51 protein-coding genes and 1 pseudogene (1 of these 52 only partly in view) are annotated in these 56,772 nt (G+C 71.3%); 23 read left to right on the top strand and 29 right to left on the bottom strand.

From position 1 onward, the window contains the following. From ABT009_RS36715 to lnt, 4 genes are all read right to left on the bottom strand, one after another. On the bottom strand, positions 1–1,919 hold the 5' portion of the coding sequence (locus ABT009_RS36715) for a helix-turn-helix domain-containing protein (protein WP_351305201.1). 40 nt of this gene lie to the left of the window's left edge; only the first 1,919 of its 1,959 coding nucleotides appear in the window; the start codon lies at positions 1,917–1,919; its stop codon lies beyond the left edge, outside the window. A 214-nt stretch (positions 1,920–2,133) separates the two neighbouring features. Then, a complete protein-coding gene (locus tag ABT009_RS36710; RefSeq protein WP_351305199.1) occupies positions 2,134–2,946 on the bottom strand; it encodes a 3-hydroxybutyrate dehydrogenase in 813 nt (270 codons plus the stop codon). 60 nt (positions 2,947–3,006) lie between these two features. After that, entirely contained in the window at positions 3,007–3,480 is a 474-nt protein-coding gene (locus ABT009_RS36705) for an NUDIX hydrolase (RefSeq protein WP_351305198.1), read from the bottom strand. 72 nt (positions 3,481–3,552) lie between these two features. After that, positions 3,553–5,163 (bottom strand): apolipoprotein N-acyltransferase, encoded by a 1,611-nt coding sequence (gene lnt, locus ABT009_RS36700; protein WP_351305196.1) that lies wholly within the window; start codon positions 5,161–5,163, stop codon positions 3,553–3,555. Positions 5,164–5,384: 221 nt separating this feature from the next. Between lnt and ABT009_RS36695 the strand changes: the two genes are divergently transcribed. Next, positions 5,385–6,437, top strand: a complete 1,053-nt coding sequence (locus tag ABT009_RS36695) for an O-antigen ligase family protein (protein WP_351305277.1) — start codon at positions 5,385–5,387, stop codon at positions 6,435–6,437. A gap of 33 nt (positions 6,438–6,470) precedes the next feature. On the opposite strand, the gene ABT009_RS36690 is transcribed toward ABT009_RS36695, so the two are convergent. Beyond that, positions 6,471–7,025: a hypothetical protein gene (locus ABT009_RS36690; protein ID WP_351305194.1), complete on the bottom strand. Its 555-nt coding sequence runs from the start codon at positions 7,023–7,025 to the stop codon at positions 6,471–6,473. Between the two features lie 65 nt (positions 7,026–7,090). Next, on the bottom strand, positions 7,091–7,876 hold the full coding sequence (locus ABT009_RS36685) for a glutamate racemase (protein ID WP_351305192.1): 786 nt from the start codon (positions 7,874–7,876) through the stop codon (positions 7,091–7,093). 58 nt (positions 7,877–7,934) lie between these two features. Here ABT009_RS36685 and ABT009_RS36680 point away from each other — a divergent pair, with 58 nt between their 5' ends. From ABT009_RS36680 to ABT009_RS36660, 5 genes are all read left to right on the top strand, one after another. Beyond that, positions 7,935–9,122 carry a glycosyltransferase gene (locus ABT009_RS36680; RefSeq protein ID WP_351305191.1) on the top strand — a complete coding sequence of 396 codons (1,188 nt, stop codon included), beginning with the start codon at positions 7,935–7,937 and terminating at the stop codon, positions 9,120–9,122. Between the two features lie 393 nt (positions 9,123–9,515). Next, complete coding sequence (locus ABT009_RS36675; RefSeq protein WP_351305189.1) at positions 9,516–9,947, top strand: DUF6643 family protein; 432 nt, start codon at positions 9,516–9,518, stop codon at positions 9,945–9,947. 45 nt (positions 9,948–9,992) lie between these two features. Continuing rightward, positions 9,993–10,820: an MOSC domain-containing protein gene (locus ABT009_RS36670; RefSeq protein ID WP_351305187.1), complete on the top strand. Its 828-nt coding sequence runs from the start codon at positions 9,993–9,995 to the stop codon at positions 10,818–10,820. A gap of 157 nt (positions 10,821–10,977) precedes the next feature. After that, on the top strand, positions 10,978–11,583 hold the full coding sequence (locus ABT009_RS36665) for an Rv1733c family protein (protein WP_351305185.1): 606 nt from the start codon (positions 10,978–10,980) through the stop codon (positions 11,581–11,583). A 115-nt stretch (positions 11,584–11,698) separates the two neighbouring features. After that, complete coding sequence (locus ABT009_RS36660) at positions 11,699–14,134, top strand: right-handed parallel beta-helix repeat-containing protein (RefSeq protein WP_351305184.1); 2,436 nt, start codon at positions 11,699–11,701, stop codon at positions 14,132–14,134. On the opposite strand, the gene ABT009_RS36655 is transcribed toward ABT009_RS36660, so the two are convergent. Beyond that, positions 14,104–16,452 (bottom strand): hypothetical protein, encoded by a 2,349-nt coding sequence (locus tag ABT009_RS36655; RefSeq protein ID WP_351305275.1) that lies wholly within the window; start codon positions 16,450–16,452, stop codon positions 14,104–14,106. The two genes, ABT009_RS36660 and ABT009_RS36655, sit on opposite strands and share 31 nt — an antisense overlap. A 482-nt stretch (positions 16,453–16,934) precedes the next feature. Between ABT009_RS36655 and ABT009_RS36650 the strand changes: the two genes are divergently transcribed. Together ABT009_RS36650 and ABT009_RS36645 are read left to right on the top strand one after the other, a co-directional pair. Then, complete coding sequence (locus tag ABT009_RS36650) at positions 16,935–17,765, top strand: DeoR/GlpR family DNA-binding transcription regulator (protein ID WP_351305182.1); 831 nt, start codon at positions 16,935–16,937, stop codon at positions 17,763–17,765. Between the two features lie 212 nt (positions 17,766–17,977). Then, positions 17,978–18,457, top strand: a complete 480-nt coding sequence (locus ABT009_RS36645) for an SRPBCC family protein (RefSeq protein ID WP_351305180.1) — start codon at positions 17,978–17,980, stop codon at positions 18,455–18,457. Positions 18,458–18,522: 65 nt separating this feature from the next. Here ABT009_RS36645 and ABT009_RS36640 read toward each other — a convergent pair whose 3' ends face one another. The 3 genes from ABT009_RS36640 to cds1 all read right to left on the bottom strand — a co-directional run bounded on the left by ABT009_RS36640 (position 18,523) and on the right by cds1 (position 22,309). Next, entirely contained in the window at positions 18,523–19,755 is a 1,233-nt protein-coding gene (locus ABT009_RS36640; protein WP_351305179.1) for a DegT/DnrJ/EryC1/StrS family aminotransferase, read from the bottom strand. Positions 19,756–19,855: 100 nt separating this feature from the next. After that, positions 19,856–20,974, bottom strand: coding sequence for a GNAT family N-acetyltransferase (locus ABT009_RS36635; RefSeq protein ID WP_351305177.1), 1,119 nt, complete (start codon positions 20,972–20,974; stop codon positions 19,856–19,858). A 201-nt stretch (positions 20,975–21,175) separates the two neighbouring features. Next, complete coding sequence (cds1, locus tag ABT009_RS36630) at positions 21,176–22,309, bottom strand: L-cysteine desulfhydrase Cds1 (protein WP_351305176.1); 1,134 nt, start codon at positions 22,307–22,309, stop codon at positions 21,176–21,178. 334 nt (positions 22,310–22,643) lie between these two features. On the opposite strand from cds1, the gene ABT009_RS36625 reads away from it, so the two are divergent. Together ABT009_RS36625 and ABT009_RS36620 are read left to right on the top strand one after the other, a co-directional pair. Beyond that, positions 22,644–22,967, top strand: a complete 324-nt coding sequence (locus ABT009_RS36625; protein ID WP_351305174.1) for a hypothetical protein — start codon at positions 22,644–22,646, stop codon at positions 22,965–22,967. Positions 22,968–23,172: 205 nt separating this feature from the next. Continuing rightward, a complete protein-coding gene (locus ABT009_RS36620) occupies positions 23,173–23,712 on the top strand; it encodes an ATP-binding protein (protein WP_351305172.1) in 540 nt (179 codons plus the stop codon). Between the two features lie 144 nt (positions 23,713–23,856). Here the strand turns inward: ABT009_RS36620 and ABT009_RS36615 are convergent, their stop codons facing one another. The 3 genes from ABT009_RS36615 to ABT009_RS36605 are packed head-to-tail and all read right to left on the bottom strand — an operon-like array spanning position 23,857 to position 27,565. Continuing rightward, positions 23,857–26,427 (bottom strand): ABC transporter permease, encoded by a 2,571-nt coding sequence (locus ABT009_RS36615; RefSeq protein WP_351305170.1) that lies wholly within the window; start codon positions 26,425–26,427, stop codon positions 23,857–23,859. Next, positions 26,424–27,251, bottom strand: a complete 828-nt coding sequence (locus tag ABT009_RS36610) for an ABC transporter ATP-binding protein (RefSeq protein ID WP_351305168.1) — start codon at positions 27,249–27,251, stop codon at positions 26,424–26,426. The genes ABT009_RS36615 and ABT009_RS36610 overlap by 4 nt, the downstream gene beginning before the upstream one ends. Next, complete coding sequence (locus tag ABT009_RS36605; protein WP_351305166.1) at positions 27,248–27,565, bottom strand: SHOCT domain-containing protein; 318 nt, start codon at positions 27,563–27,565, stop codon at positions 27,248–27,250. Before ABT009_RS36605 ends, ABT009_RS36610 begins: the two co-directional genes overlap by 4 nt. 193 nt (positions 27,566–27,758) lie before the next feature. Here ABT009_RS36605 and ABT009_RS36600 point away from each other — a divergent pair, with 193 nt between their 5' ends. Further along, positions 27,759–28,343, top strand: a complete 585-nt coding sequence (locus tag ABT009_RS36600) for a TetR/AcrR family transcriptional regulator (protein ID WP_351305165.1) — start codon at positions 27,759–27,761, stop codon at positions 28,341–28,343. Positions 28,344–28,375: 32 nt separating this feature from the next. Continuing rightward, on the top strand, positions 28,376–28,960 hold the full coding sequence (locus ABT009_RS36595; protein WP_351305164.1) for a DUF4865 family protein: 585 nt from the start codon (positions 28,376–28,378) through the stop codon (positions 28,958–28,960). A 35-nt stretch (positions 28,961–28,995) separates the two neighbouring features. Here the strand turns inward: ABT009_RS36595 and ABT009_RS36590 are convergent, their stop codons facing one another. The 5 genes from ABT009_RS36590 to ABT009_RS36570 all read right to left on the bottom strand — a co-directional run bounded on the left by ABT009_RS36590 (position 28,996) and on the right by ABT009_RS36570 (position 33,981). Beyond that, on the bottom strand, positions 28,996–30,237 hold the full coding sequence (locus ABT009_RS36590; RefSeq protein ID WP_351305162.1) for an ROK family protein: 1,242 nt from the start codon (positions 30,235–30,237) through the stop codon (positions 28,996–28,998). Positions 30,238–30,310: 73 nt separating this feature from the next. Further along, complete coding sequence (locus ABT009_RS36585) at positions 30,311–30,973, bottom strand: alpha-ketoglutarate-dependent dioxygenase AlkB family protein (protein ID WP_351305160.1); 663 nt, start codon at positions 30,971–30,973, stop codon at positions 30,311–30,313. A gap of 80 nt (positions 30,974–31,053) precedes the next feature. Further along, positions 31,054–31,917: a class II fructose-bisphosphate aldolase gene (locus tag ABT009_RS36580; RefSeq protein WP_351305273.1), complete on the bottom strand. Its 864-nt coding sequence runs from the start codon at positions 31,915–31,917 to the stop codon at positions 31,054–31,056. 55 nt (positions 31,918–31,972) lie between these two features. Continuing rightward, the gene (locus ABT009_RS36575) at positions 31,973–32,863 is read right to left on the bottom strand and encodes an SIS domain-containing protein (protein ID WP_351305159.1); all 891 of its coding nucleotides are present in this window, start codon (positions 32,861–32,863) and stop codon (positions 31,973–31,975) included. Between the two features lie 95 nt (positions 32,864–32,958). Continuing rightward, positions 32,959–33,981 (bottom strand): LacI family DNA-binding transcriptional regulator, encoded by a 1,023-nt coding sequence (locus tag ABT009_RS36570; protein ID WP_351305157.1) that lies wholly within the window; start codon positions 33,979–33,981, stop codon positions 32,959–32,961. Positions 33,982–34,293: 312 nt separating this feature from the next. Between ABT009_RS36570 and ABT009_RS36565 the strand changes: the two genes are divergently transcribed. The 5 genes from ABT009_RS36565 (at position 34,294) to ABT009_RS36545 (ending at position 40,360) form a co-directional block, all read left to right on the top strand. After that, complete coding sequence (locus ABT009_RS36565; RefSeq protein WP_351305155.1) at positions 34,294–36,276, top strand: glycoside hydrolase family 127 protein; 1,983 nt, start codon at positions 34,294–34,296, stop codon at positions 36,274–36,276. Between the two features lie 123 nt (positions 36,277–36,399). After that, positions 36,400–37,644 carry a sugar ABC transporter substrate-binding protein gene (locus ABT009_RS36560; RefSeq protein ID WP_351305153.1) on the top strand — a complete coding sequence of 415 codons (1,245 nt, stop codon included), beginning with the start codon at positions 36,400–36,402 and terminating at the stop codon, positions 37,642–37,644. An 82-nt stretch (positions 37,645–37,726) separates the two neighbouring features. Then, the gene (locus ABT009_RS36555; protein WP_351305151.1) at positions 37,727–38,701 is read left to right on the top strand and encodes a carbohydrate ABC transporter permease; all 975 of its coding nucleotides are present in this window, start codon (positions 37,727–37,729) and stop codon (positions 38,699–38,701) included. Next, a complete protein-coding gene (locus ABT009_RS36550) occupies positions 38,698–39,549 on the top strand; it encodes a carbohydrate ABC transporter permease (RefSeq protein ID WP_502990033.1) in 852 nt (283 codons plus the stop codon). Before ABT009_RS36555 ends, ABT009_RS36550 begins: the two co-directional genes overlap by 4 nt. 79 nt (positions 39,550–39,628) lie before the next feature. Continuing rightward, entirely contained in the window at positions 39,629–40,360 is a 732-nt protein-coding gene (locus ABT009_RS36545) for a maleylpyruvate isomerase family mycothiol-dependent enzyme (protein ID WP_351305150.1), read from the top strand. A 74-nt stretch (positions 40,361–40,434) separates the two neighbouring features. On the opposite strand, the gene ABT009_RS36540 is transcribed toward ABT009_RS36545, so the two are convergent. Continuing rightward, positions 40,435–40,839, bottom strand: coding sequence for a MarR family winged helix-turn-helix transcriptional regulator (locus ABT009_RS36540; protein WP_351305148.1), 405 nt, complete (start codon positions 40,837–40,839; stop codon positions 40,435–40,437). Positions 40,840–40,926: 87 nt separating this feature from the next. Here ABT009_RS36540 and ABT009_RS36535 point away from each other — a divergent pair, with 87 nt between their 5' ends. Beyond that, entirely contained in the window at positions 40,927–42,450 is a 1,524-nt protein-coding gene (locus tag ABT009_RS36535) for an MFS transporter (protein ID WP_351305146.1), read from the top strand. A 115-nt stretch (positions 42,451–42,565) separates the two neighbouring features. Here the strand turns inward: ABT009_RS36535 and ABT009_RS36530 are convergent, their stop codons facing one another. The 3 genes from ABT009_RS36530 to ABT009_RS36520 all read right to left on the bottom strand — a co-directional run bounded on the left by ABT009_RS36530 (position 42,566) and on the right by ABT009_RS36520 (position 45,505). Further along, on the bottom strand, positions 42,566–43,231 hold the full coding sequence (locus tag ABT009_RS36530; RefSeq protein WP_351305144.1) for a response regulator transcription factor: 666 nt from the start codon (positions 43,229–43,231) through the stop codon (positions 42,566–42,568). Continuing rightward, positions 43,228–44,526 carry a sensor histidine kinase gene (locus tag ABT009_RS36525; protein ID WP_502990032.1) on the bottom strand — a complete coding sequence of 433 codons (1,299 nt, stop codon included), beginning with the start codon at positions 44,524–44,526 and terminating at the stop codon, positions 43,228–43,230. Before ABT009_RS36525 ends, ABT009_RS36530 begins: the two co-directional genes overlap by 4 nt. 202 nt (positions 44,527–44,728) lie before the next feature. Further along, positions 44,729–45,505, bottom strand: coding sequence for a TetR/AcrR family transcriptional regulator (locus ABT009_RS36520; protein WP_351305140.1), 777 nt, complete (start codon positions 45,503–45,505; stop codon positions 44,729–44,731). A 204-nt stretch (positions 45,506–45,709) separates the two neighbouring features. Between ABT009_RS36520 and ABT009_RS36515 the strand changes: the two genes are divergently transcribed. Continuing rightward, on the top strand, positions 45,710–46,159 hold the full coding sequence (locus ABT009_RS36515; RefSeq protein ID WP_351305138.1) for a nitroreductase family deazaflavin-dependent oxidoreductase: 450 nt from the start codon (positions 45,710–45,712) through the stop codon (positions 46,157–46,159). A gap of 53 nt (positions 46,160–46,212) precedes the next feature. Here the strand turns inward: ABT009_RS36515 and ABT009_RS36510 are convergent, their stop codons facing one another. Further along, positions 46,213–47,433, bottom strand: coding sequence for a geranylgeranyl reductase family protein (locus tag ABT009_RS36510; protein WP_351305136.1), 1,221 nt, complete (start codon positions 47,431–47,433; stop codon positions 46,213–46,215). A 204-nt stretch (positions 47,434–47,637) separates the two neighbouring features. On the opposite strand from ABT009_RS36510, the gene ABT009_RS36505 reads away from it, so the two are divergent. Next, a complete protein-coding gene (locus ABT009_RS36505) occupies positions 47,638–48,993 on the top strand; it encodes a dipeptidase (protein WP_351305134.1) in 1,356 nt (451 codons plus the stop codon). A gap of 95 nt (positions 48,994–49,088) precedes the next feature. Here the strand turns inward: ABT009_RS36505 and ABT009_RS36500 are convergent, their stop codons facing one another. Next, positions 49,089–50,129, bottom strand: a complete 1,041-nt coding sequence (locus ABT009_RS36500) for an NUDIX hydrolase (protein WP_351305132.1) — start codon at positions 50,127–50,129, stop codon at positions 49,089–49,091. Positions 50,130–50,285: 156 nt separating this feature from the next. Here ABT009_RS36500 and ABT009_RS36495 point away from each other — a divergent pair, with 156 nt between their 5' ends. After that, positions 50,286–50,465 (top strand): hypothetical protein, encoded by a 180-nt coding sequence (locus tag ABT009_RS36495; RefSeq protein WP_351305130.1) that lies wholly within the window; start codon positions 50,286–50,288, stop codon positions 50,463–50,465. 25 nt (positions 50,466–50,490) lie between these two features. Continuing rightward, positions 50,491–50,835: a hypothetical protein gene (locus ABT009_RS36490; RefSeq protein WP_351305128.1), complete on the top strand. Its 345-nt coding sequence runs from the start codon at positions 50,491–50,493 to the stop codon at positions 50,833–50,835. Between the two features lie 196 nt (positions 50,836–51,031). On the opposite strand, the gene ABT009_RS36485 is transcribed toward ABT009_RS36490, so the two are convergent. The 3 genes from ABT009_RS36485 to ABT009_RS36475 form a co-directional block, all read right to left on the bottom strand. After that, on the bottom strand, positions 51,032–51,583 hold the full coding sequence (locus tag ABT009_RS36485) for a GNAT family N-acetyltransferase (RefSeq protein ID WP_351305269.1): 552 nt from the start codon (positions 51,581–51,583) through the stop codon (positions 51,032–51,034). 67 nt (positions 51,584–51,650) lie between these two features. Next, a complete protein-coding gene (locus tag ABT009_RS36480) occupies positions 51,651–52,589 on the bottom strand; it encodes a MerR family transcriptional regulator (RefSeq protein ID WP_351305126.1) in 939 nt (312 codons plus the stop codon). A 283-nt stretch (positions 52,590–52,872) separates the two neighbouring features. Next, complete coding sequence (locus ABT009_RS36475) at positions 52,873–53,832, bottom strand: ROK family protein (RefSeq protein WP_351305124.1); 960 nt, start codon at positions 53,830–53,832, stop codon at positions 52,873–52,875. A 261-nt stretch (positions 53,833–54,093) separates the two neighbouring features. Between ABT009_RS36475 and ABT009_RS36470 the strand changes: the two genes are divergently transcribed. Continuing rightward, positions 54,094–55,080: a LacI family DNA-binding transcriptional regulator gene (locus tag ABT009_RS36470; protein WP_502990036.1), complete on the top strand. Its 987-nt coding sequence runs from the start codon at positions 54,094–54,096 to the stop codon at positions 55,078–55,080. Positions 55,081–55,130: 50 nt separating this feature from the next. Here the strand turns inward: ABT009_RS36470 and ABT009_RS36465 are convergent, their stop codons facing one another. Both ABT009_RS36465 and ABT009_RS36460 read right to left on the bottom strand, forming a co-directional pair. Then, entirely contained in the window at positions 55,131–56,435 is a 1,305-nt protein-coding gene (locus ABT009_RS36465) for a DUF6986 family protein (RefSeq protein ID WP_351305267.1), read from the bottom strand. A 179-nt stretch (positions 56,436–56,614) separates the two neighbouring features. Further along, positions 56,615–56,772, bottom strand: a pseudogene (locus tag ABT009_RS36460) (electron transfer flavoprotein subunit alpha/FixB family protein); the annotation flags it as partial.

Genomic DNA, 56,772 nt, shown 5'->3' with positions numbered 1-56,772 from the left:
ATGACAGCGGCCGACAACCGGTGCAGCCTCAGGGCGAGTTGGATCTCCAGTGCACGGGCCGGGTTCTGCCATTCCGGGCCGAGCAGACGCGCGATGCGTTCCAGGCGCTGCGCGACGGTGTTCACGTGGACGTGCAGTTCGTCCTTCGTACGGGCCGGGCTCATGCCGGAGGCGAAGTACGCGTCCAGGGTGCGGAGCAGATCGGTACCGCGGCGCGCGTCGTAGGCGATGACTTCGCCGATGGTGCGGTCGACGAAGCCGGCGATGTCCCGGCTGTCGGCGAGCAGCAGGCCCAGGAATCCGAAGTCCTCGGCGGCGGCGCCTTCGCCCGATCTGCCGAGCAGGCGCAGCGCGTCGAGGCAGCGCTGCGCCTCCGCGTAGGCGGCCACGACCGTGTCCGGCTGAGCGGCGAGGTCCTCGACCGGGGCGGAGGCGCCGACGGTGACCGCCTCATGGACGGCTGTGCCGAGATGTTTCGCGGTGCGGCGGGCCAGTTCGGCCGCGGAGTCGCCTCTGTGGAGGGGCAGCAGCAGGACGGTGCCGCCGTCGCGGGCAGCCGCCAGTCCGTGCCGGGTCGCGGCGAGGTGGGAGGCGGCGGCCCACAGCCGCCGACGAGCGGCGGCCCCCTCCTCGGCATCTGCGGCCGGGGCCTCCAGCCGGGCGGCGAGGACCACTTGGGTGGCGTCGAGGTCGGCGCGCAGCCGGACTGCACGTTCCCGCAGCACGCGCGGGTCGCGGTCGCGCGAGTCGAGGAGATCGTCCAGGAGTTCACCGCGGACGCGTTGTTCGGCTTCGGATGCCGAGCGGCGGGCGAGCATCAGCAGTGACGTGACCATGCCTGCCCGTTCGAGGGTGCGCTGATCGACAGGGTCGAGCCCGGGGTGGCCCCGGAGCACCAGCGCGCCGAGGAGTTCACCACCTGCGGCGACAGCCGCGATCCAGTCATCACCATGGGGTACGGCGTGGCCTTCGGCTCGGGACGTCTCCAGGGCTTCGGCCGGAGCGGTGCTCGCGTCGGCGAACTCCACGGTGCCGTCCAGGACCTGGGAGACGGCTGCGGCCACGTCGTGCACTCCTCCGCCCCGCAGGACCAGTTCGGCGAGCCGGTCGTGGACATCCGAGGCGCGCTCGATCACACCGCTGCGGTCGCGGATGATCTCGTTGGCCCGCTCGAGGCGTCCCAGCGCCTCCCTTGTCTCCGTGAGTAGGTTCGCCGTGTCGATGGCCGCCGCTGCAAGGGCCGCGAACGAGCCGAGCAGCGCGATCTGTTCCCGTTCGAAGACGCGGGCGCGGCGGTCGGCTGCGAACAGTACCCCGATGACGTGGGCCCCCAGCATGAGCGGGACGCCGAGGATGGCCACGAGGCCCTCTTCCCGCACGCCGGCGTCGATGGCGTGCGTGTGCTGGAAGCGTTCGTCCTTGAAGTAGTCGTCGGTGACATACGGTCGGGCGGTCTGGGCGACGAGGCCGCCGAGCCCCTCCCCCATGCCCAGCCGCAACTGCTGGAAGCGGGCCGCGACGGAGCCTTCGGTGACCCGCATGTAGGTGTCGCCCCTGGCCGGGTCGTTCAGGCTGAGATAGGCGACGTCCGTGCCCAGCAGGGAACGGGCCCTGTGCACGATGGCCTGCAGGACGGCATCGAGATCACGTAGACCCGCGAGGTCGTGCGCGGTCTCGAAGAGCGCGGACAGTTCGGCCTCGCGGCGCCGCCGCCCCTCTATCTCCGAGCGCACGCGCAGAGCGAGCAGCTTGGCGTGTTCCAGGGCGGCGATGCGCTCGGGCGGCTGCCCGTCGGCGCGGGCGAGCAGCACCGGCTGCTCGTAGGCATCGGCGGAGGCTCCCCGGGCGAGGAGCTCCAGGAACGGTGCCTCCGCGCCGGCGGTGGTACTCCCGGCGGATTGCAGTTGATCGCGAGACATGTTCACAAGGATTACCTGCCGGACGGCCAGGCCCGCCAGCCCTGTGGATAACCCTGCGGGCGTTCGGATGTTCGAGTCTTGGCCGAGTCAGTCCCCAGGCCGCCTGCCGGGCCGGCGTGACCACGGGCACGTCGGCCTTGTTGGCCGGCCCGGCCGCGGCCACGTCTCGATCCCCTGGCCACCGGCCAGCTGTTTCAGCCACCGCGGCCCGGTGTCAGTGGGCCGTCCACCCACCGTCCATCACCAGCGACGTACCGGTGACGAAGGACGCCTGCGGGCTGCACAGATAGGCGACGGCCTCGGCGACCTCGGCGGGTTCGATGAGCCGCTTGACGGCGCTGTCCTGCAGCAGGACCTCCGTCAGCACACGCTCCTCCGGGATGCCGTGCGCGGCGGCCTGGTCGGCGAGCTGTTTCTCGACCAGTGGGGTGCGCACATAGCCGGGGTTCACACAGTTCGAGGTGACACCGTGGGGGGCGCCTTCCAGGGCGGCGGTCTTGGAGAGTCCTTCGAGTCCGTGTTTGGCGGCCACATACGCGGCTTTGAAGGCCGAGGCACGCAGCCCGTGGACGGAGGAGACGTTGACGATCCGGCCCCACCCTTGGCCGTACATGTGCGGCAGCGCCCCGCGGATGAGGCGGAACGGGGCCTCCAGCATCACCGTCAGTACGGTGTGGAAGATGTCGGGCGGAAACTCCTCGATCGGCCGGACGAGCTGGATGCCGGCGTTGTTGACGAGGATGTCGGTGCCCTCGGCGACCTGCTCCGCGGCATCGAGGTCGGTGAGATCGAGAACCCGCGGCTCGATGCTGCCGGGCAGCTCGCCGGCTTGGTCGACGAGTTCCGCCAGGCCGGCGTCGTCGCGGTCCACGGCCCTCACCTTCGCCCCGGCGGCGGCCAGCCGCAGTGCGCAGGCGCGGCCGATGCCGCCTGCGGCACCGGTGACGAGTGCGGTGCGGCCGCCGAGGTCGAGGGGCTGGGCTCCGAGGGCCTGAGCGGGGGTGCCGTGAGTGAGGGGCGCGGTCATGCCCCGACCCTAAGCAGGGCCCCCGCCTCAACCGATGTGGCCCAGCCCCATACTTCACCCCTAGGTCATAGGGTCGAACCATGTGGGTCCATCAGCCAGCGCCTGCTTGATCCGCAGCATCCCGAACTCGTTCAGCTCCGGCAGCGCATCGACCGCGAACCAGCCCACTTCCAGCGACTCGTCGTCGTTGACCCGCGCCTCCCCGCCCACGGCCCGGCAGCGGAAGGTGATGTCCATGTACTGGCACGTGTCGCCGTTGGCATAGGTGACCGGCTCCAGGGCCTGGACGAGAACGACGCGCTCGACGACGCACCGTACCGCCGTCTCCTCGTACACCTCGCGCACGGCGCAGGCCGCCGGCTGCTCCCCCGGGTCCGGAATGCCGCCGATCACCGACCACTTGCGGGTGTCGGAGCGTCGCCCGAGGAGCACTCTCTCCTCGTCGTCGAGGACGATGGCGGTGACGCCGGGGAGCCACAGCAGCTGTTGGCCCGCGGTGGCCCGGATCGTGCGGATGAAGTCAGGAGTAGCCATGCGCCGACCCTAGCGGGCCGCCACCGGTACCCGTTCACGGCGACGGTTCACCGCCACGGTTAGCTGCGACCGCTACCGTTCGCTGCGCCGGCTTCGTACCGCCGCGGCCCCGGCCCAGCCGAGCCCTCCGGCCGCGATCAGCACGAGAAGGGCCTCGGGGAGTACGCCCAGTCGCGTGGCCGGCGTCTGCGAGGAGCGCAGCGGCACCTTCTCGACGAGCGAGTCCGCGGTGAACATCGCCGTCTTCTGGACGATCCGTCCGTCCGGCATGATCACCGCGCTGACGCCACTGGTCACCGGCACCGTGACGGTCCGGCTGTGTTCCACGGCGCGGATCCGCGACATCGCGAGCTGCTGGTAGGTCATCTCGGAGCGATCGAACGTGGCGTTGTTGCTGGGCACCGAGATCATCTGCGCGCCATGCGTCACCGTGTCGCGCACCGCCCAGTCGAAAGCGGCCTCATAGCAGGTGGCGAGCCCCACCTTGGTGCCCGCCATCGTGAAGACGCCCGGCTTGGTGCCCCGGCTGAAGTTCTGTCGCACCATGTCGACATCGCTGCTGAAGTTACTGATGAACGAGCGCAGCGGTATGTACTCGCCGAAGGGCTGGATCTGCCGCTTGTCGTAGGTGTCGGTGGGGCCCTTCTGCGGGTCCCACAGGATCTGCTCGTTGTAGAGCTTGCCGTTGTCGGCCTCGACGACGCCGCCGACCGAGATGGGCACGCCGATCGCCTTGACCGCCATGTCGATCACAGCGCGCGCGTCGGGGTTGCGGAAGGGGTCGATGTCGGAGGAGTTCTCCGGCCACAGCACGAAGTCGGGCTGCGCGACCTTGCCCGCCCTGACCCGCTCGGCCAGCCGCTCCGTCTCGCGCACGTGGTAGTCGAGCACGGCGCGGCGCTGGGCGTTGAAGCCGAGCCCCGCGCGGGGCACGTTGCCCTGGATCACGGCGACGGTCGCGTAACCGTCCTCGGCCGCGTCGCTGACGAGCGGACTCGCGGCGAAGGCCCCGGCCACCGGTACGACCACCGTGAGCACGGCCGCCGCCGCAGCGCCACGCTGCACGGTCCGGGCCCGGCGGGCCCCGGCCAGCTGACGGACCGTCTCATACAGGCCGAAGCCGCAGAGTACGACCGCGAAGCCGAGTACCGGCGTGCCACCCAAGGCTGCGAGGGGCAGGAACACCCCGTCCGCCTGCCCGAATGCGATCTTGCCCCAGGGGAAGCCGCCAAACGGTACACGCGCGCGTGCCGCCTCACCGGCGATCCACACAGCGGCCGCCCACACCGGCCACACGGGCAGCCGCGACACCGCCGCGATACCGGCACCCACCAGAGCGATGAAGACCGCCTCGACGGCGACGAGCGCCAGCCACGGCCCGGAGCCGACCTCCACACCGGTCCATACGAGCAGCGGAAGCAGGAAGCCCAGCCCGAAGAGGTAGCCGAGCCCGAGCCCCGCCTTCCATGTGCGGCCCCGCAGACACCAGCCGAACACGGCGAAGGCCGGGAGGGCCAGCCACCACAGCGTGCGGGGCGGGAAGCTGACGTACAGCAGCACTCCGGAGAGCGCCGCTGCGGCGGCCGGGACGAGCCGACGCGCGATGCGCGCCGCACGCGGGGCGGGCTCTGCTCGCGGTTCGAGCTGGTCCCGCTCGTCTACGGAGGTGGCGGTGACGGTCACGCGGGCGAGTCTACGGCGCGTGCCCTCGGCCCCCGCAATGCGGGCGTACCCGCTGTCGCGGCCCGCTGCCCGCCCGATTACTGCATCGTTCCTGCGCAACCTGTCCACAAAGTGGTGCCCCAGCCGTTACCGTGTGCGCGAGTCTCCGGCACGTGGCCGAATCCGGCCCCGGCAGCCGGGGCCCGTCATATGTCGGGGGGCGACGGGTGGGTGCTACGGGGATGGCGGCGGCCGGTGGTCCGCCCGGTGTGCGCGAACGCCGCAATGTCTCGGACGCGGCCGGCGTCGCCCTGCTGGCGGCGTGTGCGGTGTGGTCCCTGTTCGCCGCGGCCAGCCGCCAGGGCAGACCGGAAGGCGTGCTTCTCGCCGTACTCGCCGTGGCCGCCGGGTATGCGTGTGGGCGGATCACGGGGGCACTGCTCCCGGTCGCCGCGCCCTGCGCCGCTGCTCTCGCCGGCTTGGTGTTCGCAGCGACCGCTCCTCCGGCGACCCCGGGCCCGGACCTCGCATCGCCGCTGGGCGACGCCGGCGCCACCGCCGCGCTGCTCGCGCTGTCCACCGGTGCTGCCTGCACAGCAGCCTGGGCCACTGAGCAGCCTGCGCTGCGCCTCGCTCTGCGGTCACTCGCGGCCGGGATCGTGGTGTCCGCTGCGGTGCTGGGGTCGACGGCGGGGGTCGTGGCCTGTGCGGGTGTGCTGCTGTACTCGCTCGCTGCCGACCGGATGCGGCGCAGGGGCCTGGGTCTCGCGGGTCTCGGGGCCGCGACGGTCCTCGTGGCGGGCCTGTTCTTCGCGGTCATCGAGGACGTCCTGCCGGACGGGCTCGCTGCCTCCCTCGAGGGGCAGCTCACCCAGCACCGGGTTCTGCTGTGGCGGGACGCGCTCGACCTCGCCGGCCGGGAGCCGGTCCTGGGTGTGGGCCCCGGTCGCTTCGGCGAGCTCAGCCCCACGGTCGCCCAGACGCTGGTCGCGGACGGCAGGCCGCATTCGGCGCCGCTGCAGCAGGCGGCCGAGCAGGGAGTGGTGGGGGTGATTCTGCTGGCCGCGGTGTTCTGCTGGCTTCTGTACGCGTTGTGGCGGTCGCCTCGCGCCACGCCGGTAGCCCTCACGGCGGGTGCCGCTCTGACGGCCCTGGCCGTCATGGCCCTGGTCGGCAATGCACTGAGCTTCACAACGGTGACAGCGGGCGGGGGGCTACTCGCGGGGCTCGCTACGTCCCGTTCGTGGGGCGATGAGATCGCGCACGGCTTCCCCGATACGCAGGAACGTTCCTGAAGCGACAGATATACGGAGGACCGCCGAGTCAGGTCAGAGCGTGGGGCCGGAGGCGGTCGGGCGCAGCCGGGCGCGGATGACCCGTACCGCCGCCTCCGCGTTGTCGACGGTGATCGTGAAGGTGTGACCGTCGCCCAGTCTGAGCACCACGGCCTCGCCGCGCCGCACGATGACACCGGTGCCCTTCTCCGGGCGCCAGCGATAACCCCAGCCGCCCCAGTGCCGCGGGGTCACTCTCGGTACGAAGTCGGCCCGGACGACATCGGCAAGCGGAATGCGGCGGCGGGGGACGCCGATGTGGCCGCACCGCACCTCGAGGAAGTCCTTGTCGACCTTCACGGCCACATGGACGAACGCCACGGTGCCGAAGAGTACGAGGAGGCCCACGGCGATGCAGCCGACGACGGACATTGCGAGGGCGGTGACACCTGTCGTCCACGGTGAGGCGACGGCCAGCTGGATGCCCAGTGCCACGCAGGCGAGGCCCGCCGTTGCCAGGAGCCACTGTGCTCGATTGGTTGCGCGGCCGGTCCAGATCTCGGGCGCGGGGCCTGCGCTGCCCCGCTTGCCGTGGGGGTGGTCCCTCATGGCATGAGACTACTCATGTTCCGGAAGGAAGGCACAGAGTTGCGGAGCGTGACTGACGGTTTCCGTCAGGGTGTGGGGCTGACCGCCGCGAGCAGCCGGCCCTCGGCGTATGTCAGGGCGGTCGCCGGCAGTGCCCCCTCGCGGCCGCTGAGCAACACGGTCACGCTGCCGCTTGCGGTCGACGAGGGGGCGGGACGCTCATTGATCCGGCGCAGCGCCTGGGCGGCGACGGCGTCTGCGGAGCCGTGCAGGACGAGCGGCGGCAGGTCCGGCTGCTGGAGGGCCTCACGAATGAGATCCTCGAGCAGTTCGTAATGGGTGCACCCCATGACGACGGCCCTTACATCAGTCGGGGTGAGTGCGGCGGCCGCGGCGATCGCCTTCTCGATCGCGGCCTCGTCGGCCTGCTCCACGGCTTCGGCGAGGCCGGGGCACGGCACCTCGGCGACCTCGACGCCGGAGGCGAAGTCATTGATCAGGCCCCGCTGGTAGGGGCTTCCCGTGGTGGCGGGCGTCGCCCAGATGGCGACGGGGCCACCGCCGGCGGCCGCCGGCTTGATCGCCGGAACGGTTCCGATGACGGGCAGGTCCGGCTCCAGACGTGCGCGGAGAACGGGCAGAGCGTGCACGGAAGCGGTGTTGCAGGCCACGATCAGCGCGTCCGGCCGATGTGCGGCGGCCGCCTCGGCGGCGGCCACGGCGCGGTCCGCGACGCCATCGGGGGTGCGCGGTCCCCAGGGCATTCCGTCGGGGTCCGTGGACAGCACGAGATCGGCATCGGGCCGCAGGCGGCGTACCGCCGCAGCCGCCGCGAGCAGTCCGAGTCCCGAGTCCACAAGCGCGATCTTCACCCGGTCACCTTAGACGATCGGGTCCCGGTACCCGGTGCCGTGGGGCAGACTGCGGCGGGTGAGCGCCGTTGTGTGGACCGCCGTCGGATCACTGGCCGCGTGGCTGTGGTTGCTGCTCGCGCACGGCTTCTTCTGGCGTACGGACGTGCGGCTGCCGCCGCGCGAGGTTCCGCGGGAATGGCCTGCCGTGGGCATCGTCGTACCCGCGCGCGACGAGGCCGCCGTACTGCCCGAGAGTCTGCCGTCGCTGCTGGCCCAGGACTATCCGGGGCGTGCGGAGTTGTTCCTCGTCGACGACGGCAGCTCGGACGGCACCGGTGAGCTGGCACGTGCTCTGGCGGAGCGACACGGCGGGCTGCCCCTCACGGTCTCGTCGCCCGGCGAGCCGCCCGCGGGCTGGACGGGCAAGCTCTGGGCCGTACGGCACGGCATCGGACTGGCACGCGCGCGTGCACCTGAGTACCTGCTGCTCACCGACGCCGACATCGCGCATCGGCCGGACAGTCTGCGGGAGCTGGTGGCCGCTGCGCGCACGGGCGGGTTCGATCTGGTCTCCCTGATGGCTCGGCTGCGCGCGCAGAGCTTCTGGGAGCGGCTTGTTGTTCCGGCTTTCGTCTACTTCTTCGCTCAGCTCTATCCGTTCCGCCGGATCGGTAGAAGGGGTTCCCGGACGGCGGCCGCGGCCGGCGGATGCGTGCTGCTGCGGCTCGACGCCGCCGAGCGGGCGCAGGTGCCGGACTCCATCCGGCATGCCGTCATCGACGACGTCTCGCTCGCCAAGGCGGTCAAACGCAGTGGCGGCCACATCTGGCTCGGTCTCGCCGACCGGGTGGACAGCGTGCGCCCGTACCCGCGCCTTGCCGACCTCTGGCGGATGATCTCGCGCAGCGCCTATGCGCAGCTTCGGCACAACGCGCTGCTGCTGCTCGGGACCGTCGCCGGCCTGGCGCTGGTGTATCTGATGCCGCCTGTCGCGCTCGTCGCCGGCCTCCTCAAGGGCAACGCGGTGGCGATCGCGGCCGGCGGAACGGCATGGCTGCTGATGACCGCGACGTACGCGCCGATGCTGCGCAACTACGACCAGCCGCTCTGGCTCGCGCCGCTGCTGCCCGCCGTCGCCTTCCTCTATCTCCTGATGACCGTCGACTCAGCGGTGCAGCACTACCGGGGGCGCGGCGCGGCCTGGAAGGGCCGCACCTATGCGCGTCCCGGGGCGGCATCCGAGGCCGCGCCCGAGCAGCGCTGAACCCTTCGTGAAGCGGAGGCGCCCGCATGGGGCACAAGGCCGGAACGCCGGCCCAATTTCGGTCCGGACAGCCGACGCCCGCACCCGTAGATTCGAACCTTTAGGCGTTGGCATGTCCGGCGTCAACTCGCGGGCCACGGTCGGCCGAGCCGTCTTTCCGTTGACGGCCAGCCCATTCCGGCCGAACCGACACCGCCCCTGAACTTGCACGAGGCGCCCCGGTCAACCGCCGGTAACCCCCTGGGAACTCGGCCTTTACACGATCCCGACCCCAAAAGACGACCGTTTTTGCCGAGTTCGCTCGCATTGGGGATCCGCAGCCACTGCCGACACGGAAAACAACCCTCTTATCGGTCTCCCCAACCAGCACATCGTGGGCTTAACTTATGTGCCATGACCTCCCCCCGCTCCACTTATGGCGGCGGTTACTACTCCGCGCCGTCCTTCCCGGACACTCCCATCTACGACTCGCTCGTCGCAGAGCGGGGCACACCGCAGATCGCGCCGATCCGTGTTCCCTCCGCGTACGACACGGGCAGCCATCTGCCCGCGCTGCCGGCAGCCCTGCCCGCACTGCCCTCCGCGCCCTCTCCGCAGCCGACTCCTTCGTACGGCTACGCGGGCCAGCAGCCCGCCCCGCTGCAACAGGCCCCCGCGCCGTACATCCCGCAGCAGCCGACCGGTCCGCGCGCCTACCCGGGACCGCAGGCACCGCAGCGCCCCGTGCAGAACGCGGGTTACGAGGCGATGCGGCCGGCGCAGCAGCCCCGCCCGGCCCCCGCGCCGTACCAGGATCCGTACAACTCCCAGCAGCGCGGCTACTGATCCGAAGCACATGGGGTTGTCGGTGCCGACTGGCAAGATGGCCCCATGGTGAATGGCGTACTCGACTCGATCCACGTCCACCCGCTGAAGGCGGCTCGGGGACACGCTGCGCGTGAGGCGGTCGTGGAGCTCTGGGGGCTCCGCGGCGACCGGCGGTGGATGCTGGTCGACGAGGCGGGCAAGGTCGTCACGCAGCGCCCGCATCCGCGCATGGCGCTCGCCGCCGCCGAGCTGCTGCCCGGCGGCGGCATACGGCTGTCCGCGCCCGGACGCGAGCAGCTGACCGTCCCCGTGCCGGAGCCGGCCGCCGGCACCAGCCTGGTGGAGATCTGGCGGGACAAGGTCGAGGCGGTGCCCGCCGACGCCGCGGCGCACGCCTGGTTCAGCGAGTACCTGGACACGGACGTGCACCTCGTCCACCTCGACGACCCGGCCAGGCGCCGTCCCATCGACCCCGAGTACGCACGGCCCGGCGAGACGGTGAGCTTCGCCGACGGCTATCCCCTGCTGCTCACCACGCTCTCGTCGCTGGACGCCCTCAACTCCCTCATCGCGCAGGGCGATCACGCCGACGAGGGCCCCCTGCCCATGAACCGCTTCCGGCCGAACGTCGTGGTGCGCGGCACGGCTCCCTGGGCCGAGGACGACTGGTCCCGCATAGCCATCGGCGAAGTGGCCTTCCGAGTGGCCAAGATGTGCGGGCGCTGTGTCGTGACCACCACGGACCAGACCACCGCCGAACGGGGCAAGGAGCCGCTGCGCACCCTCGCCCGCCACCGCCGCTTCGGCGACGAACTGGTCTTCGGGCAGAACCTGGTGCCCGAGTCCGGTGGCACGATCCGCGTGGGCGACACGGTCGAGATCCTCGAATGACCGGCTCCGGCACGGGAACACACCTGCAGGCCGCGGTCGTTGGTCAAGTGTGAGCAATCGTTGAGAGCGAGGGGTGATCTCGCTCTCTCTTTCGCCGCATGAGCGCGTGGGCCGTGCCGTTCAGGGTTATCACGGACGGGGAAGGGGGTGCAGGACTGTGCGCACAATCGCAGGCTTCTGGCGCTGGCGCCACAATCCGCTGCGCCGCAGGACCGACCTCGTCGAGGCATGGGTGGCGCTCGCGGCCGCGCTGCTGATCGCCGTCGCCGTGCCGGTCGTCGGCATCGTCACCGGAGATCTCACGCGCCACGCTCTGCTGCAGTCGGTTCAGGAGCAGCAGCGGGAGCGCCACCGGATATCCGCGACCGTGGTGAAGGAAGTGGCGCGGCCAACGCTCGACCCCGACCCCGAGACGGCGCCCGACCGCGACTCCCAGAGCCGGGTGATCGCCACCTGGACGGCACCGGACGGCAGTGCGCACCGCGGCACCGTCATGGCCGATCTCAAGGAGCCGCACGTCGGCGGCCGGTTCGCACTGTGGACCGATGCGCACGGCACGGTCGTGGGGCGCCCCCTCGACACCGCCACCGCCACGACACACTCGGTGCTCGCCGGATTCGGCGCGGCCGCGGCAGCGGGCGCCCTCGTCGAGGGCGGCAGGCGCCTGATCGTATGGCGCATGGTCCTGCGGCGGTATGCGCGCTGGGACCAGGCGTGGGAGAAGACCGGTCCGGACTGGGGCAGGACGGGCACCGGCAGCTGAGAGAGCTGGTCTTGGGTCAACTCGCCCTCCCCGCGCACGCTACGGTGGACCGGCCGAACACGTCGGCACCCTTCGCAAGGACCCGCGTACGACGAGGTGGGGGCAGAGCAGACCCATGGCACAGGGCACGGTCCAGGTGACGCACACCGGCACGTCGCGGTGGCGGCGCCGCACAGGCGAGTACGCATCCCTCGCCGCCGCCCTGGAAGCCGCCGGGGACGGCGACGTCCTCACCGTGGCTCCCGGCACCTACCGGGAGAATCTCGTCGTCCAGCGCGCCGTGACGCTGCGCGGCCCTGAAGGCTCCCCCGGCTCGGTACGCATCGCGCCCGCCGACGGGGTGCCGTTGACGGTGCGCGCCTCCGCCGTGGTGCAGCACCTGCACGTGGAGGGCCAGGACACCGCCGCGCCCGCCCTGCTCGTCGAGGAAGGTGCCCCGGAGCTCTCGGATGTCCGCGTGGTGACGCGCTCGGCCAGTGGTATTGAGGTGCGCGGGGGCGCGCGCCCGACCGTGCGCCGCTGCACGGTCGACAATCCGGCGGGCATCGGCATCGCCGTGCTGGACGGCGGCGGTGGCGTCTTCGAGGAGTGCGAGGTCGTCTCGGCGGGCCAGTCGGGCATTGCGGTGCGCGGGGGTGCCTATCCACGCCTTGAGCGGTGCCGGGTGCACCATGCCTCGGGCGCGGGTCTCTCTGCGATGGGCGAGGACACGGGTCTCGACGCCGTCGGCTGCGAGGTGTACGAGATCAAGGGCTCCGGCGTCCAGGTCACGGGGCACGCCACAGCGAGTCTGACGGAGTGCGATGTGCACCGTACGACCGCCGACGGCATCACGCTCGACACGGACGCCGTCCTCACGCTCGCCGACTGCCGGATCCACGAGATCCCGGAGAACGCGATCGACCTGCGTTCCCGCTCCGTGCTGACGCTGACGCGTTCCAGCGTGCGCCGGTTCGGCCGCAACGGCCTGTCCGTATGGGACCCGGGCACGCGCGTGGACGCCAACCAGTGCGAGATCCACGACAGTACGGGCGACTACCCGGCCGTCTGGGTCAGCGACGGCGCGACCGCCGTCCTCGACTCCTGCCGTGTGCACGACGTGCCGGACGCGCTGTTCGTCCTCGACCGAGGTTCGCGCGTGGACGTCGTCGACAGCGACCTGTCGCAGGTCCGCAACACGGCGGTGTCGGTGAGCGACGGGGCGAGCGCGCAGCTGGACGACTGCCGTATCCGCGAGGCCGCGACGGGCGCGTGGTTCCGTGACCACGGCAGCGGCGGCACCCTTTCGGGGTGCACCCTCGACACCACGCAGACCGGCGTGATCGTCACCAAGGGCGCCGACCCGACCATCGAGCGGTGCGCGGTCACGTCACCCGCCGAGGCCGGCTTCTACGTCTCCGCCGGGGGCCGCGGCACCTTCGACGGCTGCCGGGTGAGCGACAGCGGCGGCTACGGCTTCCATGTCATCGACGGATGCCGTACGACGCTGCGGAAATGCCGTACGGAACGCTGCTCGCGCGGGGGTTACGAGTTCGCGGACGGCGGTGCTTCCCACGCGTCAGGCGGCACGGGAGGGCCGCTCGTCGAGGACTGCACGAGTGACGAGAGCGGAAGCCTCAGGCGCGCGGCCCGGGAGGCCGCCGTACAGACGGCGCCGCAGCCGGGCGTCGGCCTTCTCTCTCCCATTCCGGGCCAGCGCACCACCGAACAGCGGCCGGCCGCGCCGGAGCCCTCCGAGGCGCGGGAGTCGAAGGCCGTGCTGGGTGAACTGGACGCGCTCGTCGGCCTGGAGAGCGTCAAGCGCGAGGTGCGTGCCCTCACCGACATGATCGAGGTGGGCAGGCGCCGGCAGCAGGCCGGCCTCAAGGCGGCATCGGTCAGACGCCATCTCGTCTTCACGGGATCCCCCGGCACCGGCAAGACGACGGTCGCCCGGCTCTACGGCGAGATCCTGGCGTCGCTCGGCGTCCTGGAGAAGGGGCACCTGGTCGAGGTGTCGCGCGTCGACCTGGTCGGGGAGCACATCGGATCGACGGCGATCCGCACGCAGGAGGCATTCGAACGGGCCCGCGGCGGCGTGCTGTTCATCGACGAGGCGTACGCGCTCTCCCCGGAGGACTCCGGCCGCGACTTCGGCCGCGAGGCCATCGACACACTCGTGAAGCTGATGGAGGACCATCGCGAGGCGGTGGTGGTGATCGTCGCGGGCTACACGGCGGAGATGGAGCGTTTCCTTTCCGTCAACCCGGGTGTGGCCTCCCGCTTCTCACGGACGATCACCTTCAGCGACTACGTTCCCGAGGAGCTGCTGGAGATCGTGGAGCAGCAGACCGTGGAGCATGAGTACCGGCTCGCCCCGGGTGCGGCGGAGGCGCTGCTGAAGTACTTCACGGCGATCCCCAAGGGGCCGGCGTTCGGCAACGGCCGCACAGCGCGGCAGACGTTCGAGGCGATGGTGGAGCGGCACGCGGGACGGGTCGCCCAGCTCGCGGAGACGAGCACGGACGACCTCACCCTGCTCTATCCGGAGGACTTGCCCGAGCTGCCGTGAGGGTCACCGGTGGCGGTGCCCCGGCCGGCATCCTCTCGGGCACCGGCCTCCTCCTGACCGGCTGCGGCCTCGTGACCGCCATCGGCGCCCTCCGGGTGCCCGGCGTCCGGTCGCTGGGCGGGGACGCCCGGCCTGAGCCGGGCCAGCAGCCGCGCGCGTTCCTCCGCGAACGCCGGGTCGGCCTGGTAGTCGGAGTGCCCCAGGATCGGCGCCGGAAGCGGGTGCTGCTCGGTGCGTCCGTAGGCAAGCGGGTCCTTGAGCGCGTCGCGGTCGACTTGGGGGCCGCCTTCGATGTGCACCCGGACGGGGCCGCCGATGGGATCGGTGGCCCGGTAGAGGTTGCGCCAGCAGTCGACCTCGCGGTGCAGGCTGGTGAGCGCTGCCGGGCCGAAGTGGGCCGGGAACCACCGTCCGTAGAGCCGCTCCAGCGGTGAGCCGTATGTGAGGAGGGCGACCCGCTTGCGTACCGCGGGCGTCAACTGCCAGGCGGCCGCGGCCGCGAGGACGCTGCCCTGCGAGTGGCCCGAGATGACGAGCCTGCCGCCGGTGGTGCGCGTCCAGGTGGCCATGCGCCAGGTCAGGTCCGGCACGGCGCGCTCGGCGTAGCACGGCGGCGCAAAGGGGTGGGCGGCGCGCGGCCAGAACGTACCGACGTCCCACAGGATGCCGATGGTGCGGCGGGCCGAGGCGTCGCGGTAGGCGCGGCGGCCCCAGGTGACGAACAGGATGAAGCCCAGGCTGATCAGCCAGGAGCCGAGTGCCTGTGCGGTCTGTGCGGCCCCGGCGAGGAAGGCGCCATGGCCCTTCGCCGCCTCGCCGGGGACCTTGCCGGCCGTCCAGGCTCCGGCGAGGGCGCCTGCGCCGAGCAGCAGGGTGACGGCGGAGGTGATGGCGACGACCACGGGCACGCGGTCGGTGAGGGCGGCACGCGCGCGTGTCCCCGCGATACGCCGGGTGCGTGCCGTGTCCTCCGGCTCGCCCGGGTAGTCGCGGGTCACCGTGGGGAGGTCCCGGCGTGTGCGGCGCCAGATGAGCACGGCCAGCCAGCCGCACACCAGGGCGAGCACGACCAGCAGCGGCGGGATCACGGATGCCTGCCAGGTGAGCAGCACGGGCGGGCCGTCGATGGTGCCTCCGGCGCCGGGTGTCCCCGAGCCGTCCAGCCAGTCGCCGACACGCTGGGCCACTCCGCCGGTCATCACCCCGCCCAGGGCGCAGGCCAGCATGGCCACCGCCGGTCCGCCCAGTCCCCGCATGGCGGTGCGCGAGTCCGGTGCGGCGCGGAAGAGGAGGTGGGCCACCACGGCCAGGGCGACGACGAGGAGGCTCTGGACCAGGACGATCCCGCCGAACGTCGCGTCGCCTGGCAGACGGCCGGTGGACCGCCAGCCGGGCCGCGACCATCCCGCGTACAGCACCGCGAGGACCAGCAGGGCGAGGGCGCCGCCGGGCAGCCAGCGGATCAGGGCCTTGTCCAGGTGCTCGTCGGTCCGGTGCTCACTGCGGCCCCTTCGGCACACCACCCACACCACGACGCCCGCTCCCACGACGAGGGTTACGTCGAGGGCACGTCCAAGCACGTCGAGGAGCGCAGGACCACCGGACTGCCGGTCGAAGCGCGCGGCAGACGTGCCGACGGCCGCGGCCACCGTGAGCAGGCCCGCCGCGGTGTGCGCCGCGCGCAGCCGGGCCACCAGGCGGCGCCCGTACCAGAAGCCGGGCCGGCCGAGGGCGGTACGGCCGGTGTCGTCCTCCGGGTCCGGCTGGTGCGGCAGTGGCTGCTGGGACTCGTAGGCGCTCCAGGTGCGGTGGGAGAGGTACCAGAGGAGTCCGGTGAGCGCCGCGGGTGCCACGGCCGCGAGGGCGAGGCGCCGGCCGGGCTGACTCCACCAGCCGTGCCCGGACACCTCGGGCGACAGGAAGCCGAGCCAAGAGCGGTCCTCGGCGCACGCGCGCGTGCCCGCGCACTGCCACGCCGTCAGGTCGAGGGCGACCTCGCAGGCGGCCGCGACCAGCAGGACGGTCAGGGTCAGGCCGGCCAGGCGCACGAGCAGGCCGTACAGGCGCACGGTTCTCTTGTGGTTGCGGGCGGTGGGGCGCATCCAGTGCGCGAGATTGACGACCATGAACGGCAGCAGGAGGAGCCACAGGGCCCGGGAGCCGTTGCCGGAGGTGAGGTTGCACCAGACGTACGCCTCGGGGACCGGCTTGCCGCGGTAGTCCTCCGGCCGCTGCTCGGCGTCCGCGTCGTCGGTGCGCCGGTAGACCGCCGCCGTTTCGTCGCCGGTGATGCGCACGGTCCGCGGATCGTCGAGCATCGCCTCGGGGGTGGTGCCCCCGACTCCGTGAACAAGCAGCTCAAGGGCGGTCTCGCCCTGTGTGACCGCGCTGGGTGCGATCGGATCGCCGGCTGCGACCGGATCGCCAGGTGTGACGCGATCACCTGCGGCGGTCCGCTCGTCCGCCGTGACGCCCTGTCCGACGGCGGTCTCCTCCGCCGCGGGACGCTGTGTGGCACGCTCCACTGTTCCGCTTCCCCCGTCCTGCGCTTATCTCCGGGCAGACGTACGCCCAGGGCAGACGTATGCCCGCTGCAGGGTTTGTGTCATGTACCGGGTTATGTCATGTGCAGATACAGGATCTCGGCTCGCGAACCGTTGCGCACGCCTCGTCACGGAATCTCCCCCATCCGGTGACCTTGGCGTATGGCATTCACCCAGGCAGTGGCACAGCTGTCGGTGGCTCGTGCAAGGATGGGGCGTCCTGTTGGGATCGACGAGGTGAAAGGACCGGAGCGGGCGTGAGTGAGAACCAGAACCTCCTCGCGGAGCAGCGCCGCGCCCTGATCCTTGACGAGGTGCGCCGACGTGGCGGTGTACGCGTCAACGAACTCACCCGCAAACTGGGCGTTTCGGACATGACGGTGCGCCGAGACCTCGACACCCTGGCCCGCCAGGGCGTGATCGAAAAGGTCCACGGCGGCGCGGTCCCCATCGTCGAGGCGAGCACGCACGAGCCGGGTTTCGAGGCGAAGTCAGGCCTGGAGCTGACCGCCAAGGAAGACATCGCGCGGACGGCCGCGGCCCTCGTCTCGCCGGGCTCGGCGATCGCACTGTCCGGCGGTACGACGACGTATGCACTGGCCCAGCATCTACTGGACGTGCCGGATCTGACCGTGGTCACGAACTCGGTGCGGGTGGCCGATGTATTCCACTCGGCGCAGCGCAATTCCGGCCAGACCCAGGGCGCGGCGACCGTGGTCCTCACGGGGGGTGTGCGCACTCCGTCCGACTCACTGGTGGGCCCGGTCGCCGACCAGGCCATCGCCACGCTCCACTTCGACATGCTGTTCCTGGGCGTGCACGGCATATCGGTCGAAGCTGGTCTGTCGACGCCGAATCTCGCGGAAGCGGAGACGAACCGGCGGCTCGTGCACTCCGCACGGCGCGTCATCGTGGTCGCGGACCACACCAAGTGGGGCACCGTGGGTCTGAGTTCGTTCGCAGAGCTCGAGCAGGTGGACACGCTCGTGACGGACGCGGGGCTGCCACCCGACGCGCGCGCGGAGATCTCGGAGCATCTGCACCGGCTCGTGGTGGCGGGCGAGACGGACCTCGCCGCGGACCTCTGAGAACTGCGGGCCTCCGGGACGTCCGGATCTCTGAGAACTGCGGGCCTACGAGAGCTACCGATTCGTGGGGCACTGAGAACCGCATACCTCTGAGGATTACTGCAGACATCTGACGTTCCGCCAGCTATGGTGACCCAGCCCTGCCGACCGCCCGCATACGACGGGCCGATCGGCTTCCGCCGGGGCTCCGTCTCCGCTTGGGGGTTCGTTTCATGGCACGCCGCCTCACCGCCGTGGGACTCGAGTTCACCGAGTCCGCTCCGCTGCGTCTGGTGTTCGCCCGCGAGATCTCCGCGCCGCCGGACGTGGTGTTCCGCGCACTCGCCGAGGACGTCGCGGGCTGGCCCGAGTGGTTCACGGCGGTCACGCACGCCCGGCCGACCGATGACGGTACGGGACGGGAGGTCCGGCTCAAGGGCGGTACGCGCTTCCAGGAGACGGTCGTAACGGCGAAGGCGCCGGAGGTGTACGCGTACCGGGTCGACGAGACGAACGCGCCCGGGGTGCGTGCCCTGCTCGAGGAGTGGCGGCTGGCTCCGGCCGGGACCGGCACGCGTGTGCAGTGGACGTTCGCCGCGGACGGCAACGCGCTCTTCCGGTTCGCCCTGAGGCTGGGGCGACCGGGACTCGCGCGCGCCTTCCGTGACGCGGTCACGGCACTCGACCGGCGGCTGGCATCTGCGAACACCTGATCACCCGCACCACGAGCTAGGGGCGGGTACGTGTCACCAGCCGCGTGCCGGTCTGCCGACTCGTCTCACTGGCCCAAGGGTGCCGGTGGCGTGGTGTCCGGGATGGGGGTCGGGGCCGAGGGGCGAGCGGTCGTCGCCCGTTCCTTCGTCAGGGCGTTGCTGACCGTGCGGGCCACGAGTGGATCGGCCGGAAGCACGTGTGAGGCGAACCAGCGGGCGGCCGACGGGTCGGGGGACGGTTCGACGAACTCCGCGCCCGCGTAGTCGTCGAGCGGGGGATCGTAGACGTACCCGGAGACCACACCGTGTCTCACCAGGCGTTCTATGAGGGCGTCGCGGTCGTGGACCAGGAGCGGAACCCGGAAGAGGGGGAGGGGGCGGCCGCCCTGCGCCGCCCGGTCGTGGAGTGCCGGGGAGGCCCAGGCGGTATCCGACAGCAGCGAGACACCGGCCCTGCGCCGGGCGAGGTCGCCGTCGAGCGCAGCCATCCGCAGCTCCAACTGCCCGCGGACCAGGGCCCCGTGGCGCGACCGGAAGTCGTGCAGGTCGACGCGGACCCACGGCTCGTACGCCGACAGGCTCGGGGCCTCGCGCGCACAGCCGGTCAGCCGCGGCGCGTTCAGGGGCATGCGGTAGTCGTCGCGTTCCAGCATCCCGAGGCGCTGCATCGTCCGCCACACGGGACGCACCAGGTGGAGGGTGCGTACGGCTGAACGCGCCAGCGGCCGCAGCGTCGCGGCCAGGTCGCCCCGGAGGCGGCGCGGGACCAGGAGTTCGTCGCGCAGCGACTCCAGTTCCCGTCGGGTGCGCGCGTCCTCGACGGCGAGGAAACCGCCGGCCATCGCCGCCACGTGCTTGGACAGGCTGAATGCCGCCGCCGTCCCGAACGTCCCGATCGGCTGCCCGTCCACGTGCGTGCCGATCGCGTGGGCCGCGTCCTCGATCAGGGGGATGCCCAACTCCTCGCAGCGACGCCGCAGTTCTACGACTCGGTCGGGAACCCCGTACAGGTTGCTGGTCAGGACGGCGTCCACGCTCCGCCAGGTGGACTCCGGTACGGCGGCCGGGTCGATGTTGCCGTCCCATACGGACACGGGGGCGTGCACGGGGCGCAGTCCCGCCGCGAGGACGACGAAGAGGATCACGTCGTCGGTCACCGGCGACATCAGCACCCGTGCACCCGGTCGGCACCAGCGCCGCAGCGCCAGGTACAGGGCGAGCCGTGCCGAGGGCGTGTAGACGCATTCGCGTCCCAGTCGCCGTGTCATCATCGCGGCCAGCCGCGATCCGTACGACATCGTCACCTCTTCCTTAGAAGGGCCGTCGAGGAGTCGCCCGACTCGTCTGAGTCGGCTGAGTCTGCTGAATCGCTGAGTCGGGTGAGTCCGCTGCGCCTGCTCAGCTGGCGCGGGACCCCGTTCCGCCGGAGTCCGCCCGACCCGAGGTACGCAGCGTGCCGACCGTCTTCAGCAGCCGGTCGGCGGGCTCGCGCAGCGTGGGATGGGCCAGGACCGTGTTCCTCAGCCCGCGCACCGGCCTGCGCCACAGCCGGTGCGCCGCCGCCACCGGGTGAGGGCGGGTCGCGAACCCTTCGCCCACGCGCAACTCGCGGGTCTTGAGCCAGTCCTTCCACTCCTTGTCGCCGCGTCCCAGATCCATGACCCGCACGCCCTGCCGGCCCGCGGCCTCGGCCATCCGCAGGTGCATGATCAGCCCGGGCGAGTAGTAGCGGAGCTCGGGGTCGTACGCGGTGAACCAGGGCGCGAAAACCGTGCGCGAGGTCGGGCCGAAGTGCGCGGCCACCGGCCGTTCGCCGGCGTACACCACGGACAGCACCCCGGTGAATTGCTCCTCGCGGACGTGGAACAGGTGGTTCACCAGATCCACGATCCACGGCCGCGCGAACCGGTCCATCCGTCCCGTCCTGCGGTACTGGGCGGACTTCCACTGCATGAGCGTGTGCAGCACCCGCGGGTCGCGCTCGTCGAAGACGAACCGCATCTCGCCCAGGTCGCGCCCCAGGCGGCGCTCCTTCTTCAGCGTCGTCTTGGCCAGCCCCGGGTACGCGCCACGCAGCCACTCCGTGTAGCTGCCGTCGTCGCCGTCCTTCAGGTCGATCACCGGGGAGGCGAACGTCCCCGTGACGTACCTGCCGAAGGGTTTCTGCTCCTCGACGAGGTGGTCGAACTCGAAGACGGACAACCCGCAGGCCCGCAGCAGTTCCTGGGTGTCCCAGGTGACCCCGGGGCGGTGCACGAGGCCCTGGCAGTCGGAGAGGCCGAGACCGATGGCCCGGCCGACGCCGAAGGAGTTGCGCTCGTACGGGAAGAAGCCCACGGGCTCTCCGCCCTCGTACAAGACCGCCACGTGCGCGCCAGCGCGGTACCTGCCGATCCCGGCCGCGAACTCCGGCGCCAGGAAGGGGTTGGCGTAGTCGGGCGACTCGTCCATCGCCCGGTGCCAGGCCCGGCGAAGCGACGTGCTCAGCTCCTCCGGTCTGTGGATCGTGATGCGCATGGGCGACCGCTCCCCCTGTTTCCCCCCATGACGCGCTGAACGCGTCCTGCCCCGGGCTCAAACGTCGCGAAGCACCACGCACGCTGTCAAGAGTGCCTGCCGTAACAGAAGAGTGCGGAGGGATGCGTATGCGCCCGGGCCACGTCCACTCGAAGCCATATAAACCGCAGGTCGCGGCGATCACGGGCACCGCAGCGCCGGTCAGTCCGGCCAGACTCCCGTCTCGAGCAGCGACTCGATCGCCGTCACATACGGGGCGATGTCCAGGCCCTGCCCGGCCAGCCAGGCGTCCGAGTAGTACTTGTCGAGATAGCGGTCGCCGGGGTCGCACAGCAGTGTGACGACGCTGCCGGTGCGGCCCTCCGCCACCATCTCGGACACGATCTTCAGCGCGCTCCACAGGCCGGTGCCCGTCGAGCCGCCGGCCTTGCGGCCGATCGCACGTTCCAGCGCACGGACGGCGGCGACGCTGGCCGCGTCCGGCACCTTCATCATCCGGTCGATGGCACCGGGCACGAAGCTCGGCTCCATACGGGGCCTGCCGATGCCCTCTATCCGGGATCCGGAGTCGCAGGTGACGTCCGTTTCACCGGTCGTCCAGCCCTCGAAGAAGCAGGAGTTCTCCGGGTCGGCGACGCAGATGCGGGTGTCGTACTGCATGTAGTGGACGTAGCGCGCGAGGGTCGCGGAGGTGCCGCCGGTGCCTGCGGTGGCGACGACCCATGCCGGCTCCGGATACCGCTCCAACCGCAGCTGACGGTAGATCGATTCGGCGATGTTGTTGTTGCCGCGCCAGTCCGTGGCCCGCTCAGCGTAGGTGAACTGGTCCATGTAGTGGCCGCCGGTCTCCACCGCGAGGGCGGCCGACTCCTCGTACATCGTCCGGGGGTCGTCGACGAAGTGGCACCGACCGCCGTGGAACTCGATCAGCCGGCACTTCTCGGCGCTCGTCGTGCGCGGCATCACCGCGATGAAGGGGACGCCGATCAGCTTTGCGAAGTAGGCCTCGGAGACCGCGGTCGAGCCGCTGGACGCCTCGATGACCGGGCGGTCCGGCCGGATCCAGCCGTTGCACAGACCGTACAGGAACAGCGAGCGCGCGAGGCGGTGCTTGAGGCTTCCCGTGGGATGCGTGGACTCGTCCTTGAGATACAGGTCGATGCCCCACTGCTCGGGCAGCGGGAAGCGCAACAGGTGCGTGTCCGCCGACCGGTTGGCGTCCGCCTGCACCTTACGGACGGCCTCTTTCAGCCAAGTGCGGTACGCAGCGTCACTGCGGTCCACGTCGAGTGTGGCGCGCGGGCTGCCCGTCAGGTCCTGCTGGGTGGTGCTCACCGCGGGGCTCCTTCACATCGTGCCGACCCCGGTTTCGCGCCGGCTGCACGGTTCGATCATAAGCACCTTCCGCACGCTTCTCACCTGCATAAACGCATCTTTGAGCGGCCCAAAGGAAGGCCTGGGAACGGCTGGGAGCGGCATGCCGGACACCTGCATGGAAGGGCTCACGGACGGCCTCACGGACAGCCCGCAGGCAGCGGGGGCGCATCCGCGGAGTGCTCCCGGCGGAGGACTCCGTGTCGCCGAGCGCACTGGTGCCAGGCGACAGGCGCGTGCAGACTGCACGGCAGCACGGGTCGACACGGCCGAAGCACACGAGGGGGCGGGGAGCATGGCAGAGCCCGAGTTCACGGCCACGGGCGTGCGGATCGGCAAGGGGCTGCGCTCGCTCACGCGGGCGGGGCAGATCCGGATCACCGACGGCAGGCTGGAGTTGCTCACCAGCTACGGCAGCGAGATCGACAGCGCACCGGTGCAGGCCGTGCGCGCCGGCAAGCCCTGGCTGGGCGACGAGGACCGCGCGCTGGCCGAGGTCAACGGCACGCGTTACCACCTGACGCTCGCCGAGGACGACCCGGCCCCCGGCAAGGGCGGGCCACCCTCCGCACGCCGGTTCATCGAGGCGGTACGCAGGGCCGGAGGTGGCCGGGCGTAGTCGCCCAAGCGGGCGGGCACGGCGCAAGTTGCACACAGGCACCCCCTGAGTCACTCTGGTCTCAGTCTCAACACTTACTCAGGGTTTACCGGCGACTACGCTCCGAACCAGCCGTCGGCAACGCAGCAGGCGACCGTGCTCCGCAGCCGCCTTGCTGGATCCGTTCTTCGTCTTCTTCCGGACCTCAATTCGGGGAGTCGCAGCCGTGATCAGCCAGCCAAGCAGGCACTGCACGGTGGAGCTCCAGGCCCTGCCGTCGCGGATCGGCCAGGTCCGCAGAATCGTCTCGGCGCAGTTGCGCTACTGGCATCTGGACGCCCTGATCGACCGGGCGGCGCTCGGTGTGACCGAGCTGCTGACCAACGTCCACCGGCATGCACAGCCGGACAAGATGTGCACCGTGGAGCTCGAGCTCCTGCTCGACCGCCTCACCGTCTCCGTCCATGACCATGATCCGAGACTCCCGCAGATCCATGACGCGGAGTCCTTCGCCACCAGCGGCCGCGGCCTCGCCATGGTCGCCGCGGTGAGCGAGACCTGGGGCGCTCGCCCGCACGGCGAGCACGGGAAGGTCGTGTGGTTCACGCTTCCCGCCTCTGCCCCGTCCAGCCCTTCGGTGCTGGTGCCCGCCTCTCCCCTGTACGGAGCCACCACTGCAGATCCGTTGTTGACGGACCTGGAGCCGGTGCCCGACGAGGAACGCGTGCCGGAACACGCTCCCGCCCGGTCGGCCGCTGTCGGCTGACCGGGCGGTGACCCGGGCGCGGGGCTGTCGCTTGGCCGAGCGGTCGCACCGGTGCGAGGTGTCGGCCGGCCGGGCGGTGATACCCGGATGCAAGGTTGTCGGCCGACCGATGCCACCGGCCTTGCCGGACGGCGGGCGGCGCCGTCACTCCGTGGCGATGGCCCTCAACACATCCAGCCGTGCCGCACGGCGCGCCGGGCGCAGGCCCGCGAGGGCTCCGGCGCCGATCCCCACCAGTGCCACGATGGCCAGCTGCAGCGGCGGCACGGCGAAGGCGAACGTGCTGTCGCTCGCCCCGTCGGACGACTCGACGAGGACCCAGCCGAGGAAGCCGCCGAGCGCCAGTCCGCCCACCGTGCCGAAGGCGGCGACGAGCACCGACTCCCAGCGGACCATGGCGCGCAGCTGCGCCCGGGTCTGCCCCACGGCCCGCAGCAGTCCGAGTTCGCGGGTGCGCTCGTGGAGGGCGAGCGTGAGGGTGTTGGCGATGCCGAGCAGTGCGATGAGTACGGCGAGGGCGAGCAGTGCGTAGACCAGGGTGAGCATCATGTCGATGCCGCCGGCCGACGACTGCGCGTACTCGTCACGGGTCTGCACCTCGGGACTCCCGTACTCCGCGGCGACCTTCTTCACCGCGGCCGTGCCCTCGGCCTTGCTCACGCCGTCCTTGAAGGAGACGGCGACGAGAGTGTCGGAGTCCTGTGCGCGGTGCGGCGCCCAGGCCTGGCGGGTGATGACGTAGTCGCCGGCGAGCTCCGACTGACCGTAGACGGCACGGACGGTGAACGTCTGCTTCTTGCCGTCGGTGAAGGTGAGTTCGGCCGTATCCCCCAGCCCCAGATGCTGCTTGTCGGCCTCCTTCTCGGTGACGGCGATGCCGTCCGTACCGAGTCCAGCCAGCGAACCGTGGACCGTGCCGAGGTCGAAGAGCTTGCCGAGTGCGACCGGGTCGGTGACGGTGAGCGCGCGGCCCTGTCCGTCGACCTCGGCGACGCCTCGGCCGAGTCCGACCGCCGTGGCCACCTGCGGCTCCTTCGCGATCGCCGGGGCCAGCTTGGGGCTGAGTCCGCTGCCGCCCGCACCGAACGAGGGCATACTGACGGCCACGTCGCCCGCGAAGGAGCGGGACACCGTCTGGTCCATGGTCGCCTTCAGCGAGGCGCCGAAGACGGTGAACAGCGAGACGACCGCGACGCCGATCATCAGGGCGCTCGCGGTGGCGGCGGTCCGCTTGGGGCTGCGCAGCGCGTTGCGCCTGGCGAGGCGCCCCGGTACGCCGCGCAACCGGTCGAGGGGGCCGCCGAGGATGCGTACCGCCGCCGAGGACGCAACAGGCCCGAGGACCACGAACGCGGCGAGCGCCAGGACTGCGCCCGAACCGGCGAGCCACAGGGACTGCGAGGCCAGCACCCCGATCAGGGTGAGGGCGACAGCGGCCAGTGCGATGCCCGTACCGGCGATGGCCCGTCCGTGCGAGGCCCCGGAGTGGTCGACGGCGGTCTCGCGCAGCGCGGCGAGTGGCGCGGTGCGTCCCGCGCGCACGGCGGGCAGCACGGCCGAGCCGAGGCAGACCACGATGCCCACCGCGAGCGGCAGCAGCATGGACAGGCCGCTGATCACCAAGGATCCGTCCGGGAACGGGAATCCGAGGGCGGGGAACAGTGCCTGCAGACCGGCGGCGATGCCGATGCCGCCCGCAAGCCCGGCGGCGGACGCGACGACGGCCACGGCCGTCGCCTCGGCGAGCGTCGAGACGGTGACCTGGCGGCGCGCGGCACCGAGGGCGCGCAGCAGCGCGTTCTCGCGGGTGCGCTGGGCGACGACGATCGCGAAGGTGTTGTGGATGGAGAAGGTCGCAACCAGCAGCGCGATGCCCGAGAACACCAGCAGGAAGGTCGTGAAGAGGGTCAGGAACTGCCCGGAGACCATGTCCGTGTTCTCCTGGGCCGACTCCTGTCCCGTGATGGCCTCGACTCCGTCGGGGAGTACGGGGGTGAGGGCGTCGACCAGCTTCTGCTGGCTGGTGCCGGGTCCGGCCCGCACCAGGATGCTCGCGGCCTCGCCGGGCTTCGGCGTCAGGTACTTCTCCGCGTCGGCCTGGGTCATACCAGTGAAGGTGACCTGCCCCATGCCGTCCGCGCCGCCGAAGGTCGCCAGGCCGACGATCTTCACCTGAACGGGGTCGGGGGTGCGCAGGGTCGTCGTGTCGCCGATCTTCAGGTCGCCCGCCTTGGCGGCGCCGCGGTTGACGACGACCTCGCCGGGCTTCGACGGGGCGCGTCCTTCGGCGAGTTGGTACGAGTTGAGCTTCGGGTCGTCGATCCAGTTGCCCGCGAGGGTGGGCGGACCCTGACCGCCGATCGGCTCGCCGTCGGAGCCGACGAGCTGACCTGCACCCTGAATATTGGCCACGGCGGCCGCGACACCGTGCGTCTTCTCCACCTTTGCGACGAGCGAGGTGTCGACCGGCCGGCGCACGCCCTGGCGCTCGCCGGGTGCGGTGATGGTGTCGGCACTGCGGACGACGGCGTCTGTGCCGCTCGCGGCGTTACCGAACATCGTGTCGAAGCTGGCGCGCAAGGTGTCGCCCATCACGAGCGTGCCCGTCAGAAAGGCGACACCGAGCAGCACGGCGAAGAAGGTCCCGGCGAAGCGCCGCTTGTGGGCGCGCAGCGACGACAGGCTGATCCGCACCGCCGCGGACGTGGCACTCATGACGGCACCCCTTCCCGGGAGCCGCTCGCGTCGGGTGCCTCTGCATCGAAGGGCTTGGCGCCGAACGGCTTGGCATCGAAGGCCTTCATCCGGTCGAGGACCCTGTCCGGAGTGGGGTCCTCCATACGGTCGACAAGGCGGCCGTCGGCCAGGAAGACGACCTCGTCGGCGTGCGCGGCGGCCACCGGGTCGTGGGTGACCATCACGACCGTACGGTCCATCAGGCGTACCGCGCGCCCGAGGAGGCCGAGCACCTCCTCGCCGGAGCGCGAGTCGAGGTTGCCGGTCGGTTCGTCGGCGAAGACCACGTCGGGCTGCCCGGCGAACGCGCGTGCGACGGCGACGCGTTGCTGTTGTCCGCCGGAGAGCTCGGTAGGCCGGTGGTGCAGCCGGTCGCGCAGCCCGACGACGTCGACGAGCGCGTCGATCCACTCCTCGTCGCGCTGGTCCGCCCTCCTGCCCGCGAGGTCCATCGGCAGCGTGATGTTCTCGGCGACCGTCAGCGTCGGCACCAGGTTGAACGCCTGGAACACAAAGCCGATCCGGTCCCGGCGCAGCAGCGTCAGACGGCGGTCGTCGAGCGTGCTCAGCTCCGTGTCGCCGATGAAGGCCGAGCCGGAGGTGAGCGTGTCGAGCCCGGCCGCGCAGTGCATGAGCGTGGACTTGCCGGAGCCGGAGGGCCCCATGATCGCGGTGAAGCGCCCGGCCGGAAAACCGACGCTCACCCCGTCCAGGGCCCTCACGGCGGTGTCCCCGGAGCCGTACACCTTCACGGCGTCGACGACCTGGGCAGCGGTCCGCGTATCGGTCACGGTGGTCGTCATGCCGCACCGCCCTTGCCGCCGCTGGTGCGCCCGAACTGCTCGTCCAGGACCGACAGACGGCGCCAGTACTCGTCCTCGTCGATCTCGCCGGAGGCGAAGCGGCGGCCCAGCAGGGCGATGGGCGAGTTGTCGTCGGCGGGACCGGCGGGAGCCCACGGGCCGCGTCCGTCCATGGGCCGCCACGGGCCGCGGCGGCCGCGCCACACGGTGCGGCGCAGGACGGTGACCACGCCGATCACGACGGCCGCCCAGATCAGCGGGAAGAACAGGATCCACGGGCCTGGCCCGCCGTCCCAGTGCGCCAGGGTCTGCATTCGAACTCATCTCCTCGGTAGCGAAGCTGTCGCTGTGTGAGCTGTCGCTGTGATGCTTCGAGACTCCCTCCGGAAGGGGCATCAGGTCGTCGTACGGCCAGCGGCAGTGCGCGTACCTCTCCGGGAGTACACAGGGCTCGGGCCGCTGCTCCCCCTGGCGTCCACCGAACGGCTTCCTTCTGTACCTACTAGTATGTACAGTGACGGCATGAACACTCAGGACCGGCTGATCGAGTCCACCCGCGAACTGCTGTGGGAGCGCGGCTATGTGGGGACCAGCCCGAAGGCCATCCAGCAGCACGCGGAGGCCGGCCAGGGCAGCATGTACCACCACTTCAAGGGCAAGCCGGACCTGGCCCTCGCCGCGATCCGGCGCACCGCCGACGAGATGCGGGCTACCGCCGAGGGCGTACTGAGCGCTCCGGGTTCGGCGTACGAGCGCATCGAGGCGTATCTACGGCGCGAGCGCGATGTCCTGCGCGGCTGCCCCGTCGGGCGGCTGACGATGGACCCGGACGTGATCGCCAGCGAGGAACTGCGCGCGCCCGTCGACGAGACGCTCGACTGGCTGCGCGCACGGCTGGCCGGGATCGTCGAAGAGGGCAGGGAACGGGGCGAGTTCGCGCCCTCGCTCGACCCTGAGGCGATCGCCGCGACGATCGTGGCGACGGTGCAGGGCGGCTACGTCCTCGCACGCGCGTCCGGCTCACCCGCCGCGTTCGACGCGGGCGTCCAGGGGCTGCTCTCCCTGCTCGCGGCCGGCTCCCCCACCACGTAGACGAGTTCAAGCGGCCGCCGAGGAGGCACACGATGCACGCCATGCAGTACGAGCTCACCCTGCCCGCCGACTACGACATGGACATCATCCGCATCCGCGGGACCGGCAAGGGCCCGCTCATGGACGACTACCCCGGCCTGGGCCTTAAGGCGTTTCTGATGCGTGAGCGCGGGGTCGACGGCTCGCCGGTCAACCAGTACGCGCCGTTCTACCTGTGGAACTCCCCCGAAGGCATGAACTCCTTCCTCTGGGGACCCGGATTCCAGGGCCTCGTCGACGACTTCGGCCGCCCCGTGGTGCAGCACTGGACCGGTCTCGCGTACGAGCCGGGATCGGCCGCCGGCTCCGCCGCGCGGTACGCCGTACGCCGCCGGCAGCACCTGCCCGACACGGAACCGCTCTCCGGCCTGATCGACGAGGCCGTACGGGAAACCGAGCGGCTGGCCGGGCTGGACGGCGCCGTGTGCGCGGCGGCGGCCGTCGATCCGCGCCACTGGGAACTGGTGCACTTCTCGCTCTGGGAGCACGACACGCCGAAGGCGCTCGGCGACGTGTTCCAGGTGCTGCACCTCTCCGCGCCGGAGCTGGATCGGCTGCCGCGCGGACGACTGTGGTGAGGACGGTCTGCACCCTCCTCGACGGCCGGAACGCCTCAGCCGTGCCCCAGCGCCGCCAACGGATCGTCGAGCACCGGCTGCCACGCCAACTCGGCCGCCCCCACCAGGCTGTTGTGGTCCAGCGTGCACGCCAGGATCGGTACGCCGCCGCTGCGGCCCCACAGGCTGCGGTCGGCCACCACGGCGCGCAGGCGCTCCGGGTCCGCGTCGAGCAGGGCGCGATGCAGGCCGCCGAGGATGATGCGGTCCGGGTTGAGGATGTTCACCAGGCCCGCGAGTCCCAGGCCGAGCCGGTCGATCAGCGCCTCCGTGGCCATGCGGACCGTCAGGTCGGTGTACTGCGTGCGGATCAGGTCGAGGGACTGCTGCAGCAGCGACACCTCGGGGCCGGGGGTGCGGCCCGCCGCATTGAGGAAGGCGAGCGGGTCGGCCTCGACGTCGAGGCAGCCGCGGCTTCCGCAGTGGCAGGGGCGGCCCTCGGGGTTCACGGTCAGATGGCCGACCTCCAGGGCGAGGCCCGAACTGCCGGTGTGCAGGCGTCCGTCGAGGACGAGCGCGCCGCCGACGCCGCGGTGCCCGGTGGCCACGCACAGCAGGTCGCGGGCACCTCGGCCGGCCCCGTGCCGGTGCTCGGCGAGGGCGGCGAGGTTGACGTCGTTCCCGGCGAACACCGGCCCGGGGATGCCTGCTTCGTGGATCTTCGCGGCGAAGATCTCGCGGACCGGGGAGCCTGCGGGCCAGGCGAGGTGCAGCGGGTTGAGCGCTGTGCCCTCGGGTTCGGCGACGGCGGACGGCACGGCGAGCCCGGAGCCGACGCAGCGTCGTCCAGTCTCGCGCAGGAGCTGAGCGCCCGCTTCGACGACGGAGCCGAGTACCTTCGCCGGGTCCGGGCCGATGATCTCAGCGCCCGGCGCGGTGGCGACGATACGGCCGCCCAGCCCGACGAGCGCCGCCCGGAACCCGTCGGCGTGCACCTGCGCGGCGAGCGCGACGGGCCCCTCTTCGGCGATCTCCAGCCGGTGCGAGGGCCTTCCCTGCGATCCGGTGGCCGCGGTGGGGCGGACGTCGACGCGGATCAGGCCGAGGGCTTCGAGTTCCGCGGCGACCGCCCCTGCCGTGGCGCGGGTGACCCCGAGTTCGGCGGTGAGCACGGCACGGGTCGGGGCACGGCCGGTGTGGACGAGTTCCAACGCGGGACCGAGCGCGCCGCGTCCTCGCTCCAGCCTGTTGCGCGTAGACGTTTCTCCCGCCACTGGATGGGCCTCGTTGCCGTTCATGAGGGCGAGTCTCCCATGATCAGCGGATGCAGCGGCCATCGGGCGCCGCGGCCATCCTCTCGAAACAGGACGGTCACTCCGCCGGAATCCGCAGCCCGCTCACCCTCAGCGTGATGTTGAGCCGCCCGCACAGCCCGAGTTCCGGGGGCCCGCTGCCGGCCTCGACCCGCGGCACTCCGTGGTACGCGAGGCGCGCGGGCCCGCCGAAGACGAACAGGTCCCCGCTGCGCAGCTCGACGTCCGTGTACGGCCGCCCTCGCGACTCCGCGTTGCCCAACCGGAAGACGCAGCAATCGCCGAGGCTCAGGGACACCACCGGGTCGTCGGCGTCCTCGTCGCTGTCCCGGTGCATTCCCATCCGCGCGCCCTCGTCGTAGAAGTTGATCAGCGCGATGTCGTAGGGCGAGGTGCACTCGGCGACGCCGAGGGCCTCCTTCACGCCCTGGCGGGCGAGGTCGCCGAGCCATTGCGGGAACGGTTTCACGGGCGCTCCGTCCCCGTCCGTGACGGTGCGGGCATAGCCGTACGGGTACCAGTGCCAGCCCAGGCACACCTGCCGGGCGCTCATCGTGCCGCCGCCCGGAGTGCGCACGGTGCGCAGCCCCGCGGGCGGGCGCGCCCACTCGCGGCAGGCCTCGAGCAGCTCGCGCTGGCGCTCCGGAGACAGCCAGTCCGGGATGTGCACGGCACCCGGGGCCACCTCGGAGCGCGTCCGGGGAAACAGCTCACCGCTCATCACCAGCCATCATGTCACCGCGCGGGGTCCGGTCCCGATAGCTGTCCCGATCGGCTGCCTCGGTCCGGTGTTCCGCCCGGCTAGTACCCGGAACCGCCGCGTACCACGGTGATCAGTTCCGTCACGGTGCGTACCATCGCCTCACGTGCCACGCTCAGATATTTCCGCGAATCCACCACGTCGGGGTGGAGGGCGAGGTACTCGCGGATGGCCCTGGTCATCGTGAGATTCAGCGCGGTGCCCACATTGACCTTCGCGATGCCGTCGGCAACGGCCGCCGACAGTTCCTCGGCCCGCACTCCGGAGGAGCCGTGCAGGACGAGCGGCACGCCCGCGGACGCGGCGAGGCGCTTCAGCAGGTCGTGGTCGAGGGTCGCGGTGCGAGTGGTCATGGCGTGCGAGCTTCCGATGGCGACGGCGAGCGCGTCGACGCCGGAGTCGGCCACGAACGCCCGGGCCTCGGCAGGGTCCGTACGGGCTCCGGGGGCGTGGGCGTCGAGCGACGCCCAGCCGTCCTTGCCGCCCACCTCGCCCAACTCCGCCTCGACCCACAGCCCGTGCGCATGGCCCCAGTCGGCGGCGGCACGGGTCGCGGCCAGGTTCTCCTCGTACGGCAGGCTCGCAGCGTCGTACATCACGGAGCTGAAACCGGCGCCGGGGGCCTGCCGCAACAGGTCGTCGCTCTGGACGTGGTCGAGGTGGAGCGCCACGGGGACCGTCGAGCGCTCGGCGGCGGCGGTCGCGGCCCGGGCCAGTGGAAGCACGTGTCCCTGGCGGAACTTGACGGCGTTCTCGCTGATCTGCAGGACGACGGGCGCCTGCACGGCTTCGGCGCCGGCGATGACGGCTTCGACGTGTTCGAGCGTGATGGCGTTGAACGCGGCGACGGCGGTGTGCGCGGCGGACGCCGACGCGACCAGCTCGCCTGTTGCGGCAAGGGGAATGGCTGCTCGCTCCTCTCAGGTCCTTGTGGCTCTGGTGCGTTGGCGGTCGCGGCTGTCAGGAAGGGGTGAGGATCACCGAGCGGGTCAGGTGGCGCGGCCGGTCCGGGTCGAGACCGCGGGCGGACGCGACCGCGACGGCGAGCCGCTGGGCGCGTACCAGCTCGGCGAGCGGGTCGAGGCCGCCCGCCACCCACATCCCGCCGGTGGCGCGTACCTGTTCTTCGAGGCCTTCGGGTGCCTCGCCGAGCATCCAGGTCGCGGTGCCCTTGGTGGTGATGGCGATAGGGCCGTGCCGGTATTCCATGGCCGGGTAGGCCTCGGTCCACGACAGTGACGCCTCGCGCATCTTGAGGCCGGCTTCCAGGGCGAGCCCGACGGTCCAGCCGCGCCCGAGGAAGGTGAACTGCGTGCAGTCGACGAGTCCTTCGGGAAGCGGCTCGGCGAGCGCGGTGCGCGCGTCGTCGACCACGGCTTCGGTGTGCAGGCCAAGGTGGGCGCGCAGCAGCGTGAGCGCGGTGGTGGCGAACCGGGTCTGCACGACGGACTGTTCGTCGGCGAAGTCGAGTACGACGACGTCGTCGGCGGCCTGCATCACGGGCGTCCGGGGGTCCGCGGTGATCGCGGTCGTACGGGTGGATCCCCGTAGCTGCCCGAGGAGGTCGAGTACCTCGGTCGTGGTGCCTGAGCGCGTCAGGGCGACGACCCTGTCGTAGGCGCGGGCGCGGCCGGCCGGGAACTCGGAGGCGGCGAAGGCGTCGGTCTCGCCCTGGCCCGCCTGCTCGCGCAGCACCGCAGCGGACTGCGCCATGAACCACGAGGTTCCGCAGCCGACGATCGCTACCCGCTCGCCCGGGGCCGGCAGCACCGGGCCTTGTCCGGCGGCCAGTTCGGCGGCGCGCTGCCAGCACTCGGGCTGGCTGTTGAGCTCGTTCTCGACGTGGCTCACGCCGTCGGCCCCCTCACAGCGAATCCTGCACAGGAATTGCTTCCGCAAGATATCGACGAGTTCCGAGCGTCATCAAGCACGCCTTTTCGCGCAGCTCAGGTGGACTCGCGGACGACCAAGCGGCAGGGAACGGTGTGCACCCCCGGGACCGGACCCGAGTCGATGGCCTCAAGGAGCTTCAGGGCGGCGATCCGGCCGATCTCGGTCAGGTCCATGTCGATCGTGGTGAGGGGCGGACGGCAGGCCAGGGCCATGGTGTCCCAGTTGTCGTAGCCCACGACGGCGATCTCGCCGGGCACGTCCAGGCCCCGCTCGCGCAGGGCGTCCGCCACGCCCCGGGCGATCTGGTCGTTGCCGCAGAAGAAGGCGTCGGTGTCCGGCGCCGTGCGCAGCACCGCGTCGGCGGCGCGCCGCCCCCATGCCTCGCTCCACTCCCCGAAGTGGACCCGGCCGGTGGCGAGACCGAGCGAGGAGCGCTCCAGCAGTCCGACCGCGTGGCGGGCTCGGTCGCGGGCGGCCGCGTGGTGTTCAGGGCCGGTGATGTGCGCGATCCGCGTACGGCCGGTCGCCAGCAGGTGCTCGACGGCGAGGAGGGCGCCGCCGCGGTCGTCCGAGACCACCGAGATGTCGGCTGGATCGGTGGACGGGGAGAGCGCGTAGACGGTGGGGATGGGCTCGATGCCCTTGAGGGCAGGACGCGGATCGGTCCGGCGGCCGGTGACGATGATGCCGTCGACGCGGCGGTCCACGAGGTTGCGCAGGTGGTGCTGCTCCCGGATGGAGTCGCCCCGGGTGTCGCACAGCAGCACGGAGATCTTCCCGGCGCCGAGCGCGTCCTCGGCGCCAAGGAGCACGGGCGTACTGAAGCGGCCGATGCCGTCCGTCGTCATCAGCCCGACCGTCCAACTGCGGCCGGTGTGCAGGCTCTGCGCGTGCTGGTTGGGCCGGAAACCGAGCGCCTCCACGGCGTCCAGCACCCTCTGCCGGGTCTCGGGCCGCATCCGGCCGCTGCCGCTCAGCGCCTTGGATGCCGTGCCCACGCTGACGCCGGCCAGGGCGGCGACGTCGGCGAGCTTCGCCCGGCTTGCGGAGGGGTGACGGGGAGCGGCTTCGGTCACGGGCAATCCTTTTCTCAGTCGTCAACCTCGACGGCACCGGCGTCATCCTAGGCGGCACCAGCGCCGCCCATGGTCGCAGTCGCCGACGCCGCGTGCCAGCCTTTGAGCAAACGGAGAAATATGGTGCGCGACCCTTGACCCGGCTCCTCCGCCTGCCCTCTACTCTTCCATCAGGAAAACGATTGCTCAATTGGTTGCCCAGACGTGCACCGTGGGCGTTCGCCACCTGCACGTACCCGGGCCCCGGCCACCGCCCGTGCGGAGGCCCCTCCCGTCGTCCGCTTCCCCCACCCTTCATCTCCCCGGAGAGTCATGCCCCGCACAAGCTCCGCCCTGCCCCTCACGGGCCCGGTCCGCCTCGGCGCCGACGCCCGTGCCGCACTGCGTCCCGCCGCTGCCGAGGTGCGCGCCGGCTTCTGGCACACCCGACGCGAGGTGAACGCGCGCACCTCCATCCCGCAGGGCCCCGGGCTGCTGGAGTCCGCGGGAAACCTGCACAACCTGCGCCTGGTGGCGGGCACCGCTCAGGGCGAGCACCGGGGCGACTTCCCGTTCGTGGACTCCGACGTCTACAAGTGGCTGGAGGCCGCCTCCTGGCAGCTCGCCCAGCAGGGGGCGGACGAAGACGGCGGCCAGGGCGATCCTGAGACCCAGCGGCTGGCCGCCGATGTGGACCGGATCATCTCCCTGGTCGCCGGCGCCCAGCAGCCCGACGGCTACCTCAACACCTGGTTCCAGATCCGCAAGGGCGGAGAGCGCTACCAGGATCTGCGCTGGGGCCACGAGCTGTACTGCGCGGGCCACCTGATCCAGGCGGCTGTGGCCCACCACCGGGCCACCGGACGCGACCAACTGCTCGACGTCGGGCGCCGCTTCGCCGACCAGATCGAGTCCGTCTTCGGTCCCCCCGGCAGCGGCAAGCCCATCGACGGCATCGACGGCCACCCGGAGGTCGAGACAGCCCTGGTCGAGCTGTACCGGGAGACCGGCGAGCGACGCTACCTGGACCTGGCGGGCTACTTCGTCGACCGTTACGGCCACGGCCTGCTCGGCGGCGCCGCCTACTGCCAGGACCGCGTGCCGCTGCGCGAGGCGACGACGGTCGAAGGACACGCCGTACGCCAGCTCTACCTGCTGGCCGCCGCGACGGACCTGGCCACAGAGACCGGCGACGCCGAACTGCGTGCGGCCACCGAGCGGTTGTGGCAGGCGATGACCGCCACCAAGACCCATCTGACCGGCGGCCTCGGCGCCCACCACGACAGGGAGGACTTCGGCGACCCCTTCGAGCTGCCCAACGAACGCGCCTACTGCGAGACCTGCGCGGCCATCGCCTCGGTCCAGTGGAGCTGGCGCATGGCCCTGCTCACCGGCGAGGCCCGCTACAGCGACCTGATCGAACGCACTCTGTACAACGGCTTCCTCGCGGGCGTCTCCCTGGACGGCGAGAGCTGGCTCTACGTCAACCCGCTGCAGGTCCGCGACGGCCACACCGACTCCGGCGGCGACCAGTCCGCCCGGCGCACCCGCTGGTTCCGCTGCGCCTGCTGCCCGCCGAACGCCATGCGTCTGCTGGCCGGCCTTGAGCACTACCTGTCCTCGACCGACGCCGACGGGCAGGGCCTGCAGATCCACCAGTACGTCACCGGGCGATACCGCGCGGATCTCGGCGGCACCCCCGTCACCGTGACCGCCGAGACCGACTACCCCTGGCACGGCACGATCACCCTGACCGTCGAGGAGACCCCGACCGACCGGCCCTGGACCCTGTCCCTGCGCATCCCGCAGTGGTGCAGCGAATACCGCGTGCGGTGCGGCACTCGGACGTACGACCAGACCGACGCCCCCGTCACGGACGGCTGGCTGCGCCTGGAGCAGGAGTGGGCGCCGGGTGACCAGGTCGTCCTGGAGCTCGGTCTGGAACCCCGGCTCACCGCGGCCGACCCCCGGGTGGACGCCGTCCGCGGCTGCGTGGCCATCGAGCGCGGGCCGCTGGTGTACTGCCTGGAGCAGGTCGACCACCCCGGCGGCGGACTGGACGACATCGTCATCGACACCACACGCCCGCTCGTGGTGAAGCACCGCCCGGACCTGCTCGGCGGCGTCACCACCGTCGTGGCCGCCGGCCACCACCGCCGGATCCCCGACGCCGGCTGGTGGCCCTACCAGCCCGCCGCCGGCACAGCCGACCCCACGTCCTCGGCCGGCGAGCCGGTCGAACTGACCGCGATCCCGTACCACGCCTGGGCCAACCGCCAGGACGGCAGCATGCGCGTCTGGCTGCCCACCTCCTGAACCCGGCCCGCCACCTCCTGAACCCGGGCCGGTTCCCCCCTCCACGGCTTCCCGGGGGCCTGGCCCCCGCACGCCCTCCGCCCGTCACCCCTCAAGCCCACCGATGACAACGAGGTCACCCCGATGAGAAGCACCCGCCGTACTCTCCTCGCTGCCTGTGTCGCCGCCGGCACGCTCGCCTCGCTCACCGCCTGCGGTGGCGGCGGTTCGGGCTCGTCCGGCTCTTCCGGCAAGTCCGCGACGTACACGTTCTGGGACCCGTACCCGCAGTTCGACGCCTCTTCCGACTGGGGCAAGCGTGTCGCGAAGTGCGGCACCGAGGCCGGCGTCAAGCTCAAGCGCACCGGGTACGACACCACGGACCTGGGCAACAAGGCGCTGCTGGCCGCGCAGCAGGGCAACGCCCCCGACGTGATGCTCGTCGACAATCCGGTCGTCTCCACGCTGGTGGAGGCCGGGATCCTGACCAAGACGAGCGACCTCGGCCTGGAAACGGCCTCGATACAGAAGAACATCATCGGCGCGGGCACGCTCGACGGGACGTCCTACGGCGTACCGATCGGCGCCAACACGCTCGCCCTCTACTACAACAAGAAGGTCCTGTCGGCCGCGGGCGTCGACCCCGCATCGATCAAGGACTGGACGTCGCTGACCTCTGCCCTGAAGAAGGTCAAGGCGGCGGGCAAGAAGGGCATCACGTTCTCCGCGATCGGCACGGAGGAGGGCAGTTTCCAGTTCCTGCCGTGGTTCTGGGGCGCCGGCGGCGATCTCACCAAGCTCAACTCCGCCAAGGGTGTCGCCGCGCTGTCGCTGTGGAAGCAGTGGGTCGACGAGGGGTACGCGCCCAAGGACGTCCTGCAGAACACGCAGACCACCAGCTGGCAGGAGTTCGCCACCGGCGACTACGCCTTCGGCGAGAACGGGACCTGGCAGCTGGGCAACGCCGAGAAGGCCGGCTTCCCGTACGGGATCATCAACATCCCCGCGCAGAACGGCGGTTCGGCGCCGGTGCCGACCGGTGGCGAGTTCGTCACGGTCCCGGTGCAGCAGGACACCTCGCGCTACGACGTCAGCAAGAAGATCGTCACCTGCCTGACCAGCGACAAGAACCTGCTGCCCACGGACACCACCCTTATGTACGTGGCCCCCACGACAGCGGTGCAGGAGGAGCAGGTCAAGGCGAACCCGAAGCTCAAGCCGTGGGTGGAGGCCGTGGCCTCGGCGCGCGGCCGGACCAGCGGCGGCCTGGGCACGAAGTACCCCACCATCTCGCAGCAGATGTGGACGGCGGTGCAGGCGGCCCTGTCCGGTGGCAAGAGCCCGCAGTCCGCTCTCGACGAGGCGCAGACGGCGGCCGGCAAGGGATAGGCCCTTCGGCTTGCGGCAGCGGCGCGGCGCCGCCGCCGCAAGCCGCCGTTCCGGACACCGCCACCCGCATCCAGGAGTTCGCATGACCATCGCCCGAGTCGACCGCCCGAAGCGGTCCCCGGCCGTGTCCGGAACGACGGGCACCGCCGGCCGGCGCGACTCCGCGTCACGCCGTCGGCGCCGCAGAAGCCAGCTGACCGCGCTTGCCTTCGTCGCCCCGCTCGTCGCCTATCTGGCGGCCTTCTACGTCTATCCGCTCTACCGCAACCTCGACCTGAGCCTGCGCAACTACACCGTCCGGTCGTTCGTGGCGGGCGACGCGCCGTTCTCCGGCTGGGACAACTTCTCGCAGGTGCTGAACGATCCGACGTTCGGGCCCGCGCTGCGCAACACGATGGTCTTCACCTTCGTGTCGATCGTGTTCCAGTACGCGGCCGGCCTGGCCCTCGCGGTCTTCTTCAACCGGCACTTCCGGCTGGCCGCGACCCTCAGGGCGCTGTTCCTCATCCCGTGGCTGCTGCCGCTCATCGTGTCGGCGTCGACCTGGTCCTGGATGCTGAACAGCGAGTCCGGCGTGGTCAACTACGCGCTCCACGTCGTCGGCGTATCGCCGGTCGACTGGCTCACCTCGCCGCATTGGGCGCTGACCTCGGTCATCATCGCCAACATCTGGATCGGCATCCCGTTCAACCTGGTGATCCTCTACAGCGGCCTGCAGAACATCCCCGCGGAGCTGTACGAGGCCGCCGCGCTGGACGGGGCGAGCGGCTGGCAGCAGTTCCGCCGCGTCACCTTCCCGCTGCTGCGACCGGTCTCGGCGATCACGCTGCTGCTTGGCCTGGTGTACACGCTGAAGGTGTTCGACCTGATCTGGATCATGACCAAGGGCGGTCCGGGCGACTCCTCGTCGACCCTGGCGACGTGGTCCTACCGGCTCGGATTCGGCACGCTGCTCCCGAAGTTCGGGCCGGGAGCAGCGGTCGGCAACATCCTCATCCTCATCGCCCTCGTCTTCGGCCTGCTCTACATCCGCGTCCAGAGGAGGCAGGAAGCATGACCTCCACTCGTCCCGTGGCCTCTCACCGGCCCGGCGCCCGGCGCTCGCGCCGCAACACCGCCATCGGCGTCGTGCTGACCGCGCTCATGCTGTTCCCGGTGTACTGGATGCTGAACGTGTCCCTCACCCCGCAGCAGGACATGCGCAAGACACCGCCCGACCTGCTGCCCCTGCACCCCACGTTCGAGGGCTACCGGGCCGTCCTGAACGACCAGCTGCCGTACCTGGGCACGAGTCTGCTCATCGGCCTCGGCACGGTCGCGGTCACCCTCGTTCTCGCCGCCCCGGCCGGCTACTCGCTGGCCAAGCTCCGCCCGAGCGGCGGCGGCGTCCTCAGCCTCGGCCTGCTGATCGCCCAGATGATCCCCGGCATCGTCATGGCGATGGGCTTCTACGGGATCTTCCTCAACGCCGGTCTGCTGAACTCCTGGTGGGGACTGATCATCGCGGACTCCACCATCGCGGTGCCCTTCGGCGTCATGATCTTCACGGCGTTCATGTCGGGCATCCCCGACGAGCTCACCGCCGCCGCCCGCATTGACGGCGCGAGCACCTGGCGCACCTTCTGGTCCGTCATCCTGCCGGTGAGCCGCAACGCCGTGGTCACCGTGTCGCTGTTCAGCTTCCTGTGGGCCTGGTCCGACTTCGTCTTCGCCAACACCCTCGACGGCGGCGGCGAGCTGCGCCCGATCACCCTCGGCATCTACCGCTACATCGGCAACAACAACCAGGAATGGAACGCGATCATGGCCACCGCTGTCATCGCCTCCATCCCCGCCGCCGTCCTCCTCGTCCTCGCGCAGCGGTACGTGGCCGCAGGGGTCACCGCGGGCGCGGTCAAGGACTGACGGACCCGACGCACGGCCGCCGGGCCCAGCCCCTCCCTAGTGTTCCCTTCGACCGCACTCCATCGGGCACACTCGCCGCATGGAGACCTCCGTGCACATCAAGACGCTGGAGGCGGAGGGCCGGCTGCTCGCCGCCGCCGCGGAAGAGGCCGGGCCCGACGCCAAGGTGCCGACCTGCCCCGGCTGGGAGGTGCGCGATCTGCTGCGGCACACAGGGATGGTGCACCGCTGGGCCGGGGCGTTCGTCGCCGAGGGGCACATCTCGTACCAGCCCGACGCCGGTCTCCCGGATCTCGACGGCGACGAGCTGCTGGCATGGTTCCGCGCGGGACACCGTGCGCTGGTCGAGACGCTTTCGACCGCCCCGCCCGATGTGGCCTGCTGGAGCTTTCTGCCCGCGCCGTCGCCGCTCGCCTTCTGGGCCCGGCGGCAGGCGCACGAGACGGCGGTGCACCGGTTCGATGCGGAGGCGGCGCGGAGCGGGACGCCCGCAGAGATCGGGGCCGACTTCGCCACGGACGGTATCGACGAACTGCTGCGCGGCTTCCACGCCCGCCGCAAGAGCAAGGTCCGCACGGACGAACCGCGCGTGCTGCGGGTGCGGGCCACCGACACAGACGCGGTGTGGACGGTACGGCTCTCGGCCGAGCCCCCGGTGACCGAGCGGGACGACACAGGCGAAGCCGACTGCGAGATCTCGGGTCCTGCCGCGCGCCTCTATCTGTCGCTGTGGAACCGGCTGCCGTTCCCCCGCGTCACCGGCGACAGCTCAGTCGCGGCGCTTTGGCGGGAGAAGTCAGGCGTGACCTGAAACTGACGTCAGGCGTCCCCTGGCAGTGACGTCAGCCGTTCCCCTGGAACTGACGGACGTTGAGCGGGCGGAGATCAGGCCGACCGGCCCTCCGCCAGCATGCGCGTCAGCACCGCCCGCTGCAGCGGGCGCACCCGCCCGTGCAGGTCGCGCCCCTTTTCGGTCAGCGCGACGCGCACCCCGCGCCGGTCCTCCACGCACATGCCCCGCTCGACCAGGCCGTCCTTCTCCAGCCGGCCGATGAGCCGTGACAGCGCGCTCTGGCTGAGATGGACCCGCCCGGCGATCTCCTGCACACGGTACGAGCAGCCGCCGTCCTCGGCAGCGCCCTCCGCGAGTATGTCGAGGACCTCGAAGTCGCTGGCGCCCAGGCCGTACTGATGCAGTTCGCGGTCGAGTTCGCACATGGTGCGTGCGTGCACGGCGAGGATGTCCCGCCACTGATCCACGAGCCCCTGCTCGGCCTTCTTCGCCGCCATGACCGCACGGTAGCAGAAGAAACGTGTTTGTTGCATCGGAATTAAATGCACTTGCATCAGATGCACGCGCATGTAGTGTCTCTGTGCATGACCTCTCCGCTCACCGCTTCCGCAGCACAGGAGCGCTGGACCCCACGCCTGTGGGGAACCCTGCTGGTGCTCTGCGCCGCGATGTTCCTGGACGCTCTCGACGTCTCGATGGTCGGCGTCGCCCTGCCGTCCATCGGCTCCGAACTCGATCTGTCCACCTCGACCCTCCAGTGGATCGTCAGTGGCTACATCCTGGGATACGGCGGACTGCTGCTCCTCGGCGGACGCACCGCCGACCTGCTGGGCCGGCGCCGCGTCTTCCTCGTCGCGCTGGGCGTGTTCGCATTGGCCTCGCTGCTCGGCGGGCTCGTCGACTCCGGTCCGCTGCTGATCGCCAGCCGGTTCATCAAGGGCCTGAGCGCCGCGTTCACGGCGCCCGCCGGACTGTCCATCATCACCACCACGTTCGCCGAGGGCCCGGTGCGCAACCGCGCCCTCTCGATCTACACGACCTGCGCGGCGACCGGTTTCTCCATGGGCCTCGTCCTCTCCGGTCTTCTCACGGAGGCGAGCTGGCGCCTGACCATGCTGCTGCCCGCCCCCATCGCGGTCGTCGCCCTGCTTGCCGGGCTCAAGCTGATCCCGCACAGCGAGCGTGAGCGCAAGCACGGCGGCTACGACGCACCAGGCGCCATCGTCGGCACGGCGTCGATGCTCCTGCTCGTCTTCACCGTCGTCCAGGCACCGGAGGCGGGCTGGGCGTCCGCCCGCACCCTGCTCTCGTTCCTCGCCGTCGCCGTACTGCTCGTCGTCTTCGTGGCGATCGAGCAGCGCACCGCGAGCCCGCTGATCCGGCTCGGGGTACTGCGCTCGGGCAGCCAGATCAGGGCGCAGTTGGGCGCGATGGCGTTCTTCGGCTCGTACGTCGGGTTCCAGTTCCTGGTCACCCTCTACATGCAGTCGCTGCTCGGCTGGTCGGCGCTGCAGACCGCGCTGGCCTTCCTGCCGGCCGGTGCGCTGGTCGCGCTGTCGGCGACGAAGATCGGCGCCGTGGTCGACCGGTTCGGCACCCCGCGGGTCATCGCCACGGGCTTCACGCTGCTGGTCATCGGCTACGCGCTCTTCTTGCGGATCAGCCTGACGCCGCAGTACGCGGCGGTGATCCTGCCGTCGATGCTGCTGCTCGGCGCGGCGTGCGCGCTGGTCTTCCCGTCGCTCAACATCCAGGCCACCAACGGCGTGGACGACGACGAGCAGGGCATGGTGTCCGGTCTGCTGAACACGTCGGTCCAGGTGGGCGGCGCGATCTTCCTGGCCGTGGTGACGGCCGTGGTGGCCGCGAACGGCCACGGGGGCTCGTCCCCGCAGGCCGTACTGGACAGCTTCCGCCCGGGCCTGATGGTGGTGACGGCGATCGCACTCGGCGGACTGCTGATCACGCTCACGGGGCTCCGCGCGCGGCGCCCGCAGCAGACGGTGCTCGTCGCGAAGTCCGCACAGGAGGAGACCTCAGTACAGGAGGACGGCTCCGTACAGGCGGTGCGGGATGCGGCGGAGGAACGCGTCGCCGTCCGCGACTGACAACCACCGGCAGACCGGCAACCACCGGCACGCGCGCGTGCCCGGCGCTCAACGTCCCTGTGCGCCGGTCACGCGCGCGTACCCGTGTGCCGTACGCGCTGTACGTGCCGCTGGATCAGCCCAACCAGCCCGGCCTGACCAACCCCGACTCATAGGCGAGTACGACGAGTTGGGCGCGGTCCCGGGCGCCCAGCTTGACCATGGTGCGGCTGACATGGGTCTTCGCGGTGAGCGGGCTGACGACGAGACGGCGGGCGATCTCCTCGTTCGACAGGCCGATGCCGACCAGCGCCATCACCTCCCGTTCCCGCTCGGTGAGCCGGGACAGCGACTCGGCGGCGGCTGGTTCCTTGGAGCGGGCCGCGAACTCCCCGATCAGCCGCCGCGTCACGCTCGGCGACAGCAGCGCGTCGCCGTGCACCACCGCGCGGACCGCGCGCAGCAGTTCCTCGGGCTCGGTGTCCTTGACCAGGAAGCCCGAAGCACCGGCCCGGATCGCCTCGAAGACGTACTCGTCCAGCTCGAAGGTGGTGAGCATGACCACCTTCACCGCAGCGAGGTCCGGGTCGCCGGTGATGCGCCGGGTCGACGCGAGGCCGTCGACCAGAGGCATGCGGATGTCCATGAGGACCACGTCGGGGCGCAGCTCGCGCACCATGCGCAGCGCCTCCTCGCCGTCCGCCGCCTCCCCGGCCACCTCGATGTCCGGCTGCGCGTCGAGCAGCGCCCTGAAGCCGGCCCTGACCAGTGACTGGTCGTCGGCGAGCAGTACGCGGATCACCGGTCCTCCTTGAGCGGCAGGAAGGCGGACACCCGGAAACCGCCGTCGGGGCGCGTGCCCGCCTCGATCGTGCCACCGAGACCTGCCGCACGCTCCCGCATCCCGGCGAGCCCGTTGCCGCTGCCGCCGGCGTCCGCTCCGGTGGCGGGCCCGTCGTCGTCGATGCGCAGCCGCAGTGCCCGGCCCTCGTACCGTACGAGCACGCGCGCGTGCCGGGATCCCGAGTGCCGTACGACGTTCGTCAGCGCCTCCTGGACGATGCGGAACGCAGCGAGATCCGTGCCGGGCGGCAGCGGAACCGGCCGTCCCTCCGTCTCGACGCCGACGGTGAGACCGGCGCCCGCGGCCTGCTCGACCAGCTCGGAGAGGCGGTCGAGTCCCGGAGCCGGGGCGCGTGGCGCGTCTCCGGGCGTGCGAAGCGTGTCGAGTACCTGGCGCACCTCGCCCAACGCCTCCTTGCTCGCGGCCTTGATGGTGGTCAGCGCGGTGCGGGCCTGCTCCGGGTCGGAGTCGAGCAGCGCCAGGCCCACGCCCGCCTGGACGTTGATAACGGAGATGCTGTGGGCCAGTACGTCGTGCAGTTCGCGGGCGATCCGAAGCCGCTCCTCGTCGGCCCGCCGCTTGGCGGCCAGCCGGCGTTCGGCACGCTCATGGTCCCACTGCTCGCGGCGCACGCGGGCGAGCTCGGAGATCGCGAGGATGGCCACCGTCCAGGTGAGGACGGCCAGTTCCTGTGCCCACGTGGCGGGCCCGTCGTGCTCCGGGGGCAGCCAGCGGTAGAGCCAGTGCCCCACCAGCAGACGCGCTACCCACAGCATGCCGAGCGCCGCCCACGCCGCCCGGCGGTGCCCGGAGACGATCGCGCTGAAGCAGGCCACGGCGACGGCCAGGAAGATCGGCCCGTACGGATATCCGGCGCCCACATAGATCATCGCGACCGCCGCCGTACCGAAGGTCACGAGCACCGGGTACCGCTGTCGCCACAGCAAGAGCCCCGTCGCCCCGACCATCAGCACCAGGGCGAGGGCGTCCAGATCGGCGCGCTCACCGGCCTGTTCACGCGCCGCGAAGTGGGACCCCACGAGCACGAACACGGTGAACAGCAGCATCGAGCGCCAGGGCCACCGCGCGCGGCGTACGTCCTCGTCGTCGTTGGCGGGGGCGTGGGGGTTCCACCACGGCGGGCCCTGCCTCCACCATGCCGGTGGCCCGCTCCGGCACCACCGCGCCGGCCCGCCCCGCGCCCACGGCGGGCCGCCGCGTTGCCGTACGCGCTGCTCCTCCATGCCTGCCACGCTAGACGCCTGCGGCGGCCGCGGGCGTCAGCCATGCGAGGTGATCAAACGTACTCCCGCTGGAGTACCTCCGGCTCGGGTGCCGCGGCCTCGCTCATCCCCGAACCGCCGGTGCAGACTGCGCAGCGCGGCAGCGCATCGCAGACGCCCTGGGCGCGGATCCGGGACCCGCGCTGCGCTCACTGCACGAGCGGATCCTGCGTCAGGATCCGACCCTCCTGCCACCCGAGTCGGTACCCGTGCCCTTGGCCTGACGCCGACGAGGCGCAGGCGCTTCAGAGACCCGCCCATGGTTCAACAGGCCTACGGAATAGGCGAGTTGGGCGGCCGCGTGGGAGAAGAACACCGCGCGGTCCTCGACGACCCGGTGGAACTGCCCGAAGACCTCGAACCCGACCAGTCCGTACAGCTGCGCCCACGCCGCCACCAGGGCGGCGACCACCTCCGGCGGCAGGTCGGGCGCCAGATCCGCCGTCATGCGCTCGGCCTCGGGCCTCAGTTCGGCGGGGAGCCGGGGGAGTGCGATGCCGCGGCCCTCCAGGGCGTCGCGGACGATACCGATGAACAGCAGCCCGACGCGCGACGCGGCAGGGACGGTGGAGTCGGGCGCGGAGTAGCCGGGCACGGGTGAGCCGTAGATGAGCGCGTACTCGTGCGGATGGGCCAGCGCCCAGGCGCGCACCGCCTCGCAGACGGTGGTCCACTGCTGCACCGGCTCGGCGTCGGCGGCCTTGGCGTGCGCCGACTCAGCGGCCTCGCCGAGGGAGTCGTAGGCGTCGATGATGAGGGCGGTCAGCAGGTCGTCGCGGCTCGGGAAATAGCGATAGAGGGCGGAGGACACCATGCCGAGCTCACGCGCAACGGCGCGCAGCGAGAGCTTGGCGGCACCTTCGGCGGCGAGCTGCCTGCGCGCCTCGTCCTTGATGGCGGCGGTGATCTCGGTACGCGCCCGGGCACGGGCTCCACGTGCGGTGCTCATGCGCGGCAGTGTCCCACGTTTCCGGAGCAGTGCACACATACGAGAGCAGCGCTTCCATCCGCGAGCGGCGCTTCCTTAATAGAGCGTCGCACCAGTTCGAGATCGGTGCACCAAAAAGAGATCACCGCTCTTGCTTTGGATCACCGATCCCGTGCACACTGCTCTCAAGCGAGAGCAGTGCTCTCTAAACGGGTGGAGGTCACCATGGCACAGCAGCACTACATCAAGCCCGGCGCCTTCGAAGCAGGCATGAACCGCTTCATCGGCTGGATCGCCCGGCGCGGCATCAGCCTCCTCGGCCACGCCGAGCTGTCCGTACGCGGCCGCAAGAGCGGTGAGTGGCGCCGCGTCCCGGTCAACCCGCTGCCGTACGAGGGTGGCCCCTACCTGATCTCGGCCCGCGGCCACTCCGAGTGGGTGCGCAACATGAGGGCCGCGGGCGGCGGCCTCCTCCAGGTCGGCCGCCGGACCCAGGAGTTCACCGCGGTGGAGCTTCCCGACGACGAGAAGCCCCTGATCCTCCGCACCTATCTGAAGAAGTGGGGCTGGGAGGTCGGCCGCTTCTTCGGCGACGTCAACGCCGACTCCACCGACGAGGAACTGCTCGCGGCGGCGCACAAGCACCCCGTCTTCCGCATCACGGTCAAGAGCTGACGACGGCCGCGGCCAAGGACAGCCGAGCCGCTGGACAGCCGAACAGGCAGGGCCTACGCGGACGGATCCAGCGCGGTCAGGGCCCGCCCCGCCATCGGATGCGTCCGTACGAGCTCGGCCAGCGTCGTCGATCCCCGGGTGATGCCCGAGAACGCCTTCCAGGCGGGCCTGAACCCGGTGATCGCCGCATGGAACAGGCCGGGCCGGCGCTCGAAGACGGCCAGCAGGCGCTTGCCGACGCTCATCTCGACGCCGAGCCCCGCCTTGACGGCGAAGGCGTAGTTCAGCGCCTGGCGCCGGGTGTCCACCGCGTCGTGCGCCTCCGCGATGCGCACCGCCCACTCCCCCGCCAGCCGCCCGGAGCGCAGCGCGAACGAGATGCCCTCGCGGGTCCACGGCTCCAGCAGTCCCGCCGCGTCGCCGCACACCAGGACGCGCCCGCGAGAGAGCGGGGAGTCGTCGCTGCGGCAGCGGGTCAGATGTCCGGAGGAGACTGCGGGTTCGAAGCCGGCGAGCCCGAGCCGGGCGATGAAGTCCTCCAGGTACCGCTTGGTGGCGGCGCCCTCGCCGCGTGCGGAGATGACGCCGACGGTCAGGGTGTCGTCCTTGGGGAAGACCCAGCCGTAACTCCCGGGCATCGGCCCCCAGTCGATGAGGACCCGGCCCTTCCAGTCCTCGGCGACGGTGGGCGGAACCGGGATCTCCGCCTCGAGCCCCAGGTCGACCTGGTCGAGCTTCACACCGACATGGGCTCCTATGCGGCTGGCGCTGCCGTCCGCACCGACGACGGCCCGCGCGTACAGCGTCTCGCCGCCCTGAAGTACGACGGCTACGGTGCGCCGGTCAGGTACGGCAGGCCCGTGCTGCTCGACCCGGGAGACCGTGACACCGGTCCGCAGCTCGGCGCCCGCCTTCTGGGCGTGCTCCACCAGTTGCTGGTCGAACTCGGGGCGGTTGATCAGGCCGAACAGCATGTGCCGCGAGCGGCGGGTGCGGGTGAACCTGCCGTCAAGGGAGAACGTCACGGCATGCACCCGGTCCTTGAAGGGCAGTTCGAACCCGGGCGGCAGCGCGTCGCGCGAGGGCCCGATGATGCCGCCGCCGCACGTCTTGTAGCGGGGCAGCTCGGCCTTCTCCAGGATCAGCACGCGGCGTCCGGCGACGGCTGCAGCATAGGCCGCGGAGGCTCCCGCGGGCCCGGCCCCGACCACCACGACGTCCCATACCTGCCGAGCGTCGTCCGCTGCGTTCTCGCCCGAGTTCTCGCTGCTCACGATGGTCTGCTGCTCCCGATCCAGCCGTCTGCCGCACTTTCCCCCGCATCCTACGGCGGACGCCGCCGCCCGCCGCTGTGGGAGGATCGGCAATGTGTTCGCCGTACACCCAGCACGCGCGAATCCACCCAGAACGAATCCGTACCCAAGGACATGCGTGCATGCAATTCCATGCACGCCGTCGCACCTACGAGGAGCGTGCCCATGTCGCCGAATCCGATCGCCGAGACCGTCGCCGCGTTGATGCCGCGGGCGAAGGAGGAGCTCACCGAACTGGTGGCCTTCAAATCGGTGGCGGACTTCGAGCAGTTCCCGCGGAGCGAGAGCGAGAAGGCCGCGACGTGGGTGGCGGACGCACTGCGCGCCGAGGGATTCCAGGACGTGGCTCTGCTGGACACGCCGGACGGCACGCAGTCGGTGTATGGCTTCCTGCCCGGCCCCGAGGGCGCGCCGACCGTGCTGCTGTACGCGCACTACGACGTGCAGCCTCCGCTCGACGAGGCCGCGTGGACCACCCCGCCGTTCGTCCTGACCGAGCGGGACGGCCGCTGGTACGGACGCGGAGCCGCCGACTGCAAGGGCGGCGTGATCATGCACCTGCTGGCGCTGCGCGCCCTCAAGGCGAACGGCGGCATTCCCGTCAACGTCAAGGTGATCGCCGAGGGTTCGGAGGAGCAGGGGACGGGCGGCCTGGAGCGGTACGCCGAGGAGCACCCGGAGCTGCTGGCGGCCGACACGATCGTCATCGGCGACTCGGGCAACTTCCGCGTGGGCCTGCCCACGGTCACCGCCACGCTGCGCGGCATGACCATGGTCCGCGTACGCATCGACACCCTCGAAGGCAACCTGCACTCCGGCCAGTTCGGCGGCGCGGCACCCGATGCGCTGGCTGCCCTCTTGCGCGTACTGGACTCGCTGCGCGCGGAGGACGGGTCGACGACGATTGACGGGCTCACGGGCGACACCTCGTGGGACGGACTGCAGTACCCGGACGCCGACTTCCGTAAGGACGCCAAGGTGCTGGACGGTGTGCAGCTGATCGGTTCCGGCACGGTCGCGGACCGGATCTGGGCGCGGCCGGCCGTCACCGTCCTGGGCATCGACTGCCCGCCGGTCGTGGGTGCCACGCCGTCCGTGCAGGCGAGCGCGCAGGCGCTGATCAGCCTGCGCGTGCCGCCGGGCGTCGACGCGGCCGAGGCGACGAAGCTGCTGCTGGCCCATCTCGAGGCGCACACGCCGTGGGGTGCGCGCGTGCAGACGGAACAGATCGGCCAGGGCCAGCCGTTCCGCGCGAACACCGCCAGCCCCGCGTATGAGGCGATGGCGAAGGCGATGGGCGTCGCGTACCCGGGTGAGGAGATGCAGTACGCGGGCCAGGGCGGGTCCATCCCGCTGTGCAACACGCTGGCCGCGCTCTACCCGGAGGCGGAGATCCTGTTGATCGGCCTGAGCGAGCCGGAGGCGCAGATCCACGCGGTCAACGAGAGCGTCGCGCCGGAGGAGCTGGAGCGGCTTTCGGTCGCGGAGGCGCTGTTCCTGCGCAACTACGCGGCGAGTTGACGGAGACGGGCTGAGGCGCGGCGACGGGAGCCGGTCACTGCCGCCGCGCTCCCGTCGTACACAAGGGACCCCGGTGCACGGAGACACCGCACGCGTCAGCCGACCGGCACCCCGGCCTCCAGATACAGGGCCGCGCCGCGCTCCCGCGCCCGCAGGGCCCAGCGGAGCCGCTCGTAGCGGACGGGTGGCAGGAGTGAGGCCGCTTCCTCTTCGGTGACGAAGCGCCAGTCGCGCAGTTCGGGGCCCGGCAGCAGCATCCGCCGGGCCTCGTCGCTGTCGAGCCGCCCGCCGTCGTAGAGCAGGCGCAGCCCGCCGTATCCGGGTGGGGCGGGCGGCTCCCAGTCGACGACCAGGAGCCGCGGAACCTCCTGCAGCCGGATGCCGGTCTCCTCGGCGACCTCGCGCATGCCCGCGCGCGCGGGCGCCTCACCGGATTCGACGACGCCTCCGGGGAACTCCCAGCCCGGCTTGTACGTCGGGTCGACGAGCAGCACCCGGTCCTCTTCGTCGAAGAGCAATACGCCGGATGCGACGGTCTCGGCGGTCGGCTCGGGGGTCTGCACGATGTCGCAGACGGGCGCGTCCCCGGTACGCACGGCGTCGGCTATGCGGACTGCGGTCTCGTACGGGGTGAGCGGGCCGTTGTCGACGAGATGCGCGTCCGATGTGAGCCACGAGCCGAGCGCCGCCTGGTACGGCTCGATGTGTTCGTAGGACCACTGGCGTACGCATATCTCGCCGTCGGGTATGTCGGGCGGTACGTCACGGCTGGCTATGCGCGTACGAAGGATCGTTTCGGCCGGTGCGAGCAACACGTGCCGGACCGGAATCCTGCGGGAGGCGAGCCCGCCGAAGATCTCGTCGCGGTACTGCTGGCGCAGCAGGGTCATCGGGACCACGAGGACTCCGCCCAGCTCGGCGAGCAGCGCGGCCGCCGTGTCGACGACGAGCCGCCGCCAGATCGGCAGATCCTGGAAGTCGGTGACCTCGGCGAGGCGTTTGGGCGGTAGCAGATACGACAGTTCCCCGCCGATGAGCTCGGGGTCGAAGAGCGTGCTGTTCGGGATCAGGTCGATCAGTTCCCGTGCGGTGGTGGTCTTTCCCGCACCGAACGCGCCGTTGATCCAGACGATCACGTTTCCCCCTCTTCTGTTGGCCCCCTGTGGCTTGCCCGCTCAACCCTGCCACGGAAACCAGCGCCTGATGAGGGCGACGGCCGCCCCCGATCACTTCCCGGATCCGACCGGTAGCTGAGTGTTCCCGAAGCCGGTCGTTGGCCTTAAGGTTGCTCCATGTCCCCGAGCCCACAGCCTTCTGGTTCCGTGCGGTCCGCCGCCGCGGTGAACGAGCAGATCCGCGAGTTGTGGCTGCGCGCAGGCGGCACGCTGTCCGCCGAGGAGCGCATGGAGTACGAACACCTGGTCATGGAGTGGGCCGCGGCCGTCCGTGGCGGCGTCGGCGAGGCCGCGTAGGCCGCGCCCGGATCGCGTTACGTCCATGAGCGGTCTGGGATTCGTCGCGCTGGGCGTGTTGCTCATCGCGGCAGGGGCCCTCTGGAGGGGACGCGCCGTCCGCCCCTTGTCGCGCAAACGGGCCCGTGCGGCGCTGGCACGCGACTACCCGAGGCATCTGCTCCGCTCCGCCGACATGGCGATCGCGGCGGCGCGCCGCCAGGCCGCCCGCGGCGAGCCGGTCATCGTCCGCATCGACGACGTGATCAGCGTCGCGACCCAGCACTTCGGCCACGCCTCCGTAACGCGCGAACAGGCGGCCGCCGCGCTCCGCCAGCGGTACGAGGCGGGCGGCTGCCGCGCGGACTGCATGACGGACGCCTTCGACTGACGGCGGTCGAGCGCCGGGCGCCCGCTCCCGGCCAGCCGACGTGGCACCACCGGCCGTCCGGCATCGTTCCGCGACCACCTCCGACCCCACCGACCTCCGTCCGGTCCACCAGGGTCCCGCCGCCTGCTGACGAGGGCCAAGCCGCGGCCCCAGCGGCATGAGGAGCCCCACCCGATCCGAAAAAGACGAGTGGCCCTCAGGCGATCCTGCGCCGCGTGTGCAGATGGCCGTCGAGGGGGAAGGAGGGCGGCGCTGCGGGCAGGACCGTCTCGAAGACGTACCGGCTCTTCTGCGCCACGCGGCACGAGGCCTGGTTGTCCACCTGGTGCAGGAGTTCCAGACGCTTCAGCCGGTCGGCTCCCAGGGTGTCGATTGCCCAGCCGGTGAGAGCCTCCAGAGCGCGGGGCGCCACACCCCGCCCGCGAGCGTGCGCCGCGGTCCAGTAGCCCACCTCGGCCGACGCTTTGCCAGGCGCTACTCCCTTGAGGACCACATTGCCGACCAACTGCCCGTGGGCCGACTCGGGTTGCACTTCAAGGACCGCCCAGCCGAACCGGTCCCCCGCCGCCCATCCACGCTCCTGGGCCCGCACCCACCGCACCGCGTCAGCGTCGTTCTCCACTGCAGAGCCCGTCCAGTGGCGCAATGCGGCATCCCGGCACGCCTCCACCAGCGCGGGAACGTCCTCCATGCACCAGGGGCGAAGGATCAGGGCGGGAGCGGACGGCGTCGCAGCCACATGGAGCATGACGGTGTCTTTCACCAAGCGATCGTATGCGGCAGCGTTCGCCCTGACGCCGACGATCCCCGGCCCACTACTGGTGCATCCGAACGCGCACGGCCTGGACGGACCAGTCGAACACCGGCGCCAGACTGTCCGGCACGGGCCAGCCGTTGATCACTGCCAACAGCTGGAAGTACCGGTCCCTGCGGGGGTCGTTCACGTTCTCCAGCCGGAGCAACAGGGGACGGCGGAGCTCGGCGCCATCGGGACGGCCCAGGACATGCGCATAGTGACCCGCAAGCGCCGCAGCGATCGGATCGGCCCGACGCGAGGCCGGGTCGATGCCCGCCGCCAGGGCGGGGCTGACCAGGTCACGGACAACCACGGCAAAGTCGCGGCGCAGGATCATGGTGTCGCCTTGTGCCTGTTCAGCTGCCTGGTCCTCGGCCATCCGCCGCACGCCGGCGCGGAAGTCCGGGTCCAGGGCCAGTTCGGCCCACTCCACCCATGCTCGGGCCTGTTCCGCCTCGGGGTTGTCGGGCAGCTCAGGGGTCATCGAGCGCATGACTCCCGCGAATGCGGAGCCGGCGCCGAGACCGCCGAAGACAGCGTCGAGGAAACCACCGATCAGACGACGGCGTTCGTCCTCGGAGAGCCGAGCCAACTTGTGCATGAGATCCGTCTCCTCAGCAGTGAACCCACGCTCGGCCACCGCCGTCAGCACCGCGTGCCGCAGACGCAGGATGCGAATCTGCACCGCCAGTCCCTCGGCGTGCGCGGCAGCGACCTCGGCAAGCGAGAGCTCCTGATCCGCGACCTTGCGAATCGTGGGAAGGTCCAGCCCCAGCTCCCGCAGGGTCCGCACGAGGTCCAGGCGTGCCACGGCGTCGACGTCGTAGAGGCGGTAGCCGGCCGGGCTGCGGTCCGCCGGCGCCACGATCCCGCGATCGGAATAGAACCGAATCGTCTTGACCGTAAGACCGGTCCGCCGAGCCAGCTCGCCGATCGAGTAGAGCGTGTCGCCATCCATGCCCCCACCTTGCCGTCTCCCCCTACAGGAGACTCAAGTCCCCTCGCCCGCCGCCCGCAGACCACGCCCCACGGCACTCTGCCGGCCCGAGGCCGTCCTCGCGCCCCCGCGACCGGGTAGGAGGAGCGCGGCACATGCGAGACGTACGGTTCGGCGGGTCACGGACTCAGCCAATGCCAGAGCCGACCTGAAGGTCGAGTACCGCAACGTCGTGGGCTACCGGAGCAGGCCCATGCCCCACTGCGGTCAGGGCATTGGAAGGTCCGACGCCGGTGCGCGTCCCTCAGCCTCCGACACCCGCCACAGCCGCCCCGGCCCCCGTGCCCAGCGCCGCCGCGGCCGCCCCCACCAGGCCGGCGTCCGTGCCCATCAGGGCGGGCACCACAGTCAGGTGTTGTACGAACGAGAGAGTCGCGTAGTCCCGCAGGGCCTTGCGGAGGGGCGCGAAGAGGACCTCGCCGGACTTCGCCACTCCGCCGCCGATCACCGCGATGTCGATCTCGACGAGGGTGGCGGTGGCGGCGATTCCCGCGGCCAGTGCCTGGGCCGCGCGCTCGAACGAGGCGAGGGCCACCGGGTCGCCGGCGCGCGCGGCCTCCGCCACGGCCGCGGCAGAGGTGTCGCCGTCGGGACCGGGTCGCCAGCCCGACTCCAGCGCCCGCCGTGCGATGTTCGGGCCGCTCGCGATCCGCTCAACGCAGCCGCGCGCCCCGCATGGACAGGGGTCACCGTCGAGATCCACGCTGATGTGTCCGATGTGGCCCGCGTTGCCCGTCGGGCCGGGGTGGAGGCTGCCGCCGAGGACGAGGCCTCCGCCGACCCCGGTGGAGACGACCATGCAGAGCGCGTTGTCGTGACCGCGTGCGGCGCCCTGCCAGTGCTCGGCAGCCGCGATGGCGACCCCGTCGCCGACGAGTTCGACGGGCAGTCCGCCGGCAGCCGCCCGTACCCGTTCGACGAGTGGAAACCCGCGCCAGCCCGGGACGTTGACCGGGCTCACCGTGCCGGCGGATGCGTCGACCGGTCCCGCGCTGCCGATGCCCACGGCCCCTGCCCGGGGCCACAGCGGGGAGGCCGTGAGCTCGCCGACGACCTCCGCCACGGCCCGCATCACCGTCTCGCCGTCCTCCTGCGACGGCGTCGGGCGCTGTGCGCGCACAAGGATCCGGCCGTCACCGGCCACCAGGGCTCCGGCGATCTTGGTTCCGCCGATGTCGAGGGCGGCGACGAGGTCGGTGTGCATCGGCGTGCGATCTCCTGGTGAAGGACGGGGTCCGGAGAGTGGACGATACGGGGCGATGGACAGTCTCCCCCGCGTCTGACAACGTTGTCCAGGGCCTATGCTCATCCACACATCTTTATGCAGCACCTACCTATGCAGGATGCTCCCGACGTCAACAGGCATCAGGCGCATACGCCCTACTCGTGAACGACAGGACAGGACAGCGCAAACGTGGCCGACACCGCCCGCCGACCCGACAACCGCTACGGCTCCCGTCCGACCATGAAGGACGTGGCCGCACGCGCCGGAGTCGGCCTGAAAACGGTCTCGCGTGTGGTGAACAGCGAGCCGGGTGTCACGCCCGACACCGAACGCCGCGTCCACGAGGCGATCAACGCCCTGGGCTTCCGGCGCAACGACAGCGCACGTGTCCTCCGCAAGGGCCGTACAGCCAGCATCGGCCTCGTTCTGGAAGACCTCGCGGACCCGTTCTACGGCCCGCTCAGCCGCGCCGTCGAGGAGGTCGCCCGGGCCCACGGCGCGTTGCTCATCAACGGTTCCAGCGCCGAGGACCCCGGCCGCGAGCAGGAGCTGGCCCTCGCTCTGTGCGCGCGCCGCGTCGACGGGCTGGTGGTCATCCCGGCAGGCGACGACCATCGCTATCTCGAGCCCGAGATCCAGGCCGGCGTCGCCACGGTCTTCGTGGACCGGCCCGCCGGGAAGATCGACGCCGACACCGTGCTCTCGGACAACTTCGGCGGCGCGCGGAACGGCGTCGCCCATCTCGTCGCACACGGGCACCGCCGGATCGGATTCCTCGGCGACCGGCCGGGCATCCACACCGCGGCCGAGCGGCTGCGCGGCTACCGCGCGGCCATGGCAGACGCGGGCATCCCCGTCGAGGACGCCTGGATATCGCTGGGTGCCACGGATCCGGAGCGGGTCCGGCGGGCCGCCGAGGAGATGCTCGACGGTCCGGAGCCGGTGACCGCGGTCTTCGCGGGCAACAACCGCGTGACGGTTACCGTGGTGCGCGTACTCGCCGAACGGCCGCGGCCGGTGGCCCTCGTCGGCTTCGACGACTTCGAGCTCGCCGATCTGCTGCAGCCGGGCGTGACCGTCGTCGCGCAGGACGCCGCGCAGCTGGGACGTACGGCGGCGGAGCGGCTGTTCCAGCAGCTGGACGGTGCACCCCTCGCCCCGGAGCGCACCGTACTCCCGACCCGGCTGATCACACGCGGCTCGGGCGAACTGCCGCCCGCCGACTGACCTCTGACGCAGCGACTTCACTTGGGTGGCCCCACGCGGGGCAGCCCGTACTACCGGCCGGACACGGTCAGGTCGCCGCGCCGCGGTGCCGCGTACCCCTCCAGATCGGCCCGGGTGAGGCCGCTCAGCCGGGCCACCTCGGCCGTGTCGAGGGCTCCGCAGTCCAGACCGCGCAGCAGATACCCGCTGAGGGCCTTGGCCGTCGCGGGTTCGTCCATGACGTCCCCGCCGGCCCGGTTGGCGTACGCGGCGAGGCGCGCGGCGGCCTGCGCGAAACCCTCCCGGTAGAAGGCGAACACGGCGGCGTAGCGGGTCGGGATGTGGCCCGGGTGCATGTCCCAGCCCTGGTAGTAGGCGCGGGCCAGCGCCCGGCGGGTGAGACCGTAGTGCAGCCGCCACGCGTCGTGGACCTTCTCGGTCGGACCGACCGGCAGGACGTTGGTGGAGCCGTCCGAGACGCGGACGCCGGTTCCCGCGGCGGCGACCTGCATGATCGCCTTGGCGTGGTCGGCGGCCGGGTGGTCGCTGGCCTGGTAGGCGGCGCTGACGCCGAGGCATGCGCTGTAGTCGAAGGTGCCGTAGTGCAGGCCGGTGGCGCGGCCCTCGGCGGCGTCGATCATCCGGGCGACGGTGGCCGTTCCGTCCGGGGCGAGGATGGCCTGGCTGGTCTCGATCTGTATCTCGAAGCCGATCCGGCCGGGCTCGAGGCCGCGGGCCTTCTCGAACTCCTCGAGGAGCCGGACCATGGCGGTGACCTGCTCGGCGTACGTCACCTTGGGCAGCGTCAGGACGAGCCCGTCGGGGAGGCCGCCGGCCGCCATGAGGCCGGTGAGGAAGATGTCGAGCGTGCGGATGCCGCGGTCGCGCACGGCGGCCTCCATGCACTTCATACGGATGCCCATGTACGGGGCGGCGGTGCCGTTCTCGTAGGCCTCGGCGACCAGCCGTGCCGCGCGGGCGGCCGCCTCGTCCTCCTCCGTGTCGGGGCGGGGCCCGTAGCCGTCCTCGAAGTCGATGCGCAGGTCCTCGATGGGCTCGCGCTGCAGCTTTGCACGGACGCGGTCGTACACGGGTACGGCGAGTTCGTCGCTCAGACCGAGGACGGCGGCGAACGCGGCGGCGTCCGGGGCGTGTTCGTCGAGAGCTTTCAGCGCCTGGTCGCCCCAGGAGCGGATGGTGTCGGCGGCGAAGACGTCACCGGGTACGTAGACCGTGTGGACGGGCTGGCGGGTGCCCGGGTCTCCGGGGTAGCGGCGCTCCAGCTCCGCGTCCACCGGGGCGAGGGAGACGCTGACGGCCTCGCTGACCGCGCCCGCGAGGCTCGTGGCCACCTTCTCCTGCTGCCCCATGTCCACACCCTCCGCCGCCACTTTTCCGGTTCACGGAATCAACAATCCGTAGAGCGAAGCTATCCAGGGGCGTTCCCGCTGGTCAACACCCGGCGCGGACGGGGCGAGCGGCAGGCCCTCAAACGGGACGAGGCCCCTGCGGCCGACGAACGCGGTCGCAGGGGCCTCGCGAGGTCCGGAGCGGATCAGCCCTTGCGGGTCTTGATCTCCTCGGTCAGCTGCGGGACGACCGCGAACAGGTCGCCGACCACGCCGTAGTCGACCAGGTCGAAGATCGGCGCCTCGGCGTCCTTGTTGATCGCCACGATCGTCTTCGAGGTCTGCATACCGGCACGGTGCTGGA

The sequence above is a fragment of the Streptomyces sp. NPDC002896 genome (assembly GCF_040295225.1).
In the GTDB taxonomy this organism is placed as follows: Bacteria; Actinomycetota; Actinomycetes; order Streptomycetales; family Streptomycetaceae; genus Streptomyces.
Note: the sequence above shows the minus strand (reverse complement) of the source record. Positions and strands in the feature narration are given on the sequence as shown.

Bases quoted from the DNA above. Each gene is read 5' to 3' on its own strand.
- ABT009_RS36690 (WP_351305194.1), bottom strand. From the start codon at position 7,025: ATGAGGGACCACCCCCACGGCAAGCGGGGCAGCGCAGGCCCCGCGCCC.
- ABT009_RS36565 (WP_351305155.1), top strand. From the start codon at position 34,294: ATGCCCCGCACAAGCTCCGCCCTGCCCCTCACGGGCCCGGTCCGCCTC.
- ABT009_RS36660 (WP_351305184.1), top strand. From the start codon at position 11,699: ATGGCACAGGGCACGGTCCAGGTGACGCACACCGGCACGTCGCGGTGG.
- ABT009_RS36495 (WP_351305130.1), top strand. From the start codon at position 50,286: ATGTCCCCGAGCCCACAGCCTTCTGGTTCCGTGCGGTCCGCCGCCGCG.
- ABT009_RS36640 (WP_351305179.1), bottom strand. From the start codon at position 19,755: ATGTCGTACGGATCGCGGCTGGCCGCGATGATGACACGGCGACTGGGA.
- ABT009_RS36520 (WP_351305140.1), bottom strand. From the start codon at position 45,505: ATGAGCACCGCACGTGGAGCCCGTGCCCGGGCGCGTACCGAGATCACC.
- ABT009_RS36605 (WP_351305166.1), bottom strand. From the start codon at position 27,565: ATGCAGACCCTGGCGCACTGGGACGGCGGGCCAGGCCCGTGGATCCTG.
- ABT009_RS36535 (WP_351305146.1), top strand. From the start codon at position 40,927: ATGACCTCTCCGCTCACCGCTTCCGCAGCACAGGAGCGCTGGACCCCA.
- ABT009_RS36625 (WP_351305174.1), top strand. From the start codon at position 22,644: ATGGCAGAGCCCGAGTTCACGGCCACGGGCGTGCGGATCGGCAAGGGG.
- ABT009_RS36550 (WP_502990033.1), top strand. From the start codon at position 38,698: ATGACCTCCACTCGTCCCGTGGCCTCTCACCGGCCCGGCGCCCGGCGC.
- ABT009_RS36615 (WP_351305170.1), bottom strand. From the start codon at position 26,427: ATGAGTGCCACGTCCGCGGCGGTGCGGATCAGCCTGTCGTCGCTGCGC.
- ABT009_RS36585 (WP_351305160.1), bottom strand. From the start codon at position 30,973: ATGAGCGGTGAGCTGTTTCCCCGGACGCGCTCCGAGGTGGCCCCGGGT.
- ABT009_RS36490 (WP_351305128.1), top strand. From the start codon at position 50,491: ATGAGCGGTCTGGGATTCGTCGCGCTGGGCGTGTTGCTCATCGCGGCA.
- ABT009_RS36515 (WP_351305138.1), top strand. From the start codon at position 45,710: ATGGCACAGCAGCACTACATCAAGCCCGGCGCCTTCGAAGCAGGCATG.
- ABT009_RS36590 (WP_351305162.1), bottom strand. From the start codon at position 30,237: ATGAACGGCAACGAGGCCCATCCAGTGGCGGGAGAAACGTCTACGCGC.
- ABT009_RS36710 (WP_351305199.1), bottom strand. From the start codon at position 2,946: ATGACCGCGCCCCTCACTCACGGCACCCCCGCTCAGGCCCTCGGAGCC.
- ABT009_RS36600 (WP_351305165.1), top strand. From the start codon at position 27,759: ATGTACAGTGACGGCATGAACACTCAGGACCGGCTGATCGAGTCCACC.
- ABT009_RS36470 (WP_502990036.1), top strand. From the start codon at position 54,094: ATGAAGGACGTGGCCGCACGCGCCGGAGTCGGCCTGAAAACGGTCTCG.
- ABT009_RS36540 (WP_351305148.1), bottom strand. From the start codon at position 40,839: ATGGCGGCGAAGAAGGCCGAGCAGGGGCTCGTGGATCAGTGGCGGGAC.
- ABT009_RS36485 (WP_351305269.1), bottom strand. From the start codon at position 51,583: ATGCTCCATGTGGCTGCGACGCCGTCCGCTCCCGCCCTGATCCTTCGC.
- ABT009_RS36705 (WP_351305198.1), bottom strand. From the start codon at position 3,480: ATGGCTACTCCTGACTTCATCCGCACGATCCGGGCCACCGCGGGCCAA.
- ABT009_RS36480 (WP_351305126.1), bottom strand. From the start codon at position 52,589: ATGGATGGCGACACGCTCTACTCGATCGGCGAGCTGGCTCGGCGGACC.
- ABT009_RS36555 (WP_351305151.1), top strand. From the start codon at position 37,727: ATGACCATCGCCCGAGTCGACCGCCCGAAGCGGTCCCCGGCCGTGTCC.
- ABT009_RS36675 (WP_351305189.1), top strand. From the start codon at position 9,516: ATGACCTCCCCCCGCTCCACTTATGGCGGCGGTTACTACTCCGCGCCG.
- ABT009_RS36695 (WP_351305277.1), top strand. From the start codon at position 5,385: ATGGCGGCGGCCGGTGGTCCGCCCGGTGTGCGCGAACGCCGCAATGTC.
- ABT009_RS36655 (WP_351305275.1), bottom strand. From the start codon at position 16,452: ATGCTCGACGATCCGCGGACCGTGCGCATCACCGGCGACGAAACGGCG.
- ABT009_RS36645 (WP_351305180.1), top strand. From the start codon at position 17,978: ATGGCACGCCGCCTCACCGCCGTGGGACTCGAGTTCACCGAGTCCGCT.
- ABT009_RS36595 (WP_351305164.1), top strand. From the start codon at position 28,376: ATGCACGCCATGCAGTACGAGCTCACCCTGCCCGCCGACTACGACATG.
- ABT009_RS36560 (WP_351305153.1), top strand. From the start codon at position 36,400: ATGAGAAGCACCCGCCGTACTCTCCTCGCTGCCTGTGTCGCCGCCGGC.
- ABT009_RS36670 (WP_351305187.1), top strand. From the start codon at position 9,993: ATGGTGAATGGCGTACTCGACTCGATCCACGTCCACCCGCTGAAGGCG.
- ABT009_RS36545 (WP_351305150.1), top strand. From the start codon at position 39,629: ATGGAGACCTCCGTGCACATCAAGACGCTGGAGGCGGAGGGCCGGCTG.
- ABT009_RS36505 (WP_351305134.1), top strand. From the start codon at position 47,638: ATGTCGCCGAATCCGATCGCCGAGACCGTCGCCGCGTTGATGCCGCGG.
- ABT009_RS36475 (WP_351305124.1), bottom strand. From the start codon at position 53,832: ATGCACACCGACCTCGTCGCCGCCCTCGACATCGGCGGAACCAAGATC.
- ABT009_RS36610 (WP_351305168.1), bottom strand. From the start codon at position 27,251: ATGACGACCACCGTGACCGATACGCGGACCGCTGCCCAGGTCGTCGAC.
- ABT009_RS36635 (WP_351305177.1), bottom strand. From the start codon at position 20,974: ATGCGCATCACGATCCACAGACCGGAGGAGCTGAGCACGTCGCTTCGC.